The following is a 55265-nucleotide window of genomic DNA, read 5'->3' on the forward strand; positions in this document are numbered from 1 at the left end:
CGCGCTTCGGCATCTTGAACTTCGCCAGTCGTCCGTCGAGCGCCTTCAGTACTGACGCCTCGCTGACATCGGCGCCCTTGCTGCACACCAGGACGGCGGTGACGCCTTCGCCGAAATCGGCATGCGGCACGCCGATCACGGCTGACTCGATCACGCCGGGCATGGCGTCGATCTCGCTCTCGATCTCCTTCGGGTAGACATTGAAGCCGCCGGAGATCACGAGATCCTTGCCGCGCCCGAGGATGTGGACATAGCCCTTGTCGTCGATCTTGCCGAGGTCGCCGGTGATGAAGAAGCCGTCGGCGCGGAATTCGGCCTTGGTCTTCTCCGGCATGCGCCAGTAGCCCTGGAACACGTTCGGGCCCTTGACCTCGATCATGCCGATGGTCTCGCGCGCGAGCTCCTTGCCGGTCTCGGGATCGGTCACCCGCACCGAGACGCCGGGCAGCGCGAAGCCGACTGCGCCGGGTACGCGGTCGCCGTCATAGGGGTTGCTCGTGTTCATGTTGGTTTCGGTCATGCCGTAGCGCTCGAGTACGGCGTGGCCGGTGCGATCAGACCATTCGCGATGGGTGTCGGCGAGCAGCGGCGCCGAGCCGGAGATGAACAGCCGCATGTGCCTGGTCGTGTCCTTGTTCAGGCCGGGGTTCTGCAGCAGGCGGGTATAGAAGGTCGGCACGCCCATCATCACGGTGGCGCGCGACATGAGCTTGATGATCACGTCCGGATCGAACTTCGGCAGGAAGATCATCGAGGCGCGCGCGAACAGCGTCACGTTGCTCGCCACGAACAGGCCGTGGGTGTGATAGATCGGCAGCGCGTGGACCAGCACGTCCTTGTCCGTGAAGCGCCAGTAGTCGACCAGCGAATACGAGTTCGACGCCAGATTGTCGTGCGAGAGCATCGCGCCCTTGGAGCGGCCGGTGGTGCCCGACGTGTAGAGGATCGCGGCGAGATCGTTATTACCGCGCGGCACGGTGGCGAATTCCTTCGCCGACTTGTCGGCGGCTTCGGTCAGCGAGCCCTTGCCGCTGGCACCGAGCGTCTCGACCTTGGCGCCCACCTTGGCGGCGATCGCCCTGATGCCGTCCTGCTTGGAAGGATCGCAGACCACCAGCGCCGGCTCGGCATCGGTGATGAAGTATTCGAGCTCGTTCAGCGTATAGGCGGTGTTCAGCGGCAGATAGACGCCGCCGGCGCGCACGGTGGCGAGATACAGCACCAGGGCCGAAACCGACTTCTCGGTCTGCGCCGCAACGCGGTCGCCCGGCTTGACGCCGCGCTCAACCAGCACGTTCGCCATCTGGCCGGCGCGCGCGATCAAATCGCCATAGGAGATGCGGCTGCCGTCGAGCTGTTCGATCGCGAGCCGGCCGGGGTCGTCGAGGCCGTCGAACAGGCGGGAAAACAGATTGGCGTTGGTGGTCGTGTTCATGCAAAGATTCCCCGAGGGGCGAAGGGCCGGAAGATTTCGGCTGGATTAGCAAAAACGCCCTTCAGAAAGCAACGGAGACAGTTTGCATGACAAATAATGGGAAACGCGTGGCCTGGGTCACCGGCGGCGGCACTGGAATCGGCGAATCCGGGGCGGAATTCCTGGCTGCGGACGGCTGGACGGTGGTGATCTCCGGCCGCCGCAGGGAAGAACTCGACCGCGTGGTGGCCAACATCACGAAAACGGGCGGTAAGGCCGAGGCGATCCCGCTCGATGTCAGCAACAAGACCGATGTCAATAAGGCCGCCGAGACGATCGTCGCCAAGCACGGCCGCATCGACCTCCTGGTCAACAGCGCCGGCATCAACGTGCCGAAGCGCAGCTGGGCCGACATGGAACTGGAAGGCTGGGACAAGCTCGTCGAGATCAACCTCAACGGCGTGCTCTACTGCATGCGCGCCGTGCTGCCGACGATGCGCAAGCAGAAGGACGGCTGCATCATCAATGTCGCCTCCTGGGCCGGCCGCCACGTCTCGAAGATGCCGGGTCCGGCCTACACCACGACCAAGCACGCGGTGCTGGCGCTGACCCATTCCTTCAACATGGACGAATGCGTCAACGGCCTGCGCGCCTGCTGCCTGTCGCCGGGCGAGGTCGCCACCCCGATCCTGAAGCAGCGGCCGGTGGTGCCGAGCGAAGCCGAGCAGGCCAAGATGCTGCAGCCCGAGGATTGCGGCCGCACCATCGCCTTCGTCGCCAGCATGCCGGCGCGGGTGTGCATGAACGAGATACTGATCAGCCCGACCCACAACCGCGGCTTCATCCAGACGCCGGCGAACCGGGATTAGATGAGGTCCGTCTTCTCCTTCCCCCTGAAAGGGGGAAGGTCGGGATGGGGGTCAGCCGCAGGCGATGCTGTATGCGGAGAGCGCTGATCCCCACCCGCTTTGCTCTGCGAGCAAAGCGACCTCCCCTTTTCAAGGGGAGGTTGGAGCTCCGTAGCCCGGATGGAGCGAAGCGTAATCCGACGGTCTGCCCGCGGAGAGGCTGGTTCCGGATCTCGCTGCGCTTGATCCGGGCTACAAACGACGGAGTCCCGCGCGACTCACTCGATGATCTCGTTCAATTCCTTGCCGGTATGCTCCGGCACGAACAGGAACACGCCGATCGCCATCGCGATCATCAGCACCGGGATACACAGGAACGACAGCGCGAATGAGCCGGTGTGCTGCTGGAGTGCGATCGAGACGAACGGGAACAGCACGAAGCCGACGAAATAGGCGATCGCCCAGACCACGCCGTTGGCGGCGCCGCGGATGCGGGTCGGGAAGATCTCCGCGGTCAGCGTTGTGCTCGGCCCCCAGAAGCCGAGGAAGCCGAGACACCAGGCGAGTCCGAACGCCCAGAGCAGCACGCGGTCCTCGGAATAGACCCAGAGCGTCATGAAGATCGCACCCTCGATCAGGGTGATGATGAAAGTGCGGCGGCGGCCGATCTTGTCGATCAGCCAGCCGACCAGGCACAGTCCGAGGAAGCCGCAGAGCCCGTAGAACACGTAGAACAGGCTGTACTCGGCGGTCGACCAGTGCTTCTCGGTCGATAGATACAGCGGCATCCAGGCGCCGACCGTTCCGTAGATGCAGGTCGAGGCGCAGGCGACGAACAGCGCAACAAGCGTGGCGGGCAGCACGTCGGGCATAAACACCTGGCGGATGCCGACCGACTTGGCCTTGCCGAACCAGGCGCTGTCCTCGGCGCTGACCGTGCCGCCGCGCGCAAGCGTCTCCGAGATGCGCCGCTTGCGGTCCTGCGCGCGCACCCAATAGGGCGATTCCGGGCAGGTGGAGCGGATATAGATCGCAAGCAGCGCGATCACGCCGGGCACCATGACAGCGATGCGCCAGCCGAAATTGGCGGCGACGAGGCCCGTGATCGCACCCGCGAGCGTGGCGCCGAGGCACCAGGCCGAGCGGGTGATGCTGATGACGCGGCCGCGCAGCCGGGCCGGCCAGGTCTCCGCCACCAGCATCGAGCCGAGCGACCATTCGCCGTTGAGCGCGAAGAACAACAGCGAGCGCGCGATCACGAACACCGCGAAGGTCGGCGACATCGCCGCGATCGGCATCAGGAGCGAGAACAGCGCGATATTGACGGCGAGCAGCGTGCGGCGACCGTAGCGGTCGGCGAGCCATGGCCAGAAGTAAAGCCCCGCGATGCCGATGAACAGCGCGATCTGCATGCCGGAGCGATACTCCGGCAGGCTCAGCGAAAATTCCTTGATCACCATCGGCGAGATCAGCGCGAAGATCACGCCGTCCATACCGTCAAAGCCCCAGCCGAGCGCGTTGGCGGTGGCGATGTGCCAATGCGTCTTCGTGATCTCGGTTGTGTCCGCTACCGCGCGGTAGTTGGCGTATTGCAGGTGCTTCTGCTCGAGCGGACCGATGTCGATGCTTGCATCGTTCACCGCAGGTGCGGCGTGGCCGTCAGCCGTGATGCCTCCCCGCGGCCGCTTTCTGCGAAGCCGTGCCGCAACCTCAAGCTGAACCAATCGGCTAGTGGCGGCAAGCAAATTGCTCGCGGCAGCGCACGCGTCCATTCCGCTGAATGGAATGCCTGCCGGGCTGCGCGAGGCGTCGCGTGTACGCAGCGCGCGCCGGCCGGTTTCAACAATCACAAAGAATTATTTCCGGAAACCGTCCGGAAAGCCTGCCGTAGCTCGGCCAACGACGACGCACTGATCAACCAGCACGCGCCGTTGTTGCCCCTTCAACGCCGGCGAAGCCTCGCCGGTCGGCCTACTCATCGGGAGATGAAACCATGTCGAAGCGTATTGCCTATCTCGCCGCCGCCGCCTTCAGCGCGCTTGCGATCACCGCCACTGTCGTGGCGCCGGTCCGTGCCGAGGAAAAGACCGTGATGGTCGGCGGCGCCGCGATGTTCCCGTCGAAGAACATCGTGCAGAACGCCGTCAATTCGAAGGATCACACCACGCTCGTCGCCGCGGTGAAGGCCGCGGGCCTGGTCGGCACGCTGGAAGGCAAGGGCCCGTTCACGGTGTTCGCGCCGACCAATGCCGCGTTCGGCAAGCTGCCGGCCGGAACCGTCGACACCCTCGTCAAGCCCGAGAACAAGGCGACTCTGACCAAGATCCTCACCTACCATGTGGTGCCGGGCAAGCTCGAGGCCTCCGACCTCACCGACGGCAAGAAGCTGAAGACCGCCGAGGGCGAGGAACTGACCGTGAAGAAGCAGGACGGCAAGGTCTGGATCGTCGATGCCAAGGGCGGCAGCTCGATGGTGACGATCTCCAACGTCAACCAGTCGAACGGCGTCATCCATGTGGTCGACACCGTGCTGATGCCGGCGACGTAACACCCGACGGCCTGATTTAGTCCCTCAAAGGACCCGCGACATAGCGAGCCGGCGCCTCGCCCCGGCTCGCATTTTTGTGACCATGTGAAGCAGCCTATATCAAACTGATGATGCCTGACCCCGTAACGGAACGCCGGTTCCGGGCGTATAACCCGGTAACGACCACGAGCAGAGACATCCCATGACGAGCCTTGCCGTCAGCGACCACCAGGCAGAGACCGCGACGCCCGCGAAGGCGATCCAGCCGGTCTGGGTGCGCATGGTGCACTGGATCAACGCCTTCGCGATGATCCTGATGATCATGTCCGGCTGGCAGATCTACAATGCCTCGCCGCTGTTTGGCTTCACCTTCTCGCGGAGCATCACGCTCGGCGGCTGGCTCGGCGGTGCGCTGCTCTGGCATTTCGCCGCAATGTGGCTGTTGATGGTCAACGGCCTGGTCTATCTGGCGCTCGGCTTCGCCACCGGCCGCTTCCGCAAGAAGCTGCTGCCGATCACCCCGGGCGGCGTGATTGCCGACACCAAGGCGGCGCTGACCTTCAAGCTGTCGCATGACGATCTCAGCAAATACAATTCGGTGCAGAAACTGCTCTATGCCGGCATCATCGTGGTCGGCGTCGTCATCGTGCTGTCCGGCCTGTCGATGTGGAAGCCGGTGCAGCTGCATTGGCTGGTGTCGCTGTTCGGCGGCTACGATTTCGCCCGTTATGTTCACTTCACCTGCATGGCGCTGATCGTCGCCTTCCTGGTGATCCATGTCGCGCTCGCGCTGCTAGTGCCGAAGAGCCTGCGCGCCATGATCATCGGACGCTGAGGGAGGTAGTCATGGGTCGTCTCCGCAAGCTCCTGATCCCCGGTGTCGACAAGAAGCTGCTCGTGCGCGATGCGGTGAAGGCGATGCCGGAACTGACGCGCCGTCGCTTCATCACGGCGGGCACCAGCCTCGGCGCGCTGACGCTATTGACCGGCTGCGATGTGGTCGATTCGTCGTCGGCCGAGGAAATGCTGAAACACGTTTCGAAGTTCAACGATGCGGTGCAGGCCTGGATGTTCAATCCGGATGCGCTGGCGCCGACCTTCCCCGAGAGCATGATCACTAAGCCGTTCCCGTTCAACGCCTATTACGATCTCGACGACGCGCCTGAGATCGCAGGCGCTGACTGGAAGCTCGAGGTGCGCGGGCTGGTCGACAACAAGAAATCGTGGACGCTCGACGAATTGTACAAGTTGCCGCAGGTCAAGCAGGTGACGCGCCACATCTGCGTCGAGGGCTGGAGCGCGATCGGCAGCTGGACCGGGACGCCCTTGCGCGACTTCCTCAAGCTGGTCGGCGCCGACACCCGTGCCAAATATGTCTGGTTCCAGTGCGCCGACAAGGACGGCTACAACTCGCCGCTCGACATGCGCTCGGCGCTCCATCCGCAGACCCAGATGACGTTCAAATTCGCCGACGAGATCCTGCCGCGCGCCTACGGCTTTCCGATGAAGATCCGGGTCCCGACCAAGCTCGGCTTCAAGAACCCGAAATACGTGCTCTCGATGGAAGTCACCAACGACTACAAGGGCGGCTACTGGGAAGACCAGGGCTACAATTCGTTCAGCGGGAGTTGACGCGCTGTCGTCCCGGCGAAAGCCGGGACCCATACTCCGCGGCTGAGGGAATAGGCAGGCCGGGAGACGCTCCCCTCCATCGCAACCGCTTGTGGTTATGGGTCCCGGCTTTCGCCGGGACGACGCCGGGAGGGGACCTTCCTCTGAAAGGCCGACAGCAGCGCGCCGAGCGCGAGCATCGCGGCCGAGACGTTCAACGCAAATGACAGGCTGCCGACCGCGTCGGTGATGGCGCCGACCACGATCGGTCCGAGCGTCTGGCCGATGCCGAACGCGATGGTCATCGCCGCGATCGCGGTCGGCCAGGATTGCGGCGGGTAGTTGAAACGCACGAAGGCGGTGGTCGAACCGACCACGGCGAAGAAGGCGACGCCGAACACCAGCGCCGAGATCGCAAGCAGCAGCGGCGAATGCCCGAAGATCGGCAGGCTGGCGCCGAGCGCGTTGACGCCGAGGATGATGGTGGTGGCGAGCCCGCCGCGGTCGAGCGCCAGCACCCGCCCCCAGACCCAGGGCGTCACGAATGCGCTGACGCCGATCAGGCTCCAGAACGCGCTCTGTGCAGCCGCGCCGCCGCCGCCGTCGCGGACATAGGCGATCATGAAGGTCATGTAGGCGATGTAGCCGGCACCGAACAGGAAATAGGCGGCGAGGTAGATCAGGACCGGCATGACAGCGAATTGGGTCCGCACGATGCCGCCGGCGGCGGCATTGGCGTGGAGCGGCGCCAGCATCAGCGGCACGGTCATGATCGCGGAAAGCAGCGTCATCGCCCACCACACGATCCACCACGAGCCGGCGCCGAAGCCCTGCAGCACGAAGGGCGCGATCAATCCGGATGCCAAGATGCCGACGCCCGGCCCGGCATAGAACAGGCTGAGCAGGAAGTTCGCGCGTTCGGGTCGCGATTGCGCGATGGTCGCCGCGAGCGCGCCGCCGCCGACAAAGCCGATGGCGGCGGCGAAGCCCACCAGCAGGCGGGCAAAGCTCAGCACCGCGAAATTGCCCGTGAGGGCGCAAAGCGCCAGCGACAGCGCGCAGGCCAGCGTCGACCAGCGCACCGATGCGGCAAGTCCGAAGCGTTCAATCAGGCGCGAGGCGAGCAGCGCGCCGGCCAGATAGCCGGCGGCATTGATCGTGTTCATGAAGCCGGCGGCCGAATAGGACCAGGCCAGCGAGTCGCGCATGTCGGGCAGCACCAGCGAATAGGCAAACCGGCCGATGCCGAGACCGACCGTCGGTGCGAGCGACAGAATAAGGATCAGCCGCGCGGCATGCGGGTAGGACGGGGCGGGGGCTCTCACAATTCACTCCGGCAATGCGGCCATTGTGACAGGCCGCGGCGGCGCTGCCCAGCGCCGATGCCCGCAACACTGTCTTGCGTATCAGGCAATCAGGACCAGCGCGACGCCGATCACGGTCAGCAGGGTGCCGCCGACGATCCGCGCGGTGATCTCGACGTGCTTGAGCATCATCGCGCTCATCGCCACGGTGACCAGCGGATAGATCGCGGCGAGCGGCGCCACCAGCGTGATCGGGCCGTTGCGGACCGCGGCGAACAGGCTGAGCGCGCTGAGCCCGTTGCTGATTCCGGTCAGCGCGAACCAGAACCGGCCCTCGCGCGGCGCCTGCACCATGAAGCTGCCCTTGCGGACCCGTTGCACGGTCAGCACCACCAGCGAGGACATGATGTAGCCGACCAGGCAGGCCCATAGCGGGCTCGGCCAGATCGCAAGGCCGAGCTTGGCGATCGGCGGCACGATGCCGCGCACCAGCGCGCTGGTAAGCGGCAGCAGCAGCGCCCAGCTGCGCCAATGGCCGAGGTCGCGCGGCCTCGTCACGGTGATGATGGCGGCGCCCGCGACCGCGACGACGAGGCCGATGAGCTGCTGCGGCAGCAAGGGCTCGTGCAGCAGCACCACGGCGGCGGTGACCGCAAACAGCGGCGCCAGATTGCCCAGCGTCGAGGTGATGACCGGTCCCAGCGCCCGGTTTGACGCAAAGGTCAGGAGCGTCAGCGAGGCCGGGAAGAACAGCCCGATCGCCATGAAGATCGGCAGCGCACGCCAGACCACCGGCTCGCCATGCAGGATCAGCGGCGACAGCACCAGGAACAGCAGGGTGAAAGTGGGCACGCTGATCGCGGCGCCCGACAGCGGCTCGACGGTGCGCAGGCCAAGCTGCGCCAGCACCACCCCGGCGCCGAGGAAAATGGCCGAGGCGAAGGCGTAGACGATGGCTGCGGTCATGAGGTCCGTCTTGTTGGCTTCTGAAGGCGCGGGTTGCCCGTTGGGACCATTCTGGGCCGATCCAGGGTGCCTTGCCAATCCGGCTCCGGCGTTTTAGCACTCCGGCCGGATTTCCCCCCGCTCGTCATGCCCGGGCTCGACCCGGGCATCCATCCATCTTCAAAGGCCTTTCGAAGCGGGATGGATTGCCGGGTCATCTGTGCGAGGACGCGCTTCGCGCTCTTGCCCGGCAACGACAACAACGATTAGCTCGAGGTAACACCATGGCGACCCATAAACTGCTGCTTCTCCCCGGCGACGGCATCGGCCCCGAAGTGATGGCCGAGGTGCAGCGCCTGATCGACTGGCTGAATGCGCAGGGCATCGCGAAGTTCGAGACCGAGCAGGGCCTGGTCGGCGGTTCCGCCTATGACGCCCACAAGGTGTCGATCTCCGAGGGCGACATGGCCAAGGCGACGGCGGCGGACGCCGTGATCTTCGGCGCGGTCGGCGGCCCGAAGTGGGACAGCGTGCCCTATGAGGTGCGTCCCGAGGCCGGCCTGCTGCGGCTGCGCAAGGATCTCGGCCTGTTCGCCAATCTGCGCCCGGCGGTGTGCTACCCGGCGCTCGCCGAGGCCTCGAGCCTGAAGCGCGACGTGGTCGAGGGGCTCGACATCATGATCGTCCGCGAGCTCACCGGCGGCGTCTATTTCGGCGAACCGAAGACGATCACCGATCTCGGCAACGGCCAGAAGCGCGCGATCGACACCCAGGTTTACGACACCTACGAGATCGAGCGCATCGGCCGCGTCGCCTTCGACCTGGCGCGCAAGCGCCGCAACAAGGTGACGTCGATGGAGAAGCGCAACGTCATGAAGTCGGGCGTGCTCTGGAACGAGGTCATGACCCAGGTCCATGCGCGCGAATACAAGGACGTCACGCTCGAGCACCAGCTCGCCGATTCCGGCGGTATGAACCTCGTCAAGGCGCCGAAGCAGTTCGACGTCATCGTGACCGACAATCTGTTCGGCGACATGCTGTCCGACATCGCGGCGATGCTGACCGGCTCGCTCGGCATGCTGCCGTCGGCCTCGCTCGGCGAAGTCGATTCGAAGACGAAGAAGCGGCGCTCGCTGTTCGAGCCGGTGCATGGCTCGGCGCCCGACATCGCCGGCAAGGGCCTCGCCAACCCGATCGCGATGATCTCGTCGTTCGGCATGGCGCTGCGCTATTCCTTCGACATGGGCGAGCTCGCCGACAAGGTCGATGCCGCGATCGCGGCCGTGCTCGCCAGCGGCTTGCGCACCGCCGACATCAAGTCGGAAGGCACCACGCCGGCCAGCACGAGCCAGATGGGCGAGGCGATCCTGAAGGAATTGCAGAAGCTGCACGCGTGACGGCTCTGCCGTCATTCCGGGGCGATGCGATCGGAATGACAACACCAAGATGGAAAATGCCGGACCGCTCCGGCATTTTCTTCTTAGCGGGGTGACCTGGAGGGTGATCGCGTGCGTGCCGTTGGTATTGCCGTTGCATCGGTCTTGTTCGCGCATCCAGCCCTTGCGATCGATTGTACGGCTGCCAGCAGCGCTGCGGAGAAGGCGATCTGCTCGGACCCAGATGCGCGCAGCGCCGATGCGGCGCTTGGCAAGGCGTATGGCCAGCTGCGCAACTCGTTGTCCGCCGACGCATCGTCTGGATTGCGACGTTCCCAGACGGAATGGATACGATCACGAGACGCGGTCTGCGCCGCTCCCAATGCAATCAAGCCATTGTCCGAGTGCATTGCCGTGCAATCCAGGGCGCGACAGGCGTTTCTCGATGGAAGGCCGCGCGCCGGGGACGTCTCGGACCGCTTGTTCCGACGGGTTTTCATCTCGCGGCCGGCGAAGAACGGTTCGGTGGACCTTTCCATCAGCGCGATCGAATTCGTCGGCAACGGTGATTGGCAATCGCGGCTGAACGTGCTGCTCGACAGCGCCGTGAAGCGGGCAATCTCCGACGCCGAGGCGGGAAAGGAGAACCCGGGACCTCATGACAACTATGAGGTCAGCCTTGAGATTGACGTTCCCTACGCGTCCTCGCGGCTGGTTTCGGTGCACGTGACCGGCGGAAGTTATCTCGGGCAGGCGCATCCTGATTCGGGCAGCTACAACATCAACTTCGACAGGACGCTGAACCGGCAACTAAGGTTCGACGATCTGCTCGACGAAGCCGGCGCTAAGCCGATTTTCGAGTTCTGCCGTTCGGAGGTCGCGAAGCAGAAAAAGCAGCGTTCGGATGACCCCGGTCACTGGAAGGATGACGTCGAACTGACGGAAGTCAGTGAGAATTCAAAAGACCTGAAGTCCTGGAGTTTCGACGCCACAGCAGCCGTCATCGACTATGGCACCTACGGTTTCGGAGGATACGGGCAATGCATGTGCAGCTGCACGATTCCGTATTCGATGCTGCGTCCGATGGTGAAGAAGGATTTTCCGCTTCCTTAAGCGGACGACGCTCGCAGGCGTGGCGTCATCAAACAAAAATGCCCGGCCGAAGCCGGGCATTTTCGTATCGGCTGCTCGCCGAAATTCTCAGTACAGCGGGAAATTCCGCGGATAGCCGCCGAGATCGGCCGGCGGGCTGAGCGGCTGGCGATCGATCGGGCGGTTGTTGTTCTCGCGCGCGAACGAGGGATAGCCGATATCCGGTGGATAGGCGTAGTCGTTGAACTTACGATCGCCGGGCAGCACTTCGGTGCCGGCGTCGAGCCAGGAGCGCGTGGTGACGTAAACGCGGGTGCGCGGGCCCTGCTGATAGACACGGTTCGGACCTTGGGCGCCGTAATAGCGGCGGCCGTCGCGGTCATACTGCTCCTGCTGCTTGCGCTTGGCCGGGCTCTGCGCGCTGGCCGCGGTCATGCCGAACGCGGTTGCGGTGACGGCAGCCGCGGCAAGCAACACCACGAGCTTGTTCGCGGCAGGGAATTTCAAGGTCATCGCATCCTCGTCATTACGGCCCCGTCGGGGCTGGCGCGTCCGCCAAAATCACTCGGAACACATTGTAGCCATGGTGGGGAGGCCGTCACTAGGTCAATTGCGCCACACCGGCCGAGATAATGCGTGTCCAAGCGCAAAAGTTTCATGAAAACCAGTGCCTTGCCACGGTCTCGCCATCAAAGGGCGCCGCGCAGGCGCGGGTTCTCGCTGCCCATGACCCAGTCGGCCGACAGGGCGGGCACGCCGGAGGTAACGCAGTCGGTGCGCTTGAGCTCGGCATGCGCGAACAGGGCGGCGAGCCGCGGATCGTTGCCCGCAGCCAGCAGGGTCAGGCGGTTCAGCATGCAGACGATCGCGGCGCGGCGCGCCGGCAGGCTGGTGCCCTGGCAGGTCCAGCCGGAGATTCGAAGGTCAGGCGCGTCGGCCTGCTTGAGGAAGCCGAGGCAGGCGCGGTCGCCGTCCTGCCGTGCCGGGCGCAGCAACGTGACGCTGCCGAACTTGCTGTCGACGATGCCGGCAGCCTCGAGCTCGCGGACGCCGCCCGGGTCGAGCCGCCCGGCAATCTCGGTGACCGCAGGCCCCAAGGCCTCGCCGCCGGGGCGGTAGATTTCCAGCTCGGCGACTGTTGCACCGTTGGCATCGGCCCAGCGGAAGACGTCCTTGCGGCCGCCCTCGGGGTGCCGGAAGATCTCGTAAGTCTCTGTTTTATCTCGCAGATCGAGCCGGCTCACGGCAAAGGCCGGCGCCGTGCGGCCGGCCGGGCTCCAGCCTGCGGCGGCAGGGGCCGCCATCGCCGTTGCGTCGGGCAGTTGCTTCCATAGATAGTTGCCGAGGACGACGAACAGCGCGAGCACGGCGACATAGGCGAACAGCCGGGAGAGCGTGGCGTACACCTCGTCGACGAAGCTCGTCAGTGCTGACGGAATTCTCGTATGATGGGGCGCGGCCGGATCGGCCCGAAATAAACGCATCAAAACGCTCAAAAGCTACGCAACGTTGTCTTGACGGGGTTTCTCGCATAGAAGCGCTGCCTCTTCCCTTTCCGCAGCTTGCGGGGGAACGGGCATTTTTCGTCGGAGAGTGAACGATGGGTTACAAAGTCGCGGTGGTCGGAGCGACCGGCAATGTCGGGCGCGAAATGCTCAACATTCTCGACGAGCGCAAATTCCCCGCCGACGAGGTCGTCGTGCTGGCCTCGCGCCGCAGCGTCGGCATCGAGGTCTCCTATGGCGACCGCACGCTGAAGGTGAAGGCGCTCGAGCACTATGACTTCTCCGACATCGACATCTGCCTGATGTCGGCCGGCGGTTCGGTCTCCAAGGAATGGTCGCCCAAGATCGGCGCCGCCGGCGCGGTCGTGATCGACAACTCCTCGGCCTGGCGCATGGACCCGGACGTGCCGCTGATCGTGCCCGAAGTGAACGCGGATGCGACCGCCGGCTTCACCAAGAAGAACATCATCGCCAACCCGAACTGCTCGACCGCGCAGCTCGTGGTCGCGCTGAAGCCGCTGCACGACAAGGCGACGATCACGCGCGTCGTGGTCTCGACCTATCAATCGGTGTCGGGCGCCGGCAAGGACGCGATGGACGAATTGTTCTCGCAGACCAAGGCCGTCTACACCAATGACGAGCTGGTCAATAAGAAGTTTCCGAAGCGCATCGCCTTCAACGTCATTCCTCAGATCGACGTCTTCATGGAAGACGGCTACACCAAGGAAGAGTGGAAGATGATGGCGGAGACCAAGAAGATCCTCGATCCGAAGATCAAGCTCGCCGCGACCTGCGTGCGCGTGCCGGTCTTCGTCGGTCACTCCGAAGCCGTCAACGTCGAGTTCGCCAATCCGATCACGCCGGACGAGGCGCGCGACATCCTGCGCCGCGCGCCGGGCTGCCTCGTGATCGACAAGCACGAGCCGGGCGGCTACGTCACGCCCTATGAGGCGGCCGGCGAGGACGCGACCTATATCAGCCGCATCCGCGAGGACGCGACGGTGGAGAACGGCCTGTCGTTCTGGTGCGTGTCGGACAACCTGCGCAAGGGCGCGGCGCTCAATGCCGTGCAGATCGCCGAAGTCCTGATCAACCGCAAGCTGATCACCGCCAAGCAGAAGGCGGCATAGCAGCATGATCCGGAAAAGTGTGAAGCGGTTTTCCGAAGAGATCATGCTTTAGCGGCAAGCGCGAGAATACGGCGTCAGGAAGCGCGTGGCATGGCGGAAGCGGAACAACCGGCGACCTATCGGCCCAATCCGACGCTGAAGCGGGTTGAACGTCGTTTCGAGAACCTGCTGTTCAACAGCCGCTGGCTGATGGCGCCGTTCTATTTCGGCCTCGTCATCAGCCTCGCGGCGTTGCTGTTCAAGTTCTGCATGGAGCTGTGGCACTTCATCCTGCATGTGCCGGATGCCAAGGAATCCGACATCATTCTGGGCGTGCTGGCGCTGATCGACATCTCGCTGACCGGCAATCTGATCCTGATCGTGGTGTTCTCGGGCTACGAGAACTTCGTCTCGAAGATCGATCCGGAAGGGCATCCGGATTGGCCGGACTGGATGACCAAGGTCGATTTCGGCGGCCTGAAGCAAAAACTGCTGGCGTCGATCGTCGCGATCTCGGCGATTCAGGTGCTGAAGGCGTTCATGAACCTCGATACCGCGTTCGACCCCAGCAAGCTCGCCTGGCTGGTCGGCGTGCACCTGGTATTCGTGGTGTCGTCCTTCATGCTCGCGATCTCCGACCGCTGGGGCAGCGGCCATCACGGCAACGAGTAGATTACTGGTCTGATTTCAGCTCGTCGCGGACGCTGATGAATTCCTTCGCGACCCGGTCGAGCACGAACAGCGAGCCCTCGGCGACGCCGAAATAGGCACCGTGCAGCTGCATCTCGCCGCTCTCGACGCGTTCGCGCACGAACGGGAAGGTCATCAGGTTCTCCAGCGAGCGGAACACCGCGGCCTTCTCGATGCGGACGACGAAATCCTGCATGGTCTCATGCTCGCGTTGCTCGACGATTTCGCCGGGCTTGATGAACATCTGCATCCATTTGCCGATGAAGTCGCCGGGCGTGAGCGGCTTGATCTTGTCGACGAAGGCGCGGATGCCGCCGCACTGCGCGTGGCCCAGCACCACGATGTTCTTCACCTTCAAAACGGTCACGGCATATTCCAGCGCGGCCGAGACGCCGTGGGCGTTGCTGTCGGGCTGATAGACCGGAACCAGATTGGCGATGTTGCGGACCACGAACAACTCGCCGGGGCCGGCGTCGAAGATCACCTCGGGCGAGACGCGGGAGTCGCAGCAGCCGATCACCATGGTCTCGGGAAACTGGCCGCGCTCCGAGAGGTCCTGGTAGCGCGACTGCTCGGTCGGCAGCCGCTGGGTCGCGAACGTCCGGTAGCCGTCGATCAACTGCTTCGGAAAGAATTTCATGGCCTCTGGCTAACCACATGCGGGTAACGGGAACAAGACTTTCGGCGTGTGGCCTGAGATGATACGGCAGCGTTGAAGAATGGTTCCCGCCCGATGCCTAAACAATGGCCACCGGCGGAGCCCGAGCCCCCAGGAGAATGTCGATGACCCGTCCGCGCCGCAGCTTGTTGTTCATGCCGGGATCGAATGCACGGGCGCTGGAAAAGGCCCGGACGCTGCCGGCGGACGGCATTATCCTCGACCTGGAGGATTCCGTTGCCCCCGACGCCAAGGCCACGGCGCGGGAGCAGATCGCCACGGCGGTCGCGGCCAAGGGCTTTGGCAAGCGCGAGGTTCTGATCCGCATCAACGCGCTCGACACGCCCTGGTGGGTCGACGACATCGGCATGGCCGGCAAGGCGCAGCCGGACGGGATCCTGGTTCCCAAGATCTCGACCGTCGCCGATCTCAACGCCGTCGCCGATCGCCTCAGCGACATCAATGCGCCTGCCTCGATCCGGGTCTGGGCGATGATCGAGACCGCGCGCGCGGTGCTCGACGCCGACAAGCTGGCCGCGGCATCGAAGGATTCCGAAACCCGGCTCGCCGGCTTCGTGTTCGGGCCGAACGACATTGCGCGCGAGACCCGGATCCGGATGAAGCCGGGCCGCGCGGCAATGATCCCGACGATCACGCATTGCATCCTGGCGACCCGCGCGCACGGGCTCGAGATCCTCGACGGGCCCTATAGCGACATCAGCAATGTCGACGGCTTCGCGGAGGAATGCGCGGAGGGCCGCGATCTCGGCTTCGACGGCAAGACGCTGATCCATCCGAGCCACATCGATGCCTGCAACGCGATCTTCACGCCGCCGGAGGCCGAGGTCGCCGAGGCGCGCAAGATCATTGCCGCCTTCGAGAAACCGGAGAACGCCTCGCGCGGCGCGATCCAGCTCGACGGCCGCATGGTCGAGCGCCTGCACGCCGAGATGGCCAGGCGCACCATCGCGATCGCCGATGCGATCGCCGCGATGGGGCATTAGCCAGCGAGGCGTCTTCCTTCTCCCCCTGTGGGAGAAGGTGGCACGAAGCGCCGGATGAGGGGTTGTCTCCGCTTCCTTGATTCTCCCTTGGGGAGAGAACCCCTCACCCGGCTTCGCTTCCCGAAGCCACCTCTCCCACAAGGGGAGAGGGTGCAGCAGTGTTTTGCGTTACGCCCCAAACCTCTCCGCTGCCCACGCGTAGAGGCTGCCCGGGATCGGCGCCTCCTTGCCGCGCCCTTTCGGCGAGATGTGCAGGCCGATGATCCCGGGATCATTCAGGTAGCGCGAAAAATCCGACGGCTCGAAGAACAGCTTCGGCTCGGCATGCACCGCGTAGAACGATCGCTTCGGCAGCGCGTGCTGCAATTCGCCTGCGCGGCGCGCCAGCGCGGTCAGTGCCGCCGGACCGTAGATCGCGACACGGATGTCTGCGAGGCGGTTGGATTTGCCGCGCAGCCGGCGCATCGCAAAGGTCAGGCGGTGCCGCAGCGCCAGCCAGTCCGGGATCAGCTCGTCCTGCTGCATCAGCGCATCGAAGGCGCGCACGATCGGATCGTCGGGCGGCAGATACAGCACGGAGTTGCCGAGCTGCCGCGGCCGCTCCCAGGCAAAATAGGGCTTGGCCGGATCGAGCTCGACGCCCTTCAGCAGCAGCACGTCAGCGTCGAGCCAGAGGCCGGCGCGCCGCGCCATCAGCCGCATGCGGAAGAAGTCGCTGAACTGCAGCATGGTCCAGTCGCGCCACGAGCCGTCGGGCTCCGCCGGGCGCAGCTTCTCCGCGAACGAATGCGGCAGCACGGCTTCGGCTTCGGCATTGCCGATACCGTCGGGCAGGCCGGGAATCGGATCGAAACTGTAGACGGTGACCTTGTGCCCCGCCGCCGCCTGCGAGCGCAGGCAGGTCTGGCGCAGCGCGTCCATCGAGCCGTGCCAGAAGGTGACGATATCAGGCAGCATGCGCGTCAGCTATCAGCGGGTTTGCGGCGAGCGAATTCGGCAAAGAAAAGCCCCGGCGCCTGACGGCACCGGGGCACGATGATGGGCTGAGCCTCAAGCCCAGGCGCGTTCCTTGAGCTTGGACTCGTAACTGTCGATCGACGATTTCTTTTCCATCGTCAGGCCGATGTCGTCGAGACCGTTGATCAGGCAGTGCTTGCGGAACGGATCGATCTCGAACTTGACCTTGCCGCCGTCCGGACCGCGGATCTCCTGGTTGGGGAGGTCGATGGTCAGCGTCGCGTTGGCGCCGCGCTCGGCGTCGTCGAACAGCTTGTCGAGGTCCTCCTGCGACACGCGGATCGGCAGGATGCCGTTCTTGAAGCAGTTGTTGTAGAAGATGTCGCCAAACGAGGTCGAGATCACGCAGCGGATGCCGAAGTCGAGCAGTGCCCAGGGCGCGTGCTCGCGGCTCGAGCCGCAGCCGAAATTGTCGCCGGCGACCAGCACCTTCGCGTTGCGATAGGCGGGCTGGTTGAGGACGAAATCCGGGTTCTCGCTGCCGTCATCCTTGTAGCGCTGCTCGGAGAAAAGCCCCTTGCCAAGGCCGGTGCGCTTGATGGTCTTGAGGTACTGCTTCGGAATGATCATGTCGGTGTCGACATTGATGATCTTCAGCGGCGCCGCGACGCCTTCCAGCGTGGTGAACTTGTCCATCGGTGCTCTTCCCGGGCAAAAAATAGCGGAGATCGGCCGGATGTTTATCGCGAATGTGACAGCGGTAAAAGGGCCATTTCTGCAGGGCTAGCCCGCATCGGCCTCAATCGCCTCCATATCGGCGTCGGAGAGGCCGAAATGGTGCCCGATCTCATGGATCAGCACGTGGCGAACGATGTGGCCGAGGGTCTCGTCGTGCTCCGCCCAGTAATCCAGGATCGGCCGGCGGTACAGCCAGACCAGGTTGGGCAGCCGGGCCACGTCGCTATGGCTCTGCTGCGGCAGGCCGATGCCCTGAAACAGGCCGAGCAGGTCGAACTCGCTCTCGGCCTGCATCTCGTCGAGCACCTCGTCGGTCGGAAAGTCGTCGACGCGGATGATCAGGCCCTCGCAGAGGGCCCGGAACGTCTTGGGCAGGCGCTCGAAAACCTCGTGCGCCATGGCCTCCATCTCGGCCAGCGAGGGGGCTTTTTCTGTGGTCCACATGACACTCCTTTAGCGCGAGTGCTATCGGCGGCGCCAGCGCAGTTGACCTTGGCGGCGCAATGGGAGACCGTGCCGCCCACGAATGGGGCTCAAGAATCGAGCTTGGGTGGGCGTAATGAAACGGATCGTGGCGACAGCGCTGTTGGCTGTAGCAGTCGGGCTCTCGCTCCCGGCGACAAAGGCGCAGGCACAGAGCGCGGCGGCTGAGGCGCGCGTCGGCGAGGCGACACCGGTCGCGCGCACGCGCGTCGTCGAGCGACGCCGGCTGAAGCGCGTGCCGATCTACCGGTCCCGGCCCGATCATTGGGAACCCGATGTCATCCCGCGCTACAACCCCGGTCCGAACGCTGTGCGCGACTGCACCGCGACCTATGTGCAGGAGCACCGGCCGAGCGGTACCGTGATCACGCCGCGCATGAACTGCTTCTGGCGGCCGGGCTAGTTACGCGTATGTCGGCGCATCGCGCCGATCATCGCAACAGCCGCGATCAAACCTGTCGCCCATAAACCGCCGCCGCCATCAGCATCCGCGTGCGATGGCTTGCGGTGCCGATGTCGTCGCCCGGTCCTTGGCGGCGAGCGCGACATCGCCGAGCATGATGAAACAGCTGAGCGCCGCGAGGGCTGTTCGAAGCAGCCACCTGCGTGCGCGTTTGTGTCATGGCAATCCTGCAACGGACAGAACGCGAGATACGACCATCGTCTATGTCGTTTGCACACCAACGCGAAAAATCGCGCGCAGTGCAGGAACCTGAAGCGCGCCGGCAGCATTCATGTTCGTGGCGCAGTCATTCACTTCCCATTCACGTCGTCCGCATTCTGCTAGCGATCTGCGTCGCGGCAACGGCGTCGATTCGAAAGCTGAAGCGTTTCCAGCGGAGCCTGTCCCGCGCGTGATGCGGGACGGACACCAGTTCGCGTGAGGAAAACGCGTCAAGCAGAAGTTCAAGTCGTCGCTGCAAGACGTGACATCAAAGGATCAAGGAGACAATTCATGAAGGCGATGAAGGTTCTGGGGCTCGCGGCTGTCGGTGCCGTGTTGGTGTTGGCGGCGCCGGCCGAGCGTGCAAGCGCGATGTCGCTCGCCACGCCGGGCACAGCCGCCACGGTTCAGGACAACGCGAACCAGGCGACCACGCAGGTACGCTGGGGTGGGCGCGGCTGGCATCGTGGCTGGCATCGCGGACATCACCGCGGCTGGGGGCATCGTCGCCACTGGCGCCGTTGATCGCGCGGCGTATTAGCGCAGTTGAGACACAGGCCCGTGAGCAGCGGGCCTGTTGTCGTTCTCAGCCATCAAACCGGCAGATTCGCCCACGCGAGATGATATCCATCGCAATCTGCAGGAGTTGATCATGATGAGATGGATCGGTGTCGCGGCTGTCGCTTGTACATTCGCGTCGACGGCGCCGGCATCGGCAACCGCCGCGGCATCAGCCAAGCCGCAGCAGCAAGCAGGCAAGGCGACTGATATCAGCGCGCAACGCCATCATCACCACTACCATCGTCGCCACTATCACCACGGCTACCGTCCTTATTACCGGCCGTACTACCGGCCCTATTCCTATTATCGGCCGTACGGCTCCTATTATTACGGGCGGCCCTATTACTATCGGCCGTACCCCTATGCTGCGCCGGCGCCATTCACCTTCGGCTTCGGGTTCGGCCCGTTCTGGTGATGCACGCAGTCGCGCCGTGCGCGACATCAGCCGTGCAACAAGAGAGCAGCTCCGATCGGAGCTGCTCCATCCGTCTCAGGGCGCGAAGCCCTTCGCCAGCAGCACAATGCCCTGCGCACCCGCCTTGCGATCCCTGGAGATCTCGACATATTCGGGCGACTCCGACCAGGCACGGAATGCGGCTTCGTCAGGGAATGACATCAGCACCAGCTTGTCGCGATCCCAGCTGCCCTCGATCACCGCGGGCTGTTCGTCGGCCGACAGCAGGCGTCCGTTGAACTTCCTGAATACGTCGAAGAAGCGCGCCTGATACCGATCATAGGCGGCGCGATCGGTCATCTTGAGTTGCACGATCACATAGACAGTCACTGACGTTTCTCCCGGACGTTTCGCCGCAGCGTTTTGCGCGTTCATGGCGCATTCACTCAGCGATTTCTAGCGTCATGCCGGGAGCGACTGCAATGAACGCAATGAAACCGGCTGCCATGCAGCTTGGTGCTCGTTGCCGTTGTCAGGGAGGTTCAGAGATGAGGGAGAGCTATTTGCGGCGCGGATTGGTGCGCCGTCTCGGCGTTGCGGCGGCCGCTGTCTTCGCATTGTCGGTTGCTTCGCAGCAGCGCGCCGAAGCGCTGTCGCTGGCGAGCCCGGCCGCCGCGCCCGCGGCAAGGTCTGCGGCCGATGCCATGACGACCCAGGTCCGGCACGGCGGTGGCGGCCACGGCGGCGGAGGTTTTCATGGTGGCGGCTTCCGCGGTGGTGGATTCCACGGCGGCGGATTTCACGGCCGCGGCTTCCATGGTGGCGGCTTCCGCGCCGCGCCGGCGTTCCATGGCGGCTATCGCTATGGTGGTTTCCATCGCCATTATGGCGGCTACCACCGCTTCTACGGCGGCGGTTACCGCTACGGCTATCGGCCCTATTACCGCCGGCACTTCCATCACCGGCGCTTCTTCTACGGATCGTCCTACTATTACCCGGCCTACTATCATCACCGCCGTTGCCGGGTGGTCTGGACCTATTACGGTCCGCGCCGGATCTGCCGGCCGTGGTGGCACCACCGCCACTACTGGCGGCCGTACCGGGTCTATTGGTAAAGTTTGAAATGACAGCGGGCGCCTCACGGCGCCCGTCGGGTCCCTCTCTTCGCGCGCTGGAGCGTGTTCGAACGAAGCGGGCGCCGCTTCGCGTGAAGAAAACGCGTCAAGAAAGGGGCGTTAGTCCCAGTTCTTCAGCTTCCAGGACTTTATCTTCCACGGCGTCAGGTTTTCCATCCGCCATTGCGTCCAGCGCTCTGGCGGCCAGTGGCTGAGGCGCGAGGTTTCCTTCACCTCGGGAAGCGGATCGATGATGCGCGCCACGGCACGACGGCGCTTCTGGCGCGTCGCGTCGCTGATCATGTCGACGAATTCGGGTTTATCGGCCACGGCACGCGCTCCTTGCGAAGGCTTGTTTTCGCAAGGAGGCAGTGTGCGTGCGCCCCGTTAACGAGCCGTTTCCGAAACGGTTCGAGCTTGAGACGAAACCGGCGCTTGCCTTAGCGCCAGTCGCGGACGTCGACGAAGTGGCCGGCGATCGCGGCGGCCGCGGCCATCGCGGGCGACACCAGATGGGTGCGGCCCTTGAAGCCCTGGCGGCCCTCGAAATTGCGGTTCGAGGTCGAGGCGCAGCGCTCTTCCGGCTTCAGCTTGTCCGGGTTCATCGCAAGGCACATCGAGCAGCCCGGCTCGCGCCAGTCGAAGCCGGCCGCAATGAAGATCTTGTCGAGGCCTTCGGCTTCCGCCTGCTCCTTCACGATGCCGGAGCCCGGCACGATCATCGCGTTGACATTGGCGTTGACGGTCTTGCCCTCGGCGATCTTCGCGGCAGCGCGCAGGTCCTCGATGCGGCCGTTGGTGCAGGAGCCGATGAAGACGCGGTCGAGCTTGATGTCGGTGATCTTCGTGCCGGCGGTCAGGCCCATATATTTCAGCGCGCGATGCTTGGAGATGCGCTTGGCCTCATCGGCGATCTTGTCGGGATCGGGCACGAAGCCGGTCACCGAGATGACGTCCTCAGGGCTCGTGCCCCAGGTGACGATCGGCGGCAGCTTGGCCGCATCGAGCCGGATCTCGTGGTCGAAATGCGCGCCCTCGTCGGAGCGCAGCGTCTCCCAGTAGCGCATCGCGGCGTCCCAGGCGGCGCCCTTCGGCGCCTTCGGGCGGCCGCGCAGGAAGTCGAACGCCTTCTGGTCGGGCGCAACCAGGCCGGCGCGCGCGCCGCCTTCGATCGACATGTTGCAGACCGTCATGCGGCCTTCCATCGAGAGCGCACGGATCGCCTCGCCAGCATATTCCAGCACATAACCGGTGCCGCCGGCGGTGCCGATCTCGCCGATGATCGCCAGGATGATGTCCTTGCCGGTCACGCCTTCGGGCAACTTGCCGTCGACGATCGCGCGCATGTTCTTGGCCTTCTTCTGGATGAGCGTCTGCGTCGCCAGCACATGCTCGACCTCGGAGGTGCCGATGCCGTGCGCGAGCGCGCCGAACGCGCCATGCGTCGAGGTGTGGCTGTCACCGCAGACGATGGTGGTGCCGGGCAGCGTAAAGCCCTGCTCCGGGCCGATGACGTGAACGATGCCCTGGCGCTTGTCGAACTCGTTGTAATACTCGATACCGAATTCCTTGGCGTTCTCCGCCATCACCCGCATCTGCTCGATGCTTTCAGGGTCGGGGTTCGGCTTCGAACGATCGGTGGTCGGGATGTTGTGGTCGACGACGGCGAGCGTCTTCTCGGGCGCGTGCACCTTGCGGCCGGCGGCGCGCAGCCCTTCGAACGCCTGCGGCGAGGTCACCTCGTGCACCAGGTGGCGATCGATATAGAGCAGGCAGGTGCCGTCGTCGGCCTCGTGGACCAGATGGTCGTTCCAGATCTTGTCGTACAGCGTGGTCGGTTTGGACATGAGCTTCAGCTCCAGAAGAAATTCAGTGGTGGGATGGCATGAGCGCGTCTTAAGCGCGCGGACAGGCGAAAGCGTCGAGGCAGCGTTACGCTGCGCGTCTAAGCTCTGATGTTGCCGACGTCGCAAAGCGGCCGAAGAAGCGGCCGGGCAGCCGCGAGCGATCGTCGATCACGACGCGCTTGCAGGTCTGACTTGGACAGCGCTGGCTTGCTTGATCCGGAACCATTCTAAATTTCTAACACAGGGCTTATAGCCGCGACAATCGATCGATTGCGCGGGTGCCCCTGTCGTCATTGCCGGGCATAGCCGTCCGAAGGACGGCGTCGCTTCCGCTCGCCTATGCCCGGCAATCTATCCTCTTGAACAAGAGTTCTCATTTCGATGGATGCGCGGGTCAAGCCCGCGCATGACGAGTTGAGGCTGATCCTCGATATAGGCACGCCGCAACAAAAAAGCGCGGGGCAGGCCCCGCGCTTTTGGTCACATCCCCTGAGGGAAACGTTACTCGCCGACGGCGGTCTGGCGGTCCTGCTTCTCGACGATGCGGGCCGACTTGCCGCGCAGGTTGCGCAGGTAATAGAGCTTGGCGCGACGAACCTTGCCGCGACGCACGACCTTGATCGAGTCGATCATCGGCGACATCACCGGGAAGACGCGCTCGACGCCTTCGCCGTAGGAGATCTTGCGCACGGTGAAGCTCTCGTTGAGGCCCTGGCCGGAACGACCGATGCAAACGCCCTCATAGGCCTGCACGCGGGTACGCTCGCCTTCGACCACCTTCACGTTGACGATGACGGTGTCGCCGGGTCCGAATTCCGGGATATCCTTGGTGGCGGCGAGCTTGTCGAACTGCTCTTTTTCGAGCTGCTGAATAAGGTTCATTGAAATCTCCATCGGCGGCGCGCCCAGCCTTTCGCGGGCTGCGCAAACGTCCATCTATCCTGCGCGGGTGCGGATTTGGCCGCCCGTATAAGGCAAAGCGCAGGGTTTGTCACCCGTCTGTCTTGTTTTTTGTCCCTCGCCGAGCGGCTTTTTGGCCGGCCTTGCGGGCCCAGAGATCGGGCCGCCGGGCCGCTGTCAGAGCCTCGGACTGGGCCAGTCGCCAGGCCGCGACTTTGGCGTGATCGCCGGAAATCAGGATTTCCGGGATTGGCTTGCCCTCGAACTCCTGCGGGCGGGTGTATTGGGGGTATTCCAGTAGTCCTTCGGAAAAGCTTTCCTCGGTTCCCGAGGCCTGCTTGCCCATCACCCCCGGCAACAGGCGGACGCAGGCGTCGATCAGGGCCATCGCGGCGATTTCGCCGCCGGACAGCACATAATCGCCGATCGAGACCTCCTCGAGGCCTCGCGCCTCGATCACCCGCTGGTCGATGCCTTCGAAGCGGCCGCAGACGATCAGGGGGCCCGGCCCAACCGCCAGCTCCGCGACCTGGGTCTGGGTCAATGGCCGACCGCGCGGACTCATCAGCAGGCGCGGACGGTCAGGCGCGATATCGGCGGCGTCGATCGCCGCCGCCAGCACATCGGCCCGCAGCACCATGCCCGGGCCGCCGCCCGCCGGCGTGTCGTCGACGCTGCGGTGCTTGTCGGTCGCCGAGGTCCGGATGTCGCGCGCTTCCAGCGCCCAGAGTCCGCCTGCCAGCGCCTTGCCGGCCAGGCTCACGCCGAGCGGCCCCGGAAACATGTCCGGGAACAGGGTCAGCACGGTGGCGCGCCATGGTGTCGCCTGGGCTGTGGTGTCTTGCGATGTCATGGCCTCTGGTTACGGCACCACGGCCGTGAGGTCGAGGCTCTGCATCATCGCGGCCGCATCCACTGCGCGGCGGAAGTCGGCAAGCTTGAAGGTCGCGACGTTGATCTTGCGCAGGTCCAGCAGGCCTTCGGCGGCGAGGCCGGCGAGCTGGCCTGGTGCCGTGCGGTCGTACATGAACTGCCCGACCACCTCCCAGTCATTCGCCAGCATCTCGCGGAACGAGAGTTCGAGCGGCACCTCGGCGCTGCCCATCAGCACCATCCGGCCGCCACGCCTGAGCGCGCGCAGAGAGGCCAGTGTGGTCGACGTGCTCTTGGCGGCGCCGAGCAAATCGAGCGCGACATCGGCGCTGCCGCCAGCGGCGCGGCGAATGACCTGAAGATCGGCTGCGGCATCGCCGCTGACGACGGCGGGAATGACGCGCGGGCCGAACGCATCGCGCAATTGCTCGAGCGAGGCCTCTTTGCGGCCGACCGCGACGACGCGGCCCGCGCCCATCGCGACCGCGAGCATCACGCCGCCCGAACCGAAATAGCCGGTCGCCCCGTTGACGATGATGGTCTGTCCGCCGCGCAGGCCGGAGCGCTGCAATCCGCCGAACGGCACGATCAGTTTGGCGAGCCCGATCAGTTCGGTGGCCGGCTTGTCGTCGAGATTGGCGAGCGGCGTGACGCAGGCGGCCGGCCAGTGCGCGATCTCGGCAAATACGCCGTCGCGCCAGCGTGTCTGCAACGCGAACGCCTCCGGCGTCGTCACCGTGGCGGTGAGGCCGATCAGGATCTGCGGCGGATCGCGATCCGGCACGTCGCCGCGCAGATGCGGGCTGAGGAACACCCGGTCGCCGCCCCGCACATGCGTGACGTTGTCGCCCACGGCGACGACGCGTGCGATCGCGTTGGTGCCCGGCACGAACGGCATCGGCGGCAGGCTGTAGGGCAGCGCGCCGGACAGCAGCTTGTTGGTGTAGGACAGCACCATGCCGGCCTCGATCCGCACCACGACGCCGTCGGGCGCAGGCCCAGGCGTTGCGACATCCTCGAAGCGCAGATCGTTGTGGGTGTGCAGCCGCCAGGCCTTGTGCGTGCTTGTCATTGGGATGCTCCGTGACACCACTGCTTAAGTAGCCCGGATGGAGCGAAGCGCAATCCGGGAATCTTGCCAGCGATGTGCTGCGGCCCCGGATTGCGCTGCGCTTCATCCGGGCTACGGGCTAACCCACGTTATGGTCACGCCGTCGTCGGATCGTCGGCGAGATGCCGCGCGAGCGCGACGGCAAGCGGACAGATCGCCAGCGCCGTGAGCGCGGTCGCAGCCGTGGCGAGCGTCGGACCGAGCGCGTCGCCAAGCAGGCCGTAGATAACAGGCGCGATCGCGCCCGATCCGATCGTTCCGGTATAGAACAGCGCGAAGGCGCGCTCGGTCTGATGCGCGGGGGTGAGTTCGGGCACCGTGCCGTAGAGAACCGAGGAGGTGCCGTTGAGCATCACGCCGAGCAGCGGCAGCAGCACGATAGCGGGTGCGAGCGGCAACGCCAGCACGGCTGCGATCAGCGCCGCCGTACCGCCTTCGGTGATCAGCACGGTGCGCAGCGTGCCGACCCGCTCACCGAGCCAGCCGCAGGTGAATTTTCCCGCGGCGCCGCCGATGAAGACCAGCGCCAGCGCGAGGCCGTTGGTCGGCAGCGAAGCGCCCTTGTCGCGCAGCAGGAACGGCAGGAAGGTGAGAAAGCCCATCCTGACCGCGGTGTCGAGAATTCCGATCGCGAGCAGCCAGCGAAAGCCGCCGCCTGTGCTGGCGCCGCGCGATGCTGGTGTCGCTTTGTGCTCGGCGCCCTTGCCGACGGCCGGCATCCAGAGCGCGATGCAGACCGCGACGAGCAAGCCTGCGAGAGCGAGCACGAGCAGCGTGTGCCGCCACGACATGATCACCAGCAGGATCGAGGTCAGGGCCGGGATTGCCGCCTTGCCGAGGTCGCCCGAAAAATTATAGATGCCGAGCGGCCCGCGCGCAGCCGCGCCATAGGCACGCGACACCGCGGCGGATGCGATCGGATGCTGCGTGCTCGAGCCCGCGCCGGAGAGCGCGAGCGCCAGGCTGAGGCCAATGACACCGCCGGAGAATCCAGCAAACGCGTAGCCGAGCGCCGACAGCGCCGTGCCTGCGATCAGGATGATCTTGCCGTCGATCCGCTCCGCGATGCGTCCGACCGGAATCTGCAGCCCGGCCATGGCGCCGGCATAGAGCCCACGCAGCAGCGCCAGCAGCCCGTAGCTCAGCGCGAATTCGGCCTGCCAGACCGGCAGCAGCACGTAGATGACGTCGGTGTAGCCGTCGTGGAGAGCGTGGTTGAGCCCGGTCACGGTCAGGGTGCGGGTTGACCGGGCACGGTCGGGCCGCGTCGTGCCGGCTTCGGCCGACACGCTCATTGCCGCCCTCCAGTGCAAGAAAATCTAAAGCTTGGACGGGCGAGCATCAGGAGGGGACCTCAGAAAAGAAAGCTATGCAAGGAGCTTGCATGGCAGTATGCGCCGCCAAGGCGCTTGTCACAAATCAGTAATAATCGGATCATGTGTTAGAAAATCTTGTATTGAGGGATTATGTTCGTCCCACGCCGCAGCCTGCCGCCGCTCAATGCGGTGCGTGCCTTCGAGGCCGCCGCACGGCTAGGCAGCTTCAAGGAAGCCGCCGCCGAGCTCAGCGTGACCCATGGCGCGGTCAGTCAGCAGATCCGCCTGCTCGAGGAATGGCTGGGCGCGCCGTCGCTGTTTCGGCGATCGGTGCGGCGCGTGGTGCTGACGCCGGCAGGCGCGGCATTGCTGGCGGAGTTCGCGCCCGCGCTCGACCGGATTTCCGCCGCCGTGCAGCAGCATCGCGAGCGGCGCGGCGATCTGGCGGTCGCGGTGTTGCGCGTCAATGCACTCGCGACCTTCAGCCTGCGCTGGCTGCTGCCGCGGATGAGCCGGTTTCGCGCCGAGCATCCGGATATCGAGGTACGCCTGAGCACGTCGAACGATGCGGTGGATGCGCTGCCGGAGTCCTTCGACGTCGTGATCCGCGGTGGCCCTGACACCTTCCACGGCTTCTCGTCACGCTTCCTGGTGTCGGAGCGAAGGCTGCCGGTATGCAGTCCGTCGCTATTGGCGCAGCTGCCGCTCAATGAGATCGCGGACCTCTCCAGGCACACGCTGCTGCATGTCACGTCGATGCCGCGGCTGTGGCGCGACTGGCTCACCGAGGCCGGGCAATCCGCGCTGGAGCCGGCGGCCGCGCTGACCTTCGATCACTTCTATCTGACGATCCAGGCCGCGCTCGACGGTCTCGGCGTCGCGATGGGACCGACCGCGCTGATCGCGGATGATCTCGCGGCCGGGCGCCTGGTGACGCCGTTTCCGGATGTCAGCCTGCCGGCGCGCAGCTACTTCGCTTACTTCCCGGCGGGGCGCAGCAACGATCCGCACAGCGCGGTGTTCTGCGACTGGCTCGAGCAGCAGGGCCGGATGACGGGCTGAAGATTATTCTCGGTCAGGCACCGACGGATCGTCGCCGTCGATTTCCTTGGGCAGGTCGATCACCACGCGGCCGCCGTCGAGATCGACAGTCGGCACCACGGCATTGGTGAACGGCAGCAGCATCGTCGCGCCCTGCGGCGGGGCGATCTCGATGATGTCGCCGGCGCCGAAATTATGGATCGCGATCACCTTGCCGAGCGGCTGCTCCGTCGTCGTCACTGCGGCGAGCCCGATCAAATCGGTGTGGTAGTATTCGCCGTCGTCGGTGTCCGGCAGCCGGTCGCGTGGAACGTAGAGCTCGATACCGTTGAGCCGTTCGGCATCATCGCGGCTGGCGACCCCCTTCAGCGTCACCACCAGATGGTCCTTGGCCTCACGCACATGCGTGACCTCGAACTGGCGCGTGCCGTCCTTGGTCATCAGCGGACCGTAGTCCTTCACGGCCAGCGGATCTTCGGTGAAGGTCCAAAGCCTGACGGCGCCGCGCACGCCATGCGCAGCGCCGATACGGGCGACACAGACCGGTGCAGTCACCGTGGTCGCCGTTCAGCCTTAAGCCTTGGCGGCGGCTTCGGCCTGCGCCTTGCGCTCCTTGCGCGGCACGGCCTTTTCCGGGTTGTTGCGCGGCGCGCGCTTCTTGACGCCGGCGGCGTCGAGGAAGCGGGTCACGCGATCCGACGGCTGCGCGCCCTTGGCGAGCCAGGCCTTCACCTTGTCCATGTCGAGCTTCAGGCGCGACTCGTTGTCCTTCGGCAGCAGCGGGTTGAAGTGGCCGAGACGCTCGATGAAGCGGCCATCGCGCGGGAAGCGCGAGTCGGCGACGACGACGTGATAGACCGGACGCTTCTTGGTGCCTGCGCGAGCGAGGCGGATAACAACGGACATTCAGTTCTCCTTCAAAGGTCGATGTGTTCGATTGATTGGCATTCCGCGTCGCGCCGGCCGTATGCGAGCCGTCGCGACGAATTCCTCATTTCTTCTTGCCCGGGAAGCCGCCGAGGCCCGGCAGCATCGGCTTGCCGGAAAGGCCAGTCAGGCCCGGCACGTTCGGCAGGCCGCCGCGCAGCCCGGGCGGCAAATCCTTCGGCAGATTGGGCAGGCCGCCGCCGGCGCCGCCCTGCATCTTCTCGGCGAGCGCCTTCATCTCCTCGGCCGAAGGCGGCTTCATGCCACCGCCGAATCCCATCGCCTGCGCGATGCCGGCAAGCGGGCCGCGCTTGCCGCTGCCCATGGCCTTCATCATGTCGGCCATGTTCCGATGCATCTTCAGCAGCTTGTTGACGTGCTCGACGCTCTGGCCGGCACCTGCCGCGATGCGCTTCTTGCGGCTCGCCTTCAGGATGTCCGGGTTCTTGCGCTCCTGCCGCGTCATCGAGTCGATGATCGCGACCTGGCGCTTCAAGATCTTGTCGTCGATGCCGGCCGCCGCGATCTGGTTCTTCATCTTGGAGATGCCGGGCATCATGCCCATCAGGCCGCCGATGCCGCCCATATTGGCCATCTGCTGCAGCTGCTCGCGCATGTCGTTGAGGTCGAACTGACCCTTGCGCATGCGTTCGGCGGTGCGCGCGGCCTTCTCGGCGTCGATATTGGCGGCGGCCTTCTCGACCAGCGAGACGACGTCGCCCATGCCGAGGATGCGGCCGGCGATGCGGTTCGGATGGAAGTCTTCCAGCGCGTCGGTCTTTTCGCCGGTGCCGATCAGCTTGATCGGCTTGCCGGTGACCGCGCGCATCGACAGCGCGGCGCCGCCGCGGCCGTCGCCGTCAACGCGCGTCAGCACGATGCCGGTGAGGCCGACGCGCTCGTCGAACGAGCGCGCGAGGTTGACCGCGTCCTGGCCGGTGAGGCTATCCGCGACCAGCAGCACTTCGTGCGGGTTGGCGGCGGCTTTGATCTCGGCCGCCTCCTTCATCATGTCTTCGTCGAGCGTGGTGCGGCCGGCGGTGTCGAGCAGCACGACGTCGTAGCCGCCGAGCTTGCCGGCCTCTAACGCGCGCCTTGCGATCTGCGGCGGCATCTGGCCGGCGACGATCGGCAGCGTCGGAATGTCGAGGTCGCGGCCGAGCACCGCGAGCTGCTCCATCGCTGCCGGGCGGTAGACGTCGAGCGAGGCCATCAGCACCTTGCGCTTGTCGCGCTGGACCATGCGGCGCGCGAGCTTTGCGGTGGTGGTGGTCTTACCGGAGCCTTGCAGACCGACCATCATGATCGGCACCGGCGGCACCGAGTTGATATCGATGGTCTGGCCGTCGGAACCGAGTGTGGCGACGAGCTCGTCATGGACGATCTTCACCACCATCTGGCCCGGCGTCACCGACTTGACGACGGTGGCGCCGATCGCCTGCTCGCGGACCCGGTCGATGAAGCTGCGGACCACCTCGAGCGCGACGTCGGCCTCAAGCAGCGCGCGGCGCACCTCGCGCATTGCGGCATCGACGTCCTTTTCGGTCAGCGCACCGCGCCCCGTCAGACGATCGAGAATGCCACCAAGCCGTTCCGACAGATTGTCGAACAATGCCGTTGTCCTCTTTTACCTCTCCCCGCCTGCGGGGAGGGTCGCCGCGCATTTGCGCGGCGGGTGAAGGGGGTACAGGGCTCCACACGCACAGTGCGCGGAGAGAGCTCCTCACCCCGACCCCCTCCCCGCAAGAGCGGGGCGAGGGAGAAGGAAATCCAAACACTTTCGCGCCCGAGGGCGCATCGCGCTGTCGGGCGTTGGCCTCTGGCCTCCAGGACCAGTCGGCGGGTCGAAAAGACGGAGCTTTCCGAGAAAGTGGCCGCGTTAAACGCTGCCGGGGCGGCAAAGTCAAGGAAAGTTTCGCTGAAATCCGCTCAGTATAGACGGTAAGGTACTGAAATCACGTCGATTTGCCCTATTGGTTCCGAATTCGCCGCTGCCACCCATATAACCGGAGCCTGCCTCCTATTCCGGAACCCGCGTGCTGATCACCCGCCGCCGCCTTCTCGCAACCTTGACCGGAGCCGCCGCGGCGATCGGCGTGCCCTCGATCTGGATGACTGCCATGAAAACCTACGACGGCCCCGTGTCCGATCATTTCGACGGCCTGCACTTCTTCGATCCGGACGGCTCGCCGCCGAAATCGCTTGGTGAGGTGCTGCGCTGGCAGTTCGGGGGCGGCCGGCAGCGCGCGGTCTGGCCGGAATGGGCGCCGAGCCCCCATGCCGATACGCCGCCGCCCCGCGTCGAAGGCGACAAGGTGCGGCTCTGCTTTGTCGGTCATGCCAGCTGGCTGATCCAGACCGCCGGCCTCAACATCCTGTTCGATCCGGTGTGGTCGATGCGGGCCTCGCCGTTCAGCTTCGCCGGGCCGAAGCGGCACAACGATCCCGGCATCGCATTCGAGAAACTGCCCAGGATCGATGTTGTGCTGGTGTCGCACGGCCACTACGACCATCTCGACGTCGCGACGCTGTCGAAGCTTGCGGGGACATTTGGTCCTCGCGTGATCACGCCGCTCGGCAATGACGTCACGATGCGCGAATCCGATGCCGCGATCAAAGCCGAGGCGTTCGACTGGCATCAGCGCGTCGAGCTCGGCAATGGCCCTGCCGTGACGCTGGTGCCGACGCGGCACTGGTCGGCGCGCGGGCTGTTCGATCGCAACAAGGCGCTGTGGGCGAATTTTGTTTTGGAGACGCCGGCCGGCAAGCTCTACATCGTCGGCGATTCCGGCTACGGCAACGGGGGGCATTTCCGCCGGGTGGCCGAGGCGCATGGCCCGCTCAGGCTCGCGATCCTGCCGATCGGCGCCTATGAGCCGCGCTGGTTCATGCGCGACCAGCACATGAACCCGGAGGATGCGGTGAAAGCGCTGGCCGATTGCGGCGCCGCCCAGGGGCTGGCCCATCACCACGGCACATTCCAGTTGACCGACGAGGCGATCGACGCGCCCGCGATCGCGCTCGGCGAAGCGCTCGACGCGGCGAGCGTGCCGCGCGAGAAGTTTCTGACGTTGAAGCCCGGGCAGGTGTTCGAGATTTAGAGCGATAAGTAGCCCGGATGAAGCGCAGCGTAATCCGGGAAAGTCCATCCGCGGAGAAGTCGGCCCCGGATTGCGCTGCACTTCATCCGGGCTACGATTTCAGCTCCCCTTGAAAAGGGGAGGTCGCTTTGCTCGTCAGAGTAAAGCGGGTGGGGATCTGCTCCCTCCACTTGCAGCGGAGCCTGCGGCTGACCCCCATCCCGACCTTCCCCCCTTTCAGGGGGGAAGGAGACGAGAGATCTGTAGCCTCTTACTTCTCCTTGATCGCCCAGGAGACGCTGACATTGACCGTCAGTGTTTCCTCGCCTTGCGCCACCGGCGTCGGCGCGGCGAAGCCGGCCGTTGCCATCTTGGGACGGAACACCGGGACCGGCGCCGAGCCGACCTCCGCGATATTCAACGGCGCACCGAGCGTGACGCCGGCGGCCTTGGCGTAGATCTCGGCCTTGCGGCGGGCATCGGCGATCGCCTTCTCGCGCGCCTCGTCGAGCAGCTTCGAGGCCTGCGACACCGAGAAATTGAGCCCGCCGATATCATTGGCGCCGGCACCGACCAGCACGTCGATGACGCTGGCGACCTTGCTCACATCGTGCAGCCTGATCGTGACGCGATTGCTCGCGTGGTAGCCGACGATGCTGGGCGGGGCGTTCGGCGACGACGGCCCACGATTGGCGAATTGCGGCTGCAGCGACAGCCGCGAGGTCTGAAAGTCTTTCTCCGCGATCCCGGCGCCCTTTAGCGCGGCCAGCACCTTGCCCATCGTCACATTGTTGGCTTCGGCGGCTTCGCGTGCGGTCTTGGCGTCGGTGGTGACGCCGGCGTCGAGCTGCGCCTGGTCGGGCGGCGCCGACACGGTCGCCTCGCCGGTGACCGAAACCGCCGGCGGAAAGTCGTCATTGGCCAGTACGGGCGCAGCCAGCAGCGTGGTCGCGATCAGGGGGACGGCGAAGGAGAGGCCGAAGGGGAGGCCAAGGAGAAGGCGATGGGTCATCTGGCTCACTTCAGGGGTACGTAGACGTTGATCACAAGCTTGTCCTCCGCGGTCTTCAGCGGATCGGTGATGTATTCCTCGATAAAGGTGTCCTTGGCTTCGAGCTTCTTGTCGTCGAGGTGGTTGGTGATCGCCTCATAGGTGTTGTCCATGTTGTCGTAGGAACCGCGATGGACGAACTTCAGCGCCTTGCCGTCAGGCGAATTGCCCATGCTCATGTTCTTGCCGAGGTTCTTGACGTCCTGATCGACCGGGATCTCGGCGATGAAGGTGAAGCCGGTGTCGTCGGTCGAGGTGTAGACGATCATCGGATTGCCCGCTGCCTTGACGCCGTCCTTGTCGAGCAGCGCGGTGAGCTGCTTGAACGCCTCGATCAGCGCGTCGAAGGCGGAATCCCAATTGGCGGTGCCCTTCAGCATCACGACCTTCTTCGGCTCCAGCGTGAACGGCTCGCCGAAGGGATCGGCGGTCTGCACTGGGGCGGCCGGCGCCGGCGCCGGGGTCTGCGCTGCGGCCGGGCTGTCGGCCGGCGACTTGGTCTCGGCCGGCGGGGGCACCGGCGTCGCCGACGGTGCAGGGGCAGGGGTCGGGCTCGGGCTCGCTGCGGGAGCGGGCGAGGCTGACGGCGACTGGGCAGGGGCCGGGCTTGCCAGTGCGATCGCGGCCAAGGGCAGCAGCGCGACCAAGGCGGCGCGGAGCGTGTTGATACGGTTCATTGGTTTTTCTCCATCCCCTGCCTCGAACGGCCGCTCGATCTGTCCCGGCGCGCGGTCCGCGGGGAGCGATATTCCTAACACGCAAGTTCTGCATTCGTCCCATGACAGATGTGTCATGGGGCCATTCAGGCTGGCTAACTGGCCACCACTCGCCATATAACCGGGCAGAATTTGGGAAAATCGATGAGCGCGCTCGCCAATCACGCATTCGCCAAGATGAACGGCATCGGCAACGAGATCGTCGTCGTCGACCTGCGCGATTCAGCGGCACAAGGTCGGGCACAGGTGTCGGCGGCGGAGGCGCGCGCCGTGGCTTCGCCGTCCGGCGGCGTGCCCTATGACCAGCTGATGGTACTGCAGCCGCCGCGGCTCGACGGCACCGAAGCGTTCATCTCGATCTACAACAATGACGGCTCGGAGGCCGGCGCCTGCGGCAACGGCATGCGTTGCGTGGTGCGGCGGATCTTCGAGAAGACCGGCCAGACATCAGCGACGTTCCAGACCCGCGCCGGCTTGCTCAATTGCTGGCAGGGGCCGGCGCCCGATCTCTACACCGTCGACATGGGCGCGCCGAAGTTCGGCTGGCAGGACATTCCGCTGGCTGAGGAATTCCGTGACACCCGCTACATCGAGCTGCAGGTCGGGCCGATCGACAATCCGGTGCTGCATTCGCCCTCGGTGGTCTCGATGGGCAATCCGCATGCGATCTTCTGGGTCGATGACGTCAATGCCTACGATCTCGAACGTTTCGGGCCGCTGCTGGAAAACCATCCGATCTTTCCGGAGCGCGCCAACATCACCCTCGCCCGTATCGTCGATCGCGACCACATCACGATCCGCACCTGGGAACGCGGCGCCGGCCTCACCAGAGCGTGCGGCTCGGCGGCCTGCGCGACGGCGGTTGCGGCGGCGCGGCTGAAGCGTGCCAATCGCATCGTCGAGATCACGCTGCCCGGCGGCAAGCTCGGCATCGAATGGCGCGAGCGCGACGATCACGTGCTGATGACCGGCACCGCCGATTTCGAATATGAGGGCCGCTTCGATCCGGCGCTGTTCGCCAGCGTTGCTTGATCGGGCGTGAGATCGGTTATGGGCGTCGACGTCGTCACCTTTGGCTGCCGCCTCAATTCCTTCGAATCCGAGGTGATCCGCCGCGAGGCGGAGCAGGCGGGGCTTTCGGACACCATCGTCATCAACAGTTGCGCCGTCACCAACGAGGCGGTGGCGCAGGCGCGGCAATCGATCCGCAAGCTGAAACGCGAACGCCCGCATGCGCGCATCGTCGTCACCGGCTGTGCGGCGCAGACGCAAAGCCGGATGTTCGCCGAGATGGCCGAGGTCGATCGCGTCGTCGGCAATGACGAGAAGATGCGCGGCGAAGCCTGGCAGGCGACGCGCGCTGCGTTCGAGGCGCCGTTCGGCATCGATGCGAGCGAGAAGGTCGCGGTCGCCGATATCATGGCGGTGACCGAGATGGCGCCGCATCTGCTCGACGGCTTCGAGCGCGGCCTGCCGCGCGTATTCGTTCAGGTGCAGAATGGCTGCGATCATCGCTGCACCTTCTGCATCATCCCCTACGGCCGCGGCAATTCGCGCTCGGTGCCGATGGGCGCGGTGGTCGATCAGGTCCGTGCGCTGGTCGAGCGCGGCCATGCCGAGATCGTGCTGACCGGCGTCGATCTCACGAGCTATGGCGCCGACCTGCCGGGCGCGCCAAAACTCGGCCAGTTGACCCGGCAGATCCTGCGCCATGTGCCCGAGCTGAAGCGGCTGCGCATCTCGTCGATCGATTCGATCGAGGCGGATCGCGACCTGCTCGATGTCATCGCCGACGATGCGCGGCTGATGCCGCATCTGCATCTGTCGTTGCAGTCCGGCGACGACATGATCCTGAAGCGGATGAAGCGCCGGCATTCACGAAAGGACGCGATCGATTTCTGTGCGCAGGTCCGCCGGCTGCGGCCGGACATCGCTCTCGGCGCCGACATCATCGCGGGCTTTCCGACCGAGTCTGAAGAGATGTTCGCGCGCTCGCTCGATCTGGTCGTGGAATGCGATCTCACCTTCCTGCACGTGTTTCCCTATTCGCCGCGCCCGGGAACGCCCGCCGCGCGAATGCCGCAAGTTGCCGGCGGGGCTATCAAGGAGCGCGCCAGGCGGCTGCGCGCGGCAGGCGAAGCCGCGCTGCTGCGCCGGCTTGATGCGGAAGTCGGCGCGACGCGCGAGGTGCTGATCGAGAGCGGCACGCAGGGCCGCACCGAGCACTTCCTGCCGGTCGCGATCGAGAGAGATGTGCCGGGCATGGTGCGCGCGATGACTATCCGCGGCCATGACGATGCGCGGCTCATTGCATCGGGTCGCTGAGAAAGTTCGCTCCCATTGTCGTCCCGACGCAGGCCGGGACCCATTACCCCAAATCTCAATTGCTGCGCGACGCTGGGGCCACGATCTCGCACGGTCACCGAATGCGGTGGTTATGGGTCCCGGCCTGCGCCGGGACGACGAATGTGGGGAGCTGCGCATGGCGCCTCCGGAGCAGCGGATCACCTGCATTTCGGCATTTCGCAGGTGATGATGCTGAACGAGCTATTCGACACGTTGAATTTGTACCAATCGCGTCATCGTGCATGACGCAGTCAGTGTGCGCGCCCGCCCAGCCTTGCCGGCTGCGATGCGCGAACCTGCCAGAACCGCAGCAAGCGATCGGCGTTTTCGCGGGTCAATTTCGTGAACTGGCTCTTCGCATGGGCGAGCTCGACCGGTCCCATGGAGCCGGTGGTATAGCGACATTCCATCACGGCGGCGGTGGTCTCCCAACTCAGGCCTGCCGCCCGGCACGGCACCAGCAGGCCTTCACTGCGCAGGCTTTGCATCAGGGAGCGGATCACCTCGATGTTCGACTGCGCAAGATACGCCAGCGCAACGATGGTCTCTTCATATTTTCGCTGCCTGGCGAAACCAAGCAGTGAGGCTTCGTTGAGCTCGCCATCGTCCTTCAGCTTCGCGACGTGGTGCTTGGCCGCGGTGAAGTCGCGGACTTGCGACATGTCGCGCTCGACGCCGGCGGCGACCGCGGCGATCGCGTGCCGGATCTCTTCGAACAGATAGGGCGGGGCGCGCTCCAGCAGACGGCCGCGAACCTCTTCCGTCGCGCGGCGCAGGAGTTGAAGGCGGAGCTCCGACGGCAGGTCCGCGCGAATGCCGGTCTCGATCGCAAGGACCGGATCGTGCTCGGCCTGCGCGAGGATGACGGCAAATCCGCCCGGCGATACTTTGGCGCCGGGATTGGTGACCAGGCGGTGGCTCACGCTCGCAAAGCGACGCGCCAGAAGCGCGTCAGTGACGACCTCCTTCAGCCACCAGCGGCCGGAGATGGCGAGCAGATGCTGCTCGCTCTTGGTCCGTGCGATCTCGACCAAATCGTCCGCGCTTAGCCGCGACGATTCCTGCAGGATCGGCCGCGCGATCCTGATCTCGTCATTGCTGGCGAGACGGCGAATGATCGCGGGCGGTGCCTGGGCGACCGGCGCGAGCTGCTCACTGATGTCGGTGAGCGCCATCCGGGCGCTGATGTCGGCGAGCGCGCGCAACTCGATGGTCTTCACCAGACGCTCGAGCACGTTGTCGAACAGCTCGATCTGTTCGCTGTTGAACTTGCCGGCGGATGCGAGAAAGAGGCTGCTGACGCGCCTTGCCGTGGCCAGGCATTTATCGGCGGAGCCGGCGCGTATCGCAGCCTCGACCTCGTCGACAATTGCTTGTCCATCATTCAGCATTGCTCGTCCTGAGCCGTCGCGGCGCGCTTTTCTAAGCCGCCTTCAGGACTAGCGGATGGGCCTGAATGTTCCGTAAAGGATAATTCTCCGTAAAATCACGGAGGCTACTGCCCGTTCCAGCCGCAGGCCCTGAGTCGCTCCCGCATGTGTTCGGGTGCCGGCGCGACCACATGCACCGGGTCCTTGTTCCTGGAGATCGGGATGCCGATCTCGCGGGAATGCAGATGCAGGGTCGGCTCGCCGAAGCGCGGACCATTGCCATAGATATTGTCGCCGACGATCGGCCAGCCCATCGCCGCCGAATGCACCCGCAGCTGATGGGTGCGGCCGGTGACCGGCTCCATCGCGAGCCAGGTGAGGCCGTCGCCACGCCCCAGCACCTTCCAGTTGGTGATCGCCTTCTGGCCATTCGGGTCCGGCTTCTGCCACCAGCCGCGCTCGGCGTTGAGTCGGCCGAGCGGCATGTCGATGGTGCCTTCATCCTCGGCAGGGCCGCCCTCGACCACGGTCCAATAGGTCTTCGAGATCTTGCTGTGCTTGAACAACAGCCCGAGCGAGGCGGTTGCCTTGCGGTGACGTCCCAGGACGAGGCAGCCCGAGGTGTCCTTGTCCAGCCGATGCGCCAGCACCGGCGGCCGCGGCAGGCCGAACCGCAGCGCGTCGAACGAGGCCTCCAGATTGGGGCCGCCCTTGGGACCGCGATGCACCGGAAGGCCGGCCGGCTTGTCGATCACCAGCATCAGCCCGTCGCGGTGGAGCACGCGGCCCAGGATTTCTTCCGCGGTCAATTGGGGAACATCGATCAATTCGTCGAGACTTTCGTTTATGGGCCGAAACGGCTAACACGTCCGCGCCATGAACGATACCACTGCGGGAACTCCAAAACAGAGCTGGTGGCAGCGGCTGAAGGGCGGCCTGAAGCGGACCTCGAGTTCGATCGGGACCGCGGTCGCCGACCTCGTCACCAAGCGCAAGCTCGATGCGGCCATGCTCGATGACATCGAGGATGTGCTGCTGCGCGCCGATCTCGGTACCGATGTCGCGGTCCGCATTGCGGAGGCTGTCGGCAAGGGGCGCTACGACAAGGCGATCTCGGCCGACGAGGTCAAGGAGGTCGTCGCGACCGAGGTCGAGAAAGTGCTGGCGCCGGTGGCGAAGCCGCTCGAGATCGATGCCGCGAAGCAGCCGTTCGTCATCCTGGTGGTCGGCGTCAACGGCTCCGGCAAGACCACGACGATCGGCAAGCTGGCGGCGAAATTGTCCGCCGAGGGCCGCAAGGTCATGCTGGCCGCCGGCGACACCTTCCGCGCCGCGGCGATCGAGCAGCTCAAGGTCTGGGGCGAGCGTACCAAGTCGCCGGTGATATCAGGCGCCCAGGGCTCGGATTCGGCAAGCCTTGCCTTCAGCGCGCTGACCGCGGCCAAGGAGCGGCAGCGCGACGTGCTGCTGATCGACACCGCCGGCCGCCTGCAGAACAAGTCCGAGCTGATGAACGAGCTGGAGAAGGTCGTGCGCGTCATCAGGAAGGTCGATGCGTCGGCGCCGCACGCGGTGCTGCTCGTGCTCGACGCCACGGTGGGACAAAATGCGTTGTCGCAAGTCGAGGCGTTTCATCGTACGGCAGGCGTCACGGGGCTCGTGATGACCAAGCTTGACGGCACGGCGCGCGGCGGCATCCTTGTCGCGTTGTCGGAGAAGCACAAGCTGCCGGTGCATTTCATCGGCGTCGGCGAAGGCGTCGAGGACCTCGCGCCCTTCGCGGCGAAGGATTTTGCCAAGGCAATTGCTGGAATCGAGGCATGACCCCGAAAAGTGGACACCGGTTTTCGGATCGGGTCATGCCTCAAATCAAAGTAGAGAGTTGATGGACAAGACCCAGCCGCATCCGCTGTTCAAGCTGGCGACCGAACTCGGGCCACTGCTCGTGTTCTTTATCGCCAACGCCAAGTACCATCTGTTCGTCGCGACCGGCGCGTTCATGGTGGCGATCGTGGCCGCAATGATCGCATCCTATGTGGTGACCAGGCACGTGCCGATCATGGCGCTGGTGACCGGCGCGATCGTGCTGGTGTTCGGCACGCTGACGCTGGTGCTGCACGACGAGACCTTCATCAAGGTCAAGCCGACCATCATCTACGGGCTGTTCGCGGCCGTGCTCGGCGGCGGGCTCCTGTTCGGCCGGTCCTTCATCGCCATCATGTTCGACCAGGTGTTCAACCTGACGCCGCAGGGCTGGCGCATCCTCACCATGCGCTGGGCGCTGTTCTTCGCCGGCATGGCGGTGCTCAACGAGCTCGTCTGGCGCACGCAGACCACAGATTTCTGGGTGAACTTCAAGGTGTTCGGCGTGACGCCGCTGACCATGATCTTCGCCATCGCCCAGATGCCGCTGACCAAGCGCTATCACCTCGAGCCGGTCTCGCTGGAGGCGAGCGAGGCCGACGCGGGCGACGTGCGGAAGGGGTGATCAGCGCTCTGCTCCCTCTCCCCGCATCCGCCTTCGGGCGAAGGCGGATGCGGGGAGAGGGTGGGGGTGAGGGGTCTCTCCACGGATAGGCTCGGAGTTTATTACAAACACCGTCCAAAGCCCCTCGCCGTAAAGGACGGGGAGAGGTGAGCGCAAGTAACGGCTATCAACTGCCCGCCGCGAGCGCCTTCTCGATCTCGGCCTTGAGCACGCGGTTGACGTTGTCCGGCGTCACCGGGCCGACCAGCTTGTAGACGATGGTGCCCTTGCGCCCGACCAGGAAAGTCTCGGGCACGCCATAGACGCCCCATTCGATCGAGGCGCGGCCGTTGCCGTCGACGCCGACGATGCCGAACGGATTGCCGTAGCGGCCGAGGAAGCGCCGGGCATTCTCGGGCGAGTCCTTGTAGTTGATGCCGATGATCTGGAAGCGCTTGTCCTTGCCGAGCTCGGTCAGCAGCGGCGCCTCGTCGTGGCAGGGCACGCACCACGACGCCCAGACATTGACGACCGAGACCTTGCCCTTGAAGGCGGCGGGATCGAGACCGGGGACCGGCTCGCCGTCCCGCATCAGGCCGTCGAGCGCGGGCAGGGCGGTCTGCGGCGCCGGCCGGCCGATCAGCGCCGACGGGATTTTCGAGGGATCGCCGCCATAGAGCCGCAGCAGGAACAGCCCGGTGATGCCGAGAAAGATCAGCAGCGGCAGCACCACCAGCAGGCGGCGGGCTTGCGGCGGGCTGTTGGTCGCCTGATCGCTCATCTTATATCCGCCGCACTGCGGCCGGAGCGGCGCGTCACGCCGCTGGCCTCGATCTCCCTGAGACGCGCCTGTTGCCGGCGATAGTCGGCGATGATCCAGACGATCAGCAGCAGCACGACCGCCGCGACCAGCGCGTAGGACGTCACGATGAAGGAGGCGTAGGGACCAAGCGCCATCGTATCACGCCGCTCCAATTTCGTTTGACGCGGTTGCTTGCGAACCGCCGCCCGTCTCGCTCGTGAACGAGACGCGGCTCGCCTGCATCATCTGCAGGCTGCGCACGCGCCGGCGCAGGATCTCGTTGCGCATCGCCGCCAGGTGCAAGGTGATGAACAGCAGCGAGAACGCGATCGCCATCACCAGCAGCGGCCACAGGAACGCCTTGTCGAGCGTCGGACCGCCGGCGCGAAACACCGAGGCCGGCTGATGCAGCGTATTCCACCAGTCGACCGAGAATTTGATGATCGGGATGTTGATCGCGCCGACCAGGGTCAGCACCGCCGCCGCCCGCGCTGCGCGGGACGGGTCCTCCACCGCGCGCCACAGCGCCATCAGCCCGAGATACATCAGGAACAGGATCAAGACCGAGGTCAGGCGCGCATCCCATTCCCAATAGGTGCCCCACATCGGCCGGCCCCACAGCGAGCCGGTGACGAGCGCAAGGAAGGTGAAGGCGGCGCCGATCGGAGCGGCGGCCTTTGCGGCGACGTCAGCGAGCGGATGCCGCCACACCAAGGTGCCGAGCGCGGCTACGCTCATGACGCCCCAGACGAACATCGACAGCCACGCATTCGGCACGTGGATGAACATGATCTTCACCGTGGCGCCCTGCTGGTAGTCGTCGGGCGCCATCGCCGACTGGTAGAGCCCGATCGCGAGCAGGATCGCGGTCACGCCCGCGAGCCACGGCAGAATGCGCGCGGTCAGCGCCAGAAACTTGGTCGGGTTGGCGAGGTCGGTCAGCGTCTCAGTCAGCTTCATGGCACCCTGATAATCGTCTGATGTGTCGCAGGCAATTGGCCGATTTCCTCCCGGCGAGATTTGATCTGGCTCATCTCAGTCCAGCCCGTGCCGCAGGCTCGCGGCGGCGGCAAAGGGGCCGATCACGAGGCTGGCAAGCGACAGCGCGCAGAGGATCGAGAACGGTGTTCCAAAGGGCAGGGGGCCCGAAATCGCCGCCTGCGAGGCCGCAACACCGAAGATCAGCACCGGGATCGACAGCGGCAGCACCAGCACCGCCAGCAATAGCCCGCCGCGATGCAGCGTCACGGCCAATGCCGCGCCGATCATGCCGGTGAAGGTCAGCGCCGGTGTTCCCGCCAGCAGCGTCGCCGCAACCGCAAGCGTCGCGGTGCCGTCGAGATTGAGCAGCAGGCCGAGCACCGGGGTTGCGACGATCAGCGGCAGGCCGGCGGCGATCCAGTGTGCCAGTGCCTTGGCGGCGCAGGCGAGTTCCAGCGGCGTCCGGCTCATCACGATGAGGTCGAGCGAGCCGTCCTCGTGGTCGGCCGTGAACAGCCGGTCGAGCGTGAGCAGGCTCGCCAGCAATGCGCCGAGCCAGAGGATGGCGGGGCCGAGCCGCGACAGCAGCGCCAGATCCGGCCCGACCGCGAACGGCATCAGCACGGTGACGGTGAGGAAGAACAGCACGCCGATCAGCGCGCCGCCGCCGACGCGCAGCGCGATGCGGATGTCGCGCCGGATCAAGGCGCCAAGCGCGCTCATGTGACCCCTCCCATCCGCAGATCACGCGCATCGATGCCGAGCGGAAGGTGCGTCGCCGCGACGATCAGGCCGCCGCCGGCGAGATGATCGCGCATCAGGTCGACGAACAGCGCCTGTCCGGCCGCGTCGAGCGCCGATGTCGGCTCGTCCAGCAGCCACACCGGCCGCCGCACCGAGAGCAGGCGCGCGATCGACAGGCGGCGGCGCTGGCCGGCGGAAAGATAGGCCGCCGGCAGGTGCGCGGCGTGGTCGAGCGCCACCGCGGCAAGGCACTGCCCGGCATCCTTGGTCTCGCCGCCGAGAAATTCCCGCCAGAAGGACAGATTTTCCGCAACGCTCAGCGCCGGCTTCAGGGCGTCGCGGTGGCCGAGATAGTGGGCCTGCTCAGGCAGGCTGAGCTCGGCGTCGCCGCCTTCGAGCGCGACCACACCCTCGGCGGGAACCAATAGCCCGGCGAGGACGCGCAGCAGCGAGGTCTTGCCGGCGCCATTGGGGCCGGTGATGGCGAGTGCCTCGCCTGACGTGGCCGACAGATCGAGGCCGGAAAACACCTCGCGTCCGCCGCGCACGCATTTCAGATTTCGTCCCGAGAGCCGCATGGTTCGTCTTGTCACAGCCCTCTGAAATCTTTCGCTACCGCGTGAGAATTTTTGGGTCGCGCAACGCTGTCGCACGCTTGTCGGTGTGGCGGCGCTTCTAGAAAGGTTCTATAAGCCCGGAACTTGATGCAGCACACACAATCGGCGGCCGCAACCCACCCCAGGCCATCCCTTGGCCAGTGTCGATCGCCGGTGTTTAGTTACCCTTGCCGGGTATAACTGAGAATTGGGATTCCTCGCATGACCTCGCTCGACAGCTTCAAATGCCGCAAGACCCTGAAGGTCGGCGGCAAGTCCTACGTCTATTACAGCCTGCCCCAGGCAGAGAAGAACGGACTGAAGGGGATTTCGAAGCTGCCGTATTCGATGAAGGTTCTGCTGGAGAACCTGCTGCGCAACGAGGACGGCCGCACCGTCAAGAAGGAAGACATCGTTGCGGTGTCGAAGTGGCTGAAGAAGCGCCAGCTCGAGCACGAAATCGCGTTCCGCCCGGCGCGCGTCCTGATGCAGGATTTCACCGGCGTCCCGGCCGTGGTCGACCTCGCGGCGATGCGCAACGCGATGCAGAACCTCGGCGGCGATGCCGAGAAGATCAACCCGCTGGTGCCGGTCGATCTCGTCATCGACCACTCGGTGATCGTCAACTTCTTCGGTGACAACAAGGCGTTCGCGAAGAACGTCACCGAGGAATACAAGCAGAACCAGGAGCGCTACGAGTTCCTGAAGTGGGGCCAGAAGGCGTTCTCGAACTTCTCGGTGGTGCCGCCCGGCACCGGTATCTGCCACCAGGTCAATCTCGAATATCTGGCGCAGACGGTGTGGACAAAGAAGGAGAAGATGACGGTCGGCCGGAAGACCGGCACCTTCGAGGTCGCCTATCCCGACTCGCTGGTCGGCACCGACTCGCACACCACGATGGTCAACGGCCTCGCCGTGCTCGGCTGGGGCGTGGGCGGCATCGAGGCGGAGGCCTGCATGCTCGGCCAGCCGCTGTCGATGCTGCTGCCCGAAGTGGTCGGCTTCAAGCTCAAGGGCCAGCTCAAGGAAGGCGTCACCGCGACCGACCTCGTGCTGACCGTCACCCAGATGCTGCGCAAGCTCGGCGTGGTCGGCAAGTTCGTCGAATTCTTCGGCCCGGGCCTCGACTATCTCTCGGTCGCGGACAAGGCGACCATCGGCAACATGGCGCCCGAATATGGCGCGACCTGCGGCTTCTTCCCGGTCGATGCCGCGACCATCGATTACCTGAAGACCTCGGGCCGCAAGGCCGATCGCGTCAAGCTGGTGCAGTCCTACGCCAAGGCGCAGGGCCTGTTCCGTACCGCCAAGTCGACTGACCCGGTGTTCACCACCACGCTGACGCTCGACCTCGGCGACGTCGTGCCGTCGATGGCCGGACCGAAGCGCCCCGAAGGCCGCATCGCGCTGCCGGCGGTGTCTACCGGTTTCGCGACCGCGCTGGTTGGCGAATACAAGAAGCCCGAGGGCGAGCAGAAGCGTTATGCGGTCGAGGGCCGTGACTTCGATCTCGGCCATGGCGACGTCGTGATCGCGGCGATCACCTCCTGCACCAACACCTCCAATCCGAGCGTGCTGATCGGCGCCGGCCTGCTGGCGCGCAAGGCGGCCGCCAAGGGCCTCAAGGCCAAGCCGTGGGTGAAGACCTCGCTCGCGCCGGGCAGCCAGGTGGTGGCGGAGTATCTCGCCAATTCCGGCCTGCAGGCCGATCTCGACAAGGTCGGCTTCAACCTCGTCGGCTTCGGCTGCACGACCTGCATCGGCAATTCCGGCCCGCTGCCGGAAGACATCTCGAAGTCGATCAACGAAAACGGCATCGTCGCCGCCGCCGTGCTGTCGGGCAACCGCAACTTCGAAGGCCGCGTCTCGCCCGACGTGCAGGCGAACTACCTCGCCTCGCCGCCGCTCGTCGTCGCGCATGCGCTCGCCGGCACCGTGACCAAGGATCTCGCGGTCGAGCCGCTCGGCATCGGCAAGGACGGCAAGCCGGTGTTCCTCAAGGACATCTGGCCGACCGCCAAGGAGATCAACGCCTTCATGAAGAAGTACGTCACCGCGACGATCTTCAAGAAGAAGTACGCCGACGTGTTCAAGGGCGATACCAACTGGCGCAAGATCAAGACCACGGAAAGCGAGACCTATCGCTGGAACATGAGCTCGACCTATGTGCAGAACCCGCCCTATTTCGAGGGCATGAAGAAGCAGCCCGACCCGGTCATCGACGTGGTCGACGCGCGGATCCTCGCGATGTTCGGCGATAAGATCACCACCGACCACATCTCGCCGGCCGGTTCGATCAAGCTGACCTCGCCCGCCGGCAAATTCCTCAGCGAGCACCAGGTGCGCCCCGCCGACTTCAACCAGTACGGCACGCGGCGCGGCAACCATGAAGTGATGATGCGCGGCACCTTCGCCAACATCCGCATCAAGAACTTCATGCTGAAGGGTGCCGACGGCAATATTCCGGAAGGCGGTTTGACCAGGCACTGGCCCGACGGCGAGCAGATGTCGATCTACGACGCCGCGATGAAGTACCAGCAGGAGAGCGTGCCGCTGGTGGTGTTCGCCGGCGCCGAATACGGCAACGGCTCGTCGCGCGACTGGGCCGCGAAGGGCACCCGCCTGCTCGGCGTGCGCGCGGTGATCTGCCAGAGCTTCGAGCGCATTCATCGCTCCAACCTGGTCGGCATGGGTGTGCTTCCGCTCACCTTCCAGGACGGCACGTCGTGGTCCTCGCTCGGCCTGAAGGGCGACGAGAAGGTCACGATCCGCGGGCTGCAGGGCGATCTGAAGCCGCGCCAGACGCTGACGGCCGAGATCGTCTCCGCTGACGGCGGCAAGAAGGATGTCCCGCTGCTCTGCCGCATCGATACGCTGGACGAGCTCGACTACTATCGCAACGGCGGCATCCTGCATTATGTGCTGCGCAAACTCGCGGCCTAACGCGGATTTGTGATCGGTGCCTCACCGCTTAGTGAGTAGCGACTAAAAAGAAGGCGGCCTATGAAAAGGCCGCTTTCTCGCGTTTTGGGGCACGCAAGTTCAGGGACAGACTTCATGCTCCGTACAATTACGGATGGAAATCATCACGACTGGTTCGCAGTATGACAGCGATGATGGCCTATAATTCTATCTCGCGATGGTCGAGCGCCCTTGGTATCTGCGCAATCGTCGCGATCATCCGCCCCGCCCACGCCGATCCGCGTGCTGTCGTCGAACTCTTCACCTCGCAGGGATGCTCCTCCTGTCCGCCCGCGGACAAGATCATCGGTGATCTCGCGAAGGACCCCAACGTCATCGCGCTGAGCATGCCGATCGACTATTGGGACTATCTCGGCTGGAAGGACACGCTGGCCGATTCCCGTTTCAGCGCGCGCCAGAAGGCCTATTCGCATGTACGCGGCGATCGCGACGTCTACACGCCGCAGGCCGTGATCAATGGCTCTGCGCATGTGATCGGCAGCGACCGCGCCAGTATCGAGGACGCCATCAAGAGCACCGAAAGGAGCGGCAGCGTGATGTCGGTGCCGGTGACGATGACGCTGAGCGGCAAGCAGATCAACGTGTCGGTCGCCGCGTCGAAGTCGCCCGCAGTGTCGCGCGGCGAGGTCTGGATCTGCTCGATCTCGAAGTCGGTGCCGATCTCGATCGCGCGCGGCGAGAACCGTGGCCGCGAGATCACCTACCACAACGTGGTGCGCAATCTCCTCAAGGTCGGTGACTGGAACGGTTCGTCCGGGAGCTGGACCGTGCCGCTGGAGAACATCACGCGTGACGGTGTCGATGCTGCGGCGGTGTACGTCCAGGACGGCAACCGCGACAAGCCGGGCCCGATGCTCGGCGCTGCCTTCACCTCGCTTCACTAGCGCCTCGCCACGGTAAGGCGCGATGCGCTGGCTTCGGCCGGTCGCGTCGCTGGCCGCACGCATATTGTCGTGCAGCCGCGCACGGCGACAAGCCTGCATCCAGTGATTTGCCGAAAAGGAAAGCGCCGGGGCTTTGCGCGCGTCCAGCTTGCGCAGGTCCCAAAAACAAAAAGGACCAACTTTCGTTGGCCCAGTGTTGGGATTTAACTCCCCTGCGAACAGGCCCGATCCCGACGGCCCCGGGGGGCTGGGGGCTGAGGAATCCGGAACCGAAAGGACCGGGCCAACGCAGGATTTCCTTTTCGCAGGGCAGCGGGGCGGGCGATGGGCGGAAGTGGGGCAGCAATATGATTCCGCTAACGTTCCCGTGACTCTGCGGTTTTCCGGACAATCCGCCGTGCGCGGCCGTGGTTAAGGCCCGGTTGCATTGCGATTGGCCCCTTGCGGGCACGCTCGCTTAGCGCGATCATGTCACTCTCGTGACGATCCCGAAGAGGGGCCTTCGGAACCCGATCGTCGCCGAGGTGACAGGAGGCGCTCGATGAGTTTGATCTCGGAGGACACCGATCCGAGCGGGAGTCGTGCCGCGGCGCGCACCGCCGCCGCGACCCCTCAGCCCAACCGCGTGACTTTCAATCGACTTGAACTCAACCGCATTCTCAATCTCTACGGCCGCATGGTCGCCGACGGCGAGTGGCGCGACTATGCGATCGACTTCCTGAAGGACCGTGCCGTGTTCTCGGTGTTCCGGCGCGCGTCGGAAGTGCCGATCTACCGGATCGAGAAGGATCCCCGGCTTGCGCGCAAGCAGGGCATGTACAGCGTGATTTCCGCGACCGGCCTGATCCTCCGTCGTGGCCATGAACTGGAACGCGTGCTGTTCGTGATCGATCGCAAGCTGTCGCTGGTCTAAGCGCGTCAGGTCAGTCTGCTTGTAGCCCGGATGGAGCCAACGGGTCGCGCGAACGCGCCCGATGGCAGGCTCCGCGTAATCCGGGGCCGTTGAAGCCGCGGATGAGCCTGTCCCGGATTTCGCTTGCGCTTCATCCGGGCTACATCACATCTCGCCTCGCCCAAAAGAAAAGCCCCGGCGGGATGGCCGGGGCTTGGATTTGATCGGCTCGCTCGAGGCGCTTAGTCGCGCTGGCCGAGCAGCTGCAGGAGCAGCGTGAACAGGTTGATGAAGTTCAGGTAGAGCGACAGCGCACCAGTGATTGCCGCACGCTCTGCCATCACGCCACCCTGCGAGGCGTAGCCGTAGATGTAGTCGTTCTTGAGCCGCTGGGTGTCCCAGGCGGTGAGGCCCGCGAACACCAGCACGCCGACCACCGACACGATGAACTGCAGCGCCGAGCTCGCCAGGAACAGGTTGACCAGGCTCGCAATGATGATGCCGATCAGACCCATGAACAGGAACGAGCCCATGCCGCTCATGTCACGCTTGGTGGTGTAGCCGTAGAGGCTCAGCGCACCGAACGTCGCCGCGGTGATGAAGAACACGCGCACGATCGAGGTGTGCGTGTACACCAGGAAGATCGACGACAGCGACAGGCCCATCAGCGCCGAGAACACCCAGAACAGGAGTTGGGCGGTCGCGGGCTGCAGGCGGTTGATGCCGGCCGAGATGACGAACACCATCGCCAGAGGGGCGAGGATGAACAGCCACTTCAGCGGGCTCACGAACATCGCGTAGCCGAACTGCGTCAGATAGGCGTTGCCGAACTTGGCGACGGCGGCCGACTGGTCGGTCGTCACCGCACCCATGTAGACGCCGAGCGCGGCGAGGCCGGTGATGGCCAGGCCGATGCTCATGTAGTTGTAGATGCGCAGCATGTAGGCGCGCAGACCGGCGTCGACGGCCGCAGCGTCAATGCGCCCGGCGGCCCGGCCGAAAGGAGAAGCGTAGTTGCGGTCTAGGTCCGACATGGTCGAATTCCCGTGGTTGGTCCCGGTGGAGCGCAAGGGATTTGCGGCGCCGGTCGTAAATCTATCTCAGATGGCTCGGTTTGCGGAACATTAATTCCGTGTCATTCAAACCGACTATCCGACCCGATTGGTATGTGGGAAATTAACACATCCGACGCAAGCTTCCACGCGCGGCCGAATGTCGCTCTGCCCTAGCATCATAGGCAAAAACGGCGCTCGCGCCGCTACATTTTGTCACAAATTCCGCAACACTGAGGCCGGCTTCTGGTTTAGCGCGAGCAGCGTCCCGGCGAGCCCCAGTCCGACCGTGACGACCAGCGCGGCGACCACGACCAGCGCGGCGCTGCCGGCCTGCCAGATAAAACTCAGCGTCATCAGCCTAGTCACGATCAGCCAGGCCGCGATCGAGCCGGCGATCACCCCGAACACCGCGGTTGCAAAACCGATCATCAGATACTCCAGCGCGTAGGCGCCGAGCAGTCGCACCCGCGTGGCGCCGAGCGTCTTGAGAATCACGGCGTCATAGACGCGGTGACGGTGTCCGGCGGCGAGCGCGCCGCCGAGCACCAGGATCGCGGAGATCAGCGTCACGGCGCTGGCGCCGCGGATCGCCAGCACCAGATTGCTGACCACGCTGCCGACCGTCTCCAGCGCCTCGCGGACCCGCACGCTGGTCACCATCGGGAACGCGTCGGCGACCTGCTTGATGATGCGCGCGTCGTCGGCGGAATCGGCGTGTGGTTCCGTCAGGGTCGCGACATGGCTGTGCGGCGCGCCCTTGAAGGCATTCGGCGAGAACACCAGCACAAAATTGATGCCGAGGCCCTGCCAGTCGATGTTGCGCAGGTTGGCGATCTTCGCCGGCACGTCACGGCCGAGCACGTTGACGACGATCTCGTCGCCGATCTTCAACGACAGGCCGTCGGCGATCTTCTTCTCCATCGAGACCAGCGGCGGCCCGCTGTAGTCCGGCCCCCACCATTCGCCTTCGACGATCTTCGAGCCCTTGGGAATTTCGCCGGTATAGGTCAGGCCCCGGTCGCTCTGCAGCACCCATTCCGAATCGACCGACGGCTTGAGCTGGTCGGCCTTGACGCCGCGCGCGGCCACGATGCGCCCGCGCAGCATCGGCACGTCCTCGACGGTCGAGCCGGCGGCGACCTTGGCCAGGAAGGCATTGAAGCGGTCGGCTTCGGTGGAGGGAATGTCGATGAAGAAGAACGACGGCGCCCGCTCCGGCAGGGCGGCCAGGAATTGCCGGCGCAGATTGCCGTCGATCTGGGTGATGGTGACGAGCACCGCCAGCCCGAGCCCCAGCGACAGCACCACCGACGGCGTCAGCGCGCCCGGCCGGTGGATGTTGGCGATCGCCAGCCGCAGCATGGTCATGCGGCTGCGCGGCAGCCGCCGCGCCACCGCCATCAGAAGCTCGGCGATTCCGCGCAGCAGCAGGAACACTGCGATCGACGAGGCGACGAACACGGCGGCGACCCGCTTGTCATAGGCAAGCCCGATCGCGACGCCGATCAGGAGCGCGATCACCACGGCCATCAGCGCCAGATAGCTCCAGCGCGGGCGATGCCACTCGCTGGTGACGGTCTCGCGGAACAGCGCGGCGACCGGTACGTCATGCACCCGGCCGAGCGGCCACAGCCCGAAAGCCAGCGCGGTGAGCTGGCCGTAGAGGAAGGACAGCGCGAGCTCGTCGGGATGCAGCGCAGGCACGACCGGCAGCGGCAGCAGCTTGCCGAACAGGCCGACGATGGCGAAGGGGAGCGCGGCGCCGAGCACGAGCCCGATCACCGAGCCGATCCCGGCCAGCACCACCACCTGCGTGCAGTAGATCGTGAAGACGTCGCGGCCGGTGGCGCCGAGCGCCTTGAACGAAGCGATGACGTCGCGGCGCCGGTCGATATGGCTCTTCACCGCGTTGGCGACGCCGACACCGCCGACCAAGAGCGCCGCGAGGCCGACCAGGGTCAGGAACTGGGTGAAGCGGTTGATGGTGCGCTCGAGCTGCGGCGAGGCATTGCTGCGGCTGCGGACCTCCCAGCCGGCCTCCGGCGCGGCGGCCCGCGCGCCGTCGATCAGCGCGGTGGTGGCGCGATCGTCGTTGGCGCCGTCAGGCAGTTTCACGCGGTAGATCCAGCGCACCAGGCTGCCCGGTTGCAGCAGGTCGGTGGCGCGCAGGCTGGCTTCGCTGACCAGGAAGCGCGGCCCGAGGCCGACGCCGCCGGCGAGCTTGTCGGGCTCGGCCACCACCACGCTGCGGATCTGGTAGGTCGCACTGCCGATGGTGACGCGGTCACCGAGCTTCAGGTCGAGCCGCGCCAGCAACGTCGAATCGGCGGCCGCGCCGTAGACGCCGTCGCGTTCGGCCAGCAGATCGGCGACCGGCATGTTCGGCTCGAGCGTCAGCTCGCCGAGCATCGGATATTTGCCGTCGACCGCCTTGAGCTCGACCAGCGCCAGCTTGCCGTCATTGCTGCGAGCCATCGCGCGCAGCGTGGCCGCGATCGAAACCTCGCCGCGCGTGCGCAGATAGGCGACCTCGTTGGGCTTGGCCTCGCGCGAGATCAGCGAGAACGCGACGTCGCCGCCGAGCAGCGTGCGTCCCTCGCGGGACAGGCCGTCGCCAAGGCTCGCGGCGACCGAGCCGACGCCGGCAATCGCCATCACGCCGAGCGCGATGCAGGCGATGAACACGTAGAAGCCGCGCAGGCCGCCGCGCAATTCGCGCAGCGCATAACGGAAGGCAAGCGACGACGCGCGGCCCTGCACCGCGACTTCGGACGCGATGCTCATGTCGTGGATGGTCCGTCGATGCGGCCGGAGCGCAGCCGCACGACGCGGTCGCAGCGCTGCGCGAGCGCGAGATCGTGCGTCACCAGCACCAGGGTCATGCCGCGCTCGGCGTGCTTGGTGAACAGCAGGTCGACGATCTGCTTGCCCGTCGTCTCGTCGAGATTCCCGGTCGGCTCGTCGGCAACGAGGATCGCGGGATCGGGTGCGAGCGCGCGCGCGATCGCGACGCGCTGCTGCTCGCCGCCGGAGAGTTGCGTCGGATAGTGATGCAGGCGCTCGCCGAGCCCGACCGATTGCAACTCCTGCGCGGCGCGCCCGGCGGCATCGGGATTGCCGGCGAGCTCGAGCGGCACCGCGACATTCTCCAGCGCCGTCATGGTCGGGATCAGATGGAACGACTGGAAGACGATGCCGACCTGGCGGCCGCGGAAGCGCGCCAGCGCATCTTCATCGAGGGCATTGAACGAGGTGCCGTTGACGACCACTTCTCCACTGTCAGGACGTTCGAGCCCCGCCATTACCATCAGCAAGGTCGACTTGCCCGAGCCCGACGGGCCGATCAGGCCGATGGCCTCACCGGCCGCCACACGAAGGCTGATATCTTTGAGGATATGGACCCGTGCCGCGCCGGTGCCGAGCGAGAGATTGACGTTCCTGACGGCAATGGTGTCCGGCTCGACGTCGGTCAGTGAAGAGGATTCGATGAGACTGTCCATGGTTCGGTCATATGGCACTTCCGCGGCTGCGGTCGAGGGCCGGTTGAGAATCTTCGTGCACATACTCGTGTTGCTTATGGGCTTGATGACGGCGGCCAGCGCGCAGACGCCAAGGCTGGAGAATGGCCCGGAGAAGGGCCCGGCGAAGCCGATCAAGATGGTGGTGCTGGGCGATTCCCTAAGCGCCGGGTATGGCCTTCCGGGCCCGGCGGCATTCCCGATCCGGCTGCAAAAGGCGTTGGAAGCCAAGGGGATAAAGGTCGAGATGAGCAATGCCGGGGTGTCCGGCGACACCGCCTCGGGCGGCCGCGAGCGGCTCGACTGGTCGGTGCCTGATGGAACCGATGCCGTGATTGTCGAGCTCGGCGCCAACGATGCCTTGCGCGGCATCGATCCCGCCGTCACGCGTGCCGCGCTCTCCGACATCATCACAAAGTTGCAGGCGCGCAAGATCGCCGTGCTCTTGTGCGGCATGCTCGCGCCACCGAACTATGGCAGTGAGTACGCAGCGAAGTTCAACGCGATCTATCCGGATCTCTCGAAGACCCTTGGCGTGCCGCTCTATCCGTTCTTCCTCGATGGGGTTGCCGCCGACGCGAAGCTCAACCAGGCCGACGGCATGCATCCGACGGCAGCAGGTGTGGACATCGTTGTGAAAAATATCCTGCCCACAGTGGAGGCATTTCTCGGCGCAATATCAGGGCAACGCAGTTGAAGCGCAGGCAGTGAGCCGTGTCGTGCCCGTAGGTTTACGAGCTGTTAACGGGTCATGCTTCGCAGAGTCACATATCTCGGGTACAAATAGGCATCGGTGATTCGTCGCCGGGCCGTTACAGGGTGCGGGCTCCCAAAACCCGCGCCAAGCATCGAGGATTATTGCGATGCCGCGTCTGTTCACTGGACTGGAAATTCCGGCCGATATCGGCCAAACCCTCTCCAGCTTGCGTGGCGGCCTTCCCGGCGCACGCTGGATCGATCCCGAAAATTATCACGTCACTTTGCGCTTCATCGGCGATATCGATGGCATGTGGGCCAACGAGATCGCGACGATGTTGTTTCGGGTAAACCGCAAGCCGTTCGAGGTCAAATTGCAAGGCCTGTCGAGCTTCGGCGGACGCAAGCCGCGCGCGGTGGTTGCCGCCGTCGAGCCGAGCCGGCCGTTGATCGAACTGCAGGCCGAGCTCGAGCGGATGATGCAGCGGATGGGGCTCGATCCCGAGGGCAGGAAATTCACGCCACATGTCACACTCGCGCGTCTGCATGACGCTTCGAGCCAGGACGTCGCGGATTATCTGTCCGTGCGCGGCTACTTCCCGAGCCGCAGTTTCCTGGCGGACCGCTTCGTGCTGTTCTCGTCGCGCGCGTCGACAGGCGGCGGCCCCTATGTGGTCGAGGATTCCTACGCGCTCTGCGCGTGAGGTTTCTTAGGCTCGCGGCTCGGCAAGGCTCGTGCGGCGGCGGGGTATGCAAGGGCTTGCCTTGCATACCCGCCTGGGCCTGCATACCGGCTGGCACAATTCACGGCTTGCAATTTGCCGCGCACTAGGGCCGTAAGGTGGGCTCATGCTGTCCACCTCGCCCAGTTCCTTTCTCGAGCTCTACAAATCCCTGGTCGCCTCCGGCGCGATCGAGGCCGATCCCGCCCAGGCCCGCGCCGCCGAGGCATTCGGCGCGCTGGATGAGCGGCTCGCGAGCTACAAGCCGCAGCGCAAGCAAGGCCTGTTCGGGCGGCTGTTCGGCGGCGACAAGGACGACAAGCCGCCGCACGGGCTCTACGTGCATGGCGAGGTCGGCCGCGGCAAGACCATGCTGATGGATCTGTTCTTCCAGCAGAGCCCGGTCGAGCACAAGCGCCGTGCGCACTTCCACGAATTCATGGCCGAGGCGCATGAGCGCATCTACGGCTACCGTCAGCAGATCGCGCGCGGTGAGATCGCGGACGGCGACGTGATCGCGCTCACCGCGCAGGCGATCTTCGACGAAGCCTGGCTGCTCTGCTTCGACGAATTTCACGTCACCGACATCGCCGATGCGATGATCCTCGGCCGGCTGTTCGCAAAGCTGTTCGAACTCGGCACCGTCGTGGTCGCGACCTCGAACGTTGCGCCTGAGGATCTCTACAAGGGCGGGCTCAATCGCGCGCTGTTCCTGCCGTTCATTGCGCAGATCTCCGACCACATGGACGTGTTGCGGCTCGATGCGCGCACCGACTTCCGGCTGGAGAAACTTGTCGGCGTCAAGATGTGGTTGGTGCCGGCGGATGACGCAGCCGATGCCGCGCTCAACGCGGCCTGGCGCAAGATGACCGGCAATGCCCCGTGCAAGGCGCGCCTCATTCCGATCAAGGGACGCATCCTGAACGTGCCCTGCTCGGCGCACGGCGTCGCGCGCTTCAGCTTCATGGACATCTGCGAGAAGCCGCTGGCCGCGTCCGACTATCTCAGGCTCGCGCACGACTACCATACGATCCTGATCGACCACATTCCGGTGATGGACTACGCCGAGCGCAACGCCGCCAAGCGCTTCATCTCGCTGATCGACACGCTCTATGACAATGCCGTGAAGCTGATGGCCTCGGCCGAGGCCGATCCGGTGTCGCTGTACCTTGCGACCGACGGCGTCGAGGCGATGGAGTTCAAGCGCACATCCTCGCGCCTGATCGAAATGAGCTCGGAATCCTACCTGGCGCTGCCGCACGGCCGGAAGGACTCCTCCGCGAGCGGCGCGTCGACCGGCCTGGTCGAGACCTGAAATTCAGCCTCGAAATTCCGTCTCGAAATTCCGTCTTG

At 65.1% G+C, this 55265-nt stretch carries 57 protein-coding genes (1 of these 57 only partly in view); 25 read left to right on the forward strand and 32 right to left on the reverse strand.

The genetic code is table 11. The features are described 5' to 3' along the window. Window positions 1-1435, reverse strand: the 5' portion of a protein-coding gene (locus tag QA635_RS01855) for a malonate--CoA ligase (RefSeq protein WP_283066464.1). It extends 95 nt beyond the left edge of the window; 1435 of the gene's 1530 nt are visible here — the first part of the coding sequence; it begins with the start codon at window positions 1433-1435; its stop codon lies beyond the left edge, outside the window. Window positions 1436-1521: 86 nt separating this feature from the next. Between QA635_RS01855 and QA635_RS01860 the strand changes: the two genes are divergently transcribed. Next, entirely contained in the window at window positions 1522-2283 is a 762-nt protein-coding gene (locus tag QA635_RS01860; protein ID WP_283066466.1) for an SDR family oxidoreductase, read from the forward strand. A gap of 257 nt (window positions 2284-2540) precedes the next feature. On the opposite strand, the gene QA635_RS01865 is transcribed toward QA635_RS01860, so the two are convergent. Then, window positions 2541-3902 carry an MFS transporter gene (locus QA635_RS01865; protein ID WP_283066468.1) on the reverse strand — a complete coding sequence of 454 codons (1362 nt, stop codon included), beginning with the start codon at window positions 3900-3902 and terminating at the stop codon, window positions 2541-2543. A gap of 353 nt (window positions 3903-4255) precedes the next feature. Here QA635_RS01865 and QA635_RS01870 point away from each other — a divergent pair, with 353 nt between their 5' ends. From QA635_RS01870 to QA635_RS01880, 3 genes are all read left to right on the forward strand, one after another. Continuing rightward, the gene (locus tag QA635_RS01870; protein ID WP_057020966.1) at window positions 4256-4810 is read left to right on the forward strand and encodes a fasciclin domain-containing protein; all 555 of its coding nucleotides are present in this window, start codon (window positions 4256-4258) and stop codon (window positions 4808-4810) included. Window positions 4811-4991: 181 nt separating this feature from the next. Next, complete coding sequence (locus tag QA635_RS01875) at window positions 4992-5624, forward strand: cytochrome b/b6 domain-containing protein (protein WP_028337884.1); 633 nt, start codon at window positions 4992-4994, stop codon at window positions 5622-5624. Between the two features lie 11 nt (window positions 5625-5635). After that, window positions 5636-6421, forward strand: a complete 786-nt coding sequence (locus tag QA635_RS01880) for a molybdopterin-binding protein (protein WP_283066471.1) — start codon at window positions 5636-5638, stop codon at window positions 6419-6421. 95 nt (window positions 6422-6516) lie between these two features. On the opposite strand, the gene QA635_RS01885 is transcribed toward QA635_RS01880, so the two are convergent. Both QA635_RS01885 and QA635_RS01890 read right to left on the reverse strand, forming a co-directional pair. Next, complete coding sequence (locus QA635_RS01885) at window positions 6517-7725, reverse strand: YbfB/YjiJ family MFS transporter (protein WP_283066473.1); 1209 nt, start codon at window positions 7723-7725, stop codon at window positions 6517-6519. 81 nt (window positions 7726-7806) lie between these two features. Further along, window positions 7807-8670 carry an EamA family transporter gene (locus QA635_RS01890; RefSeq protein WP_283066475.1) on the reverse strand — a complete coding sequence of 288 codons (864 nt, stop codon included), beginning with the start codon at window positions 8668-8670 and terminating at the stop codon, window positions 7807-7809. A 263-nt stretch (window positions 8671-8933) separates the two neighbouring features. Here QA635_RS01890 and leuB point away from each other — a divergent pair, with 263 nt between their 5' ends. Together leuB and QA635_RS01900 are read left to right on the forward strand one after the other, a co-directional pair. Next, window positions 8934-10046 carry a 3-isopropylmalate dehydrogenase gene (leuB, locus tag QA635_RS01895; protein WP_283066477.1) on the forward strand — a complete coding sequence of 371 codons (1113 nt, stop codon included), beginning with the start codon at window positions 8934-8936 and terminating at the stop codon, window positions 10044-10046. Window positions 10047-10157: 111 nt separating this feature from the next. Beyond that, a complete protein-coding gene (locus QA635_RS01900) occupies window positions 10158-11138 on the forward strand; it encodes a lysozyme inhibitor LprI family protein (RefSeq protein WP_283066479.1) in 981 nt (326 codons plus the stop codon). A gap of 87 nt (window positions 11139-11225) precedes the next feature. Here QA635_RS01900 and QA635_RS01905 read toward each other — a convergent pair whose 3' ends face one another. Together QA635_RS01905 and QA635_RS01910 are read right to left on the reverse strand one after the other, a co-directional pair. Then, a complete protein-coding gene (locus QA635_RS01905) occupies window positions 11226-11630 on the reverse strand; it encodes a hypothetical protein (protein WP_069277254.1) in 405 nt (134 codons plus the stop codon). Between the two features lie 176 nt (window positions 11631-11806). Continuing rightward, window positions 11807-12601 (reverse strand): hypothetical protein, encoded by a 795-nt coding sequence (locus tag QA635_RS01910; protein ID WP_283066481.1) that lies wholly within the window; start codon window positions 12599-12601, stop codon window positions 11807-11809. Between the two features lie 116 nt (window positions 12602-12717). Between QA635_RS01910 and QA635_RS01915 the strand changes: the two genes are divergently transcribed. Then, on the forward strand, window positions 12718-13752 hold the full coding sequence (locus tag QA635_RS01915; RefSeq protein ID WP_028337877.1) for an aspartate-semialdehyde dehydrogenase: 1035 nt from the start codon (window positions 12718-12720) through the stop codon (window positions 13750-13752). Window positions 13753-13842: 90 nt separating this feature from the next. Beyond that, window positions 13843-14403 carry a TIGR00645 family protein gene (locus tag QA635_RS01920; protein ID WP_092086973.1) on the forward strand — a complete coding sequence of 187 codons (561 nt, stop codon included), beginning with the start codon at window positions 13843-13845 and terminating at the stop codon, window positions 14401-14403. A 1-nt stretch (window position 14404) separates the two neighbouring features. On the opposite strand, the gene QA635_RS01925 is transcribed toward QA635_RS01920, so the two are convergent. Further along, window positions 14405-15061 (reverse strand): carbonic anhydrase, encoded by a 657-nt coding sequence (locus tag QA635_RS01925; protein ID WP_168858194.1) that lies wholly within the window; start codon window positions 15059-15061, stop codon window positions 14405-14407. Window positions 15062-15204: 143 nt separating this feature from the next. Here QA635_RS01925 and QA635_RS01930 point away from each other — a divergent pair, with 143 nt between their 5' ends. Further along, window positions 15205-16083: an HpcH/HpaI aldolase/citrate lyase family protein gene (locus QA635_RS01930; protein ID WP_283066484.1), complete on the forward strand. Its 879-nt coding sequence runs from the start codon at window positions 15205-15207 to the stop codon at window positions 16081-16083. 168 nt (window positions 16084-16251) lie between these two features. On the opposite strand, the gene QA635_RS01935 is transcribed toward QA635_RS01930, so the two are convergent. The 3 genes from QA635_RS01935 to QA635_RS01945 all read right to left on the reverse strand — a co-directional run bounded on the left by QA635_RS01935 (window position 16252) and on the right by QA635_RS01945 (window position 18222). Continuing rightward, a complete protein-coding gene (locus tag QA635_RS01935) occupies window positions 16252-17040 on the reverse strand; it encodes a glycosyltransferase family 32 protein (protein ID WP_283066486.1) in 789 nt (262 codons plus the stop codon). Window positions 17041-17133: 93 nt separating this feature from the next. Next, the gene (gene leuD / locus QA635_RS01940; protein ID WP_283066488.1) at window positions 17134-17736 is read right to left on the reverse strand and encodes a 3-isopropylmalate dehydratase small subunit; all 603 of its coding nucleotides are present in this window, start codon (window positions 17734-17736) and stop codon (window positions 17134-17136) included. Window positions 17737-17823: 87 nt separating this feature from the next. Next, window positions 17824-18222, reverse strand: coding sequence for a metallopeptidase family protein (locus QA635_RS01945; protein ID WP_016847635.1), 399 nt, complete (start codon window positions 18220-18222; stop codon window positions 17824-17826). A gap of 115 nt (window positions 18223-18337) precedes the next feature. On the opposite strand from QA635_RS01945, the gene QA635_RS01950 reads away from it, so the two are divergent. From QA635_RS01950 to QA635_RS01960, 3 genes are all read left to right on the forward strand, one after another. Next, a complete protein-coding gene (locus QA635_RS01950; RefSeq protein ID WP_283066491.1) occupies window positions 18338-18664 on the forward strand; it encodes a hypothetical protein in 327 nt (108 codons plus the stop codon). Between the two features lie 552 nt (window positions 18665-19216). Continuing rightward, complete coding sequence (locus tag QA635_RS01955) at window positions 19217-19450, forward strand: Slp family lipoprotein (protein WP_057020951.1); 234 nt, start codon at window positions 19217-19219, stop codon at window positions 19448-19450. 127 nt (window positions 19451-19577) lie between these two features. After that, a complete protein-coding gene (locus tag QA635_RS01960) occupies window positions 19578-19901 on the forward strand; it encodes a hypothetical protein (protein WP_283066494.1) in 324 nt (107 codons plus the stop codon). Between the two features lie 75 nt (window positions 19902-19976). Here the strand turns inward: QA635_RS01960 and QA635_RS01965 are convergent, their stop codons facing one another. Further along, window positions 19977-20270, reverse strand: a complete 294-nt coding sequence (locus tag QA635_RS01965) for a DUF1330 domain-containing protein (protein ID WP_225163585.1) — start codon at window positions 20268-20270, stop codon at window positions 19977-19979. A gap of 158 nt (window positions 20271-20428) precedes the next feature. Between QA635_RS01965 and QA635_RS01970 the strand changes: the two genes are divergently transcribed. Next, entirely contained in the window at window positions 20429-20995 is a 567-nt protein-coding gene (locus tag QA635_RS01970) for a hypothetical protein (RefSeq protein ID WP_283066497.1), read from the forward strand. A gap of 120 nt (window positions 20996-21115) precedes the next feature. Here QA635_RS01970 and QA635_RS01975 read toward each other — a convergent pair whose 3' ends face one another. The 6 genes from QA635_RS01975 to QA635_RS02000 all read right to left on the reverse strand — a co-directional run bounded on the left by QA635_RS01975 (window position 21116) and on the right by QA635_RS02000 (window position 27021). After that, window positions 21116-21325, reverse strand: coding sequence for a hypothetical protein (locus QA635_RS01975; protein WP_016847629.1), 210 nt, complete (start codon window positions 21323-21325; stop codon window positions 21116-21118). Window positions 21326-21435: 110 nt separating this feature from the next. Further along, window positions 21436-22842 (reverse strand): 3-isopropylmalate dehydratase large subunit, encoded by a 1407-nt coding sequence (leuC, locus tag QA635_RS01980; protein ID WP_225163583.1) that lies wholly within the window; start codon window positions 22840-22842, stop codon window positions 21436-21438. Between the two features lie 501 nt (window positions 22843-23343). Further along, window positions 23344-23724 carry a 50S ribosomal protein L19 gene (gene rplS, locus QA635_RS01985; RefSeq protein WP_018269387.1) on the reverse strand — a complete coding sequence of 127 codons (381 nt, stop codon included), beginning with the start codon at window positions 23722-23724 and terminating at the stop codon, window positions 23344-23346. A gap of 109 nt (window positions 23725-23833) precedes the next feature. Further along, a complete protein-coding gene (trmD, locus tag QA635_RS01990) occupies window positions 23834-24595 on the reverse strand; it encodes a tRNA (guanosine(37)-N1)-methyltransferase TrmD (protein WP_092086995.1) in 762 nt (253 codons plus the stop codon). A gap of 9 nt (window positions 24596-24604) precedes the next feature. Further along, window positions 24605-25687, reverse strand: a complete 1083-nt coding sequence (locus tag QA635_RS01995) for a quinone oxidoreductase family protein (protein ID WP_283066502.1) — start codon at window positions 25685-25687, stop codon at window positions 24605-24607. Window positions 25688-25821: 134 nt separating this feature from the next. Beyond that, entirely contained in the window at window positions 25822-27021 is a 1200-nt protein-coding gene (locus QA635_RS02000) for an MFS transporter (RefSeq protein ID WP_283066504.1), read from the reverse strand. Window positions 27022-27192: 171 nt separating this feature from the next. Between QA635_RS02000 and gcvA the strand changes: the two genes are divergently transcribed. Next, a complete protein-coding gene (gene gcvA, locus QA635_RS02005; RefSeq protein WP_283066506.1) occupies window positions 27193-28104 on the forward strand; it encodes a transcriptional regulator GcvA in 912 nt (303 codons plus the stop codon). A 3-nt stretch (window positions 28105-28107) separates the two neighbouring features. Here the strand turns inward: gcvA and rimM are convergent, their stop codons facing one another. From rimM to ffh, 3 genes are all read right to left on the reverse strand, one after another. Then, window positions 28108-28638 carry a ribosome maturation factor RimM gene (rimM, locus tag QA635_RS02010; RefSeq protein ID WP_283066507.1) on the reverse strand — a complete coding sequence of 177 codons (531 nt, stop codon included), beginning with the start codon at window positions 28636-28638 and terminating at the stop codon, window positions 28108-28110. Between the two features lie 18 nt (window positions 28639-28656). Further along, window positions 28657-28989, reverse strand: coding sequence for a 30S ribosomal protein S16 (gene rpsP / locus QA635_RS02015; RefSeq protein WP_016847621.1), 333 nt, complete (start codon window positions 28987-28989; stop codon window positions 28657-28659). Window positions 28990-29074: 85 nt separating this feature from the next. Beyond that, window positions 29075-30622, reverse strand: a complete 1548-nt coding sequence (gene ffh, locus QA635_RS02020) for a signal recognition particle protein (RefSeq protein WP_283066511.1) — start codon at window positions 30620-30622, stop codon at window positions 29075-29077. 424 nt (window positions 30623-31046) lie between these two features. On the opposite strand from ffh, the gene QA635_RS02025 reads away from it, so the two are divergent. Next, a complete protein-coding gene (locus tag QA635_RS02025) occupies window positions 31047-32111 on the forward strand; it encodes an MBL fold metallo-hydrolase (RefSeq protein WP_283066512.1) in 1065 nt (354 codons plus the stop codon). A gap of 250 nt (window positions 32112-32361) precedes the next feature. Here QA635_RS02025 and QA635_RS02030 read toward each other — a convergent pair whose 3' ends face one another. Both QA635_RS02030 and QA635_RS02035 read right to left on the reverse strand, forming a co-directional pair. Then, a complete protein-coding gene (locus QA635_RS02030; RefSeq protein WP_283066514.1) occupies window positions 32362-33102 on the reverse strand; it encodes an SIMPL domain-containing protein in 741 nt (246 codons plus the stop codon). A gap of 5 nt (window positions 33103-33107) precedes the next feature. After that, entirely contained in the window at window positions 33108-33818 is a 711-nt protein-coding gene (locus QA635_RS02035) for a GyrI-like domain-containing protein (protein WP_028340834.1), read from the reverse strand. 183 nt (window positions 33819-34001) lie between these two features. On the opposite strand from QA635_RS02035, the gene dapF reads away from it, so the two are divergent. Both dapF and mtaB read left to right on the forward strand, forming a co-directional pair. Beyond that, window positions 34002-34889, forward strand: a complete 888-nt coding sequence (dapF, locus tag QA635_RS02040; protein WP_283066517.1) for a diaminopimelate epimerase — start codon at window positions 34002-34004, stop codon at window positions 34887-34889. An 18-nt stretch (window positions 34890-34907) separates the two neighbouring features. Next, a complete protein-coding gene (gene mtaB, locus QA635_RS02045) occupies window positions 34908-36182 on the forward strand; it encodes a tRNA (N(6)-L-threonylcarbamoyladenosine(37)-C(2))-methylthiotransferase MtaB (protein WP_283066519.1) in 1275 nt (424 codons plus the stop codon). A gap of 272 nt (window positions 36183-36454) precedes the next feature. On the opposite strand, the gene QA635_RS02050 is transcribed toward mtaB, so the two are convergent. After that, window positions 36455-37594 (reverse strand): DUF2336 domain-containing protein, encoded by a 1140-nt coding sequence (locus tag QA635_RS02050; RefSeq protein ID WP_283066521.1) that lies wholly within the window; start codon window positions 37592-37594, stop codon window positions 36455-36457. Window positions 37595-37698: 104 nt separating this feature from the next. Beyond that, on the reverse strand, window positions 37699-38400 hold the full coding sequence (locus tag QA635_RS02055) for an RluA family pseudouridine synthase (RefSeq protein ID WP_283066523.1): 702 nt from the start codon (window positions 38398-38400) through the stop codon (window positions 37699-37701). Between the two features lie 49 nt (window positions 38401-38449). Here QA635_RS02055 and ftsY point away from each other — a divergent pair, with 49 nt between their 5' ends. Together ftsY and QA635_RS02065 are read left to right on the forward strand one after the other, a co-directional pair. Further along, window positions 38450-39397 (forward strand): signal recognition particle-docking protein FtsY, encoded by a 948-nt coding sequence (gene ftsY, locus QA635_RS02060; RefSeq protein WP_283066525.1) that lies wholly within the window; start codon window positions 38450-38452, stop codon window positions 39395-39397. A gap of 61 nt (window positions 39398-39458) precedes the next feature. Continuing rightward, window positions 39459-40061: a septation protein A gene (locus QA635_RS02065; RefSeq protein WP_038384708.1), complete on the forward strand. Its 603-nt coding sequence runs from the start codon at window positions 39459-39461 to the stop codon at window positions 40059-40061. Between the two features lie 166 nt (window positions 40062-40227). On the opposite strand, the gene QA635_RS02070 is transcribed toward QA635_RS02065, so the two are convergent. The 5 genes from QA635_RS02070 to ccmA form a co-directional block, all read right to left on the reverse strand. Beyond that, on the reverse strand, window positions 40228-40821 hold the full coding sequence (locus QA635_RS02070) for a DsbE family thiol:disulfide interchange protein (protein ID WP_283066529.1): 594 nt from the start codon (window positions 40819-40821) through the stop codon (window positions 40228-40230). Next, on the reverse strand, window positions 40818-40997 hold the full coding sequence (gene ccmD / locus QA635_RS02075) for a heme exporter protein CcmD (protein ID WP_057020935.1): 180 nt from the start codon (window positions 40995-40997) through the stop codon (window positions 40818-40820). Before ccmD ends, QA635_RS02070 begins: the two co-directional genes overlap by 4 nt. A 4-nt stretch (window positions 40998-41001) precedes the next feature. Continuing rightward, complete coding sequence (locus QA635_RS02080; RefSeq protein ID WP_283066532.1) at window positions 41002-41802, reverse strand: heme ABC transporter permease; 801 nt, start codon at window positions 41800-41802, stop codon at window positions 41002-41004. Between the two features lie 75 nt (window positions 41803-41877). Further along, the gene (ccmB, locus tag QA635_RS02085; RefSeq protein WP_018269392.1) at window positions 41878-42546 is read right to left on the reverse strand and encodes a heme exporter protein CcmB; all 669 of its coding nucleotides are present in this window, start codon (window positions 42544-42546) and stop codon (window positions 41878-41880) included. Further along, the gene (ccmA, locus tag QA635_RS02090) at window positions 42543-43145 is read right to left on the reverse strand and encodes a heme ABC exporter ATP-binding protein CcmA (protein ID WP_283066534.1); all 603 of its coding nucleotides are present in this window, start codon (window positions 43143-43145) and stop codon (window positions 42543-42545) included. Before ccmA ends, ccmB begins: the two co-directional genes overlap by 4 nt. 240 nt (window positions 43146-43385) lie before the next feature. Between ccmA and acnA the strand changes: the two genes are divergently transcribed. The 3 genes from acnA (at window position 43386) to QA635_RS02105 (ending at window position 47942) form a co-directional block, all read left to right on the forward strand. Continuing rightward, window positions 43386-46106, forward strand: a complete 2721-nt coding sequence (gene acnA / locus QA635_RS02095; RefSeq protein WP_283066536.1) for an aconitate hydratase AcnA — start codon at window positions 43386-43388, stop codon at window positions 46104-46106. Window positions 46107-46267: 161 nt separating this feature from the next. Then, window positions 46268-47029, forward strand: coding sequence for a DUF1223 domain-containing protein (locus QA635_RS02100; RefSeq protein WP_283066538.1), 762 nt, complete (start codon window positions 46268-46270; stop codon window positions 47027-47029). 541 nt (window positions 47030-47570) lie between these two features. Further along, complete coding sequence (locus QA635_RS02105; protein ID WP_028340822.1) at window positions 47571-47942, forward strand: DUF2794 domain-containing protein; 372 nt, start codon at window positions 47571-47573, stop codon at window positions 47940-47942. 221 nt (window positions 47943-48163) lie between these two features. Here QA635_RS02105 and QA635_RS02110 read toward each other — a convergent pair whose 3' ends face one another. The 3 genes from QA635_RS02110 to QA635_RS02120 all read right to left on the reverse strand — a co-directional run bounded on the left by QA635_RS02110 (window position 48164) and on the right by QA635_RS02120 (window position 52476). Beyond that, window positions 48164-48955: a Bax inhibitor-1/YccA family protein gene (locus QA635_RS02110; protein WP_021078796.1), complete on the reverse strand. Its 792-nt coding sequence runs from the start codon at window positions 48953-48955 to the stop codon at window positions 48164-48166. Between the two features lie 234 nt (window positions 48956-49189). Next, a complete protein-coding gene (locus QA635_RS02115) occupies window positions 49190-51760 on the reverse strand; it encodes an ABC transporter permease (RefSeq protein WP_283066544.1) in 2571 nt (856 codons plus the stop codon). Next, window positions 51757-52476, reverse strand: coding sequence for an ABC transporter ATP-binding protein (locus QA635_RS02120; protein ID WP_283066546.1), 720 nt, complete (start codon window positions 52474-52476; stop codon window positions 51757-51759). Before QA635_RS02120 ends, QA635_RS02115 begins: the two co-directional genes overlap by 4 nt. A gap of 55 nt (window positions 52477-52531) precedes the next feature. Between QA635_RS02120 and QA635_RS02125 the strand changes: the two genes are divergently transcribed. From QA635_RS02125 to zapE, 3 genes are all read left to right on the forward strand, one after another. Continuing rightward, on the forward strand, window positions 52532-53191 hold the full coding sequence (locus QA635_RS02125; RefSeq protein WP_076834707.1) for an arylesterase: 660 nt from the start codon (window positions 52532-52534) through the stop codon (window positions 53189-53191). 166 nt (window positions 53192-53357) lie between these two features. Next, on the forward strand, window positions 53358-53894 hold the full coding sequence (thpR, locus tag QA635_RS02130; RefSeq protein ID WP_057020928.1) for an RNA 2',3'-cyclic phosphodiesterase: 537 nt from the start codon (window positions 53358-53360) through the stop codon (window positions 53892-53894). Window positions 53895-54039: 145 nt separating this feature from the next. Next, the gene (zapE, locus tag QA635_RS02135; protein ID WP_283066547.1) at window positions 54040-55227 is read left to right on the forward strand and encodes a cell division protein ZapE; all 1188 of its coding nucleotides are present in this window, start codon (window positions 54040-54042) and stop codon (window positions 55225-55227) included. Window positions 55228-55265: the final 38 nt, after the last annotated feature.

It is taken from the genome of Bradyrhizobium brasilense, assembly GCF_029714345.1.
Lineage (GTDB): Bacteria > Pseudomonadota > Alphaproteobacteria > Rhizobiales > Xanthobacteraceae > Bradyrhizobium > Bradyrhizobium australafricanum.

Bases quoted from the DNA above. Each gene is read 5' to 3' on its own strand.
- leuD (WP_283066488.1), bottom strand. From the start codon at position 17,736: ATGGACAAGTTCACCACGCTGGAAGGCGTCGCGGCGCCGCTGAAGATC.
- ccmA (WP_283066534.1), bottom strand. From the start codon at position 43,145: ATGCGGCTCTCGGGACGAAATCTGAAATGCGTGCGCGGCGGACGCGAG.
- QA635_RS02035 (WP_028340834.1), bottom strand. From the start codon at position 33,818: ATGAACCGTATCAACACGCTCCGCGCCGCCTTGGTCGCGCTGCTGCCC.
- QA635_RS02065 (WP_038384708.1), top strand. From the start codon at position 39,459: ATGGACAAGACCCAGCCGCATCCGCTGTTCAAGCTGGCGACCGAACTC.
- QA635_RS02070 (WP_283066529.1), bottom strand. From the start codon at position 40,821: ATGAGCGATCAGGCGACCAACAGCCCGCCGCAAGCCCGCCGCCTGCTG.
- QA635_RS01880 (WP_283066471.1), top strand. From the start codon at position 5,636: ATGGGTCGTCTCCGCAAGCTCCTGATCCCCGGTGTCGACAAGAAGCTG.
- ftsY (WP_283066525.1), top strand. From the start codon at position 38,450: ATGAACGATACCACTGCGGGAACTCCAAAACAGAGCTGGTGGCAGCGG.
- QA635_RS02100 (WP_283066538.1), top strand. From the start codon at position 46,268: ATGACAGCGATGATGGCCTATAATTCTATCTCGCGATGGTCGAGCGCC.
- QA635_RS01860 (WP_283066466.1), top strand. From the start codon at position 1,522: ATGACAAATAATGGGAAACGCGTGGCCTGGGTCACCGGCGGCGGCACT.
- rpsP (WP_016847621.1), bottom strand. From the start codon at position 28,989: ATGTCCGTTGTTATCCGCCTCGCTCGCGCAGGCACCAAGAAGCGTCCG.
- QA635_RS01910 (WP_283066481.1), bottom strand. From the start codon at position 12,601: ATGCGTTTATTTCGGGCCGATCCGGCCGCGCCCCATCATACGAGAATT.
- thpR (WP_057020928.1), top strand. From the start codon at position 53,358: ATGCCGCGTCTGTTCACTGGACTGGAAATTCCGGCCGATATCGGCCAA.
- QA635_RS01960 (WP_283066494.1), top strand. From the start codon at position 19,578: ATGATGAGATGGATCGGTGTCGCGGCTGTCGCTTGTACATTCGCGTCG.
- QA635_RS01920 (WP_092086973.1), top strand. From the start codon at position 13,843: ATGGCGGAAGCGGAACAACCGGCGACCTATCGGCCCAATCCGACGCTG.
- QA635_RS01905 (WP_069277254.1), bottom strand. From the start codon at position 11,630: ATGACCTTGAAATTCCCTGCCGCGAACAAGCTCGTGGTGTTGCTTGCC.
- ccmB (WP_018269392.1), bottom strand. From the start codon at position 42,546: ATGAGCGCGCTTGGCGCCTTGATCCGGCGCGACATCCGCATCGCGCTG.
- mtaB (WP_283066519.1), top strand. From the start codon at position 34,908: ATGGGCGTCGACGTCGTCACCTTTGGCTGCCGCCTCAATTCCTTCGAA.
- QA635_RS02120 (WP_283066546.1), bottom strand. From the start codon at position 52,476: ATGGACAGTCTCATCGAATCCTCTTCACTGACCGACGTCGAGCCGGAC.
- QA635_RS01875 (WP_028337884.1), top strand. From the start codon at position 4,992: ATGACGAGCCTTGCCGTCAGCGACCACCAGGCAGAGACCGCGACGCCC.
- trmD (WP_092086995.1), bottom strand. From the start codon at position 24,595: ATGACATCGCAAGACACCACAGCCCAGGCGACACCATGGCGCGCCACC.
- QA635_RS01955 (WP_057020951.1), top strand. From the start codon at position 19,217: ATGAAGGCGATGAAGGTTCTGGGGCTCGCGGCTGTCGGTGCCGTGTTG.
- QA635_RS01950 (WP_283066491.1), top strand. From the start codon at position 18,338: ATGAAACGGATCGTGGCGACAGCGCTGTTGGCTGTAGCAGTCGGGCTC.
- acnA (WP_283066536.1), top strand. From the start codon at position 43,386: ATGACCTCGCTCGACAGCTTCAAATGCCGCAAGACCCTGAAGGTCGGC.
- QA635_RS02050 (WP_283066521.1), bottom strand. From the start codon at position 37,594: ATGCTGAATGATGGACAAGCAATTGTCGACGAGGTCGAGGCTGCGATA.
- zapE (WP_283066547.1), top strand. From the start codon at position 54,040: ATGCTGTCCACCTCGCCCAGTTCCTTTCTCGAGCTCTACAAATCCCTG.
- QA635_RS01930 (WP_283066484.1), top strand. From the start codon at position 15,205: ATGACCCGTCCGCGCCGCAGCTTGTTGTTCATGCCGGGATCGAATGCA.
- QA635_RS01915 (WP_028337877.1), top strand. From the start codon at position 12,718: ATGGGTTACAAAGTCGCGGTGGTCGGAGCGACCGGCAATGTCGGGCGC.
- QA635_RS01890 (WP_283066475.1), bottom strand. From the start codon at position 8,670: ATGACCGCAGCCATCGTCTACGCCTTCGCCTCGGCCATTTTCCTCGGC.
- dapF (WP_283066517.1), top strand. From the start codon at position 34,002: ATGAGCGCGCTCGCCAATCACGCATTCGCCAAGATGAACGGCATCGGC.
- ccmD (WP_057020935.1), bottom strand. From the start codon at position 40,997: ATGGCGCTTGGTCCCTACGCCTCCTTCATCGTGACGTCCTACGCGCTG.
- QA635_RS01945 (WP_016847635.1), bottom strand. From the start codon at position 18,222: ATGTGGACCACAGAAAAAGCCCCCTCGCTGGCCGAGATGGAGGCCATG.
- QA635_RS01925 (WP_168858194.1), bottom strand. From the start codon at position 15,061: ATGAAATTCTTTCCGAAGCAGTTGATCGACGGCTACCGGACGTTCGCG.
- QA635_RS02080 (WP_283066532.1), bottom strand. From the start codon at position 41,802: ATGAAGCTGACTGAGACGCTGACCGACCTCGCCAACCCGACCAAGTTT.
- QA635_RS01935 (WP_283066486.1), bottom strand. From the start codon at position 17,040: ATGCTGCCTGATATCGTCACCTTCTGGCACGGCTCGATGGACGCGCTG.
- QA635_RS02110 (WP_021078796.1), bottom strand. From the start codon at position 48,955: ATGTCGGACCTAGACCGCAACTACGCTTCTCCTTTCGGCCGGGCCGCC.
- QA635_RS01970 (WP_283066497.1), top strand. From the start codon at position 20,429: ATGAGGGAGAGCTATTTGCGGCGCGGATTGGTGCGCCGTCTCGGCGTT.
- gcvA (WP_283066506.1), top strand. From the start codon at position 27,193: ATGTTCGTCCCACGCCGCAGCCTGCCGCCGCTCAATGCGGTGCGTGCC.
- rplS (WP_018269387.1), bottom strand. From the start codon at position 23,724: ATGAACCTTATTCAGCAGCTCGAAAAAGAGCAGTTCGACAAGCTCGCC.
- leuC (WP_225163583.1), bottom strand. From the start codon at position 22,842: ATGTCCAAACCGACCACGCTGTACGACAAGATCTGGAACGACCATCTG.
- leuB (WP_283066477.1), top strand. From the start codon at position 8,934: ATGGCGACCCATAAACTGCTGCTTCTCCCCGGCGACGGCATCGGCCCC.
- QA635_RS01995 (WP_283066502.1), bottom strand. From the start codon at position 25,687: ATGACAAGCACGCACAAGGCCTGGCGGCTGCACACCCACAACGATCTG.
- QA635_RS02115 (WP_283066544.1), bottom strand. From the start codon at position 51,760: ATGAGCATCGCGTCCGAAGTCGCGGTGCAGGGCCGCGCGTCGTCGCTT.
- QA635_RS02000 (WP_283066504.1), bottom strand. From the start codon at position 27,021: ATGAGCGTGTCGGCCGAAGCCGGCACGACGCGGCCCGACCGTGCCCGG.
- QA635_RS02030 (WP_283066514.1), bottom strand. From the start codon at position 33,102: ATGACCCATCGCCTTCTCCTTGGCCTCCCCTTCGGCCTCTCCTTCGCC.
- QA635_RS02105 (WP_028340822.1), top strand. From the start codon at position 47,571: ATGAGTTTGATCTCGGAGGACACCGATCCGAGCGGGAGTCGTGCCGCG.
- QA635_RS01870 (WP_057020966.1), top strand. From the start codon at position 4,256: ATGTCGAAGCGTATTGCCTATCTCGCCGCCGCCGCCTTCAGCGCGCTT.